Source organism: Enhygromyxa salina (genome assembly GCF_000737335.2).
In the GTDB taxonomy this organism is placed as follows: domain Bacteria; phylum Myxococcota_A; class Polyangia; order Nannocystales; family Nannocystaceae; genus Plesiocystis; species Plesiocystis salina_C.
Window position 1 is genome coordinate 1 of the sequence record NZ_JMCC02000002.1, and the last position, 57,671, is coordinate 57,671.

Here is a 57,671-nt window from a genome sequence, read left to right on the forward strand (position 1 = left end):
AGCTGGCCCAGTGGTTCGCCGCGCCCGAGCTGCCAGGTCGCCGCCGCGCCCAAGCCTGCCGAAGCCAGCGGCAGCGCCAGCGCGCCAATCGCCACCGCCAGGCCATACACGCCGCGACCCTCGGGCCCCGCGGCGCGGGCGATCACCACGTTGTTGGCCAGCGCCATCACGCTCATGAGCCCCACGGCCGCGACCGAGATCAGGACATTGCGACCGTAGCTGCCGGCGCCGCTGGAGCTCACGCGGCCCTCGCGATCGCGCGGGTCAATACACCCTCGAGCGCGCGGGCGTGGTCGTTGCGATCGAAGCGCTCGCGCCCGAGCTGGGTCGCGGCAGCGCCCGCGCGGCGCAGCCAGCTTGGGTCGCTCAGCTTCGTGGTCAGCAGCGCCGCGGCCTGCTCGACGTCGCGTGGCATGACCAAGCCGCAGTCGCGCTCGCGCACGAGATCCGCCAGCCAGCCCTCGTGGTTGAGAAACACCGGCTTGCCAGCCGCGAGTCCGTCGAAGAATTTGTTCGCTGAATTGTCGTGCAGCGCCGGCAGCTGCAAGAAGGTGCTGAGCGCCCCGCTTGCGCCGGACAACAGCGCCGGGATGCTGGACTTGGGCTGCGAACCCAGCATGAAAAAATTTTGGTTCAGCACGCCAAGACGGGCCGCCTGGCGCTGGATCTGCTCGCGCTCCCAGCCATCACCCACCACCGCGATGCAGATCGAAGACCCCCGCCGCGCGAGCGCGTGCGCCAGCCTTGCCAGCCACCCCGCGCCGTTGGCCTTGCCCAAGGTCCCCGCGTAGACCAGCAGCGGTCGATCACCCAGCCACGCTTGCTCGGCCCGCCAGCGCGCGCCCGGCTGCGGCCCAACGTCGAACAGCTCGAAGTCGCAGGCGTTGGGGATCATCGTGACTTGGCCCGGCTTGGCCCCCGCGGCGATCACCCCGGCGCGCATGCCTGGCGACAGCGCGACCACCTGCGCGGCCTCGCGGTAGGCGAGACGCTCGAGTGACTTGGCCGCGGTGATCATCGCCGGGTTGCGCAGGGCGCCCATGGCGATCGGCACCGCTGGCCACAGATCCCGAACCTCGAACACGAACGGGACGCCGAGGGCCCGGGCCGCGAACATGGCTGGCAGCGCGATCGTGAGCGGCGTGCTGGTTGCGAACACCACGTCGGCACCGGTCGCGCGGGCGCGTGGCCCAGCTGAAGCGGCGAAGCGCAGGAACGCGGCGATGCGCTGGCGGTAGCTGAGGCCGTTGTCGTAGCGCACCCCGACCCGGTGGATCTCCATGCCGGCCTTGCGCTCGACTTGCCAGCCGCGCCGGTTGACCCGCAGGTCGCTGGTGATCACCGTGACCTCGTGCCCGGCCATTGCCAGGCGCCGCCCAAGCTCCCACGATCGGGTGCCGCCGCCGTCGCTGGGCTCGAGGAAGTACTGATGCAGGTAGGCGATCTTCACGGCGACCTCCGGCTGGGCTGCGGCCGCGGCAGCGCGAGGGCCAGGGCGACGCACACCAGCAGCGCGCGGGCGTCGTAGCGGCCGCCGCTGAACTGCGCGCCAACGAAGATCAGCAGCGCGAGGGCAACCCACAGCTCGCGCCCGCCAGCGCCGAGGCGCCCGAGCAGCTGAGCGCCGCGGCCCAGGTACAGCCCGAGCAACGCGACCCCGATCGCGCCGGTCTCGAACCACGCGTCGAGGGCGAGGTTGTGGGCATATGGCCAAGGCGTGGCCGCGGCGAAGCTCGCAAGCCCGTGGCCGATGATCGGCTGGCGCGCGCCACCCTCGAGCGCGATCACATAGATCTGGTCGCGGCCGCTCACGTAGCGATCTGCGACCAGCAGATCCAGCACCCGCGAGGCGAACGACGCGATCACCCGCTCGCCGAGCGGCGTCAACACCAGCAGCGCTGCGAACAAGCCCAGCCCGCCAAGCGCGACCGCGAGCCGCCGACTCAGGCGCGCGCGACCAAGCACGAGCAACAGACCGGCAGCGATGAAGGTCGAGATCATCGCCCCGCGCGAGCCCGACAGCGCGACCAAGCCCGCGGCGACGCACGCGACCCATGACCACACGGGCAGCGCGAACGGACGCGGGCGGGTGGTCGTTGCGCTGCCAAACCCAAGTGCGCGCTCGAGCGCGAGCAGGGCCAGCACCCCCATGTTGCGACCGAATACGTTCGGGCCCCCGCCGAGCACCGCCGCGCGCCCACCCATGCCACCCACGCCGCCAAGCAAGGCCACCGCGGCGAGCCCGAGCAACAGCACCAGCAAGCCATGGCGCAGCGCGGTAGCGATCCGCTCGACCCGGCTGGTTCGGGCGAGCCGATGAAGCGCGATCGCTACCGCGATCAGCAAGCCAAGCTCAATCGCCTGATCTTCGGCGAGCGCCAGCTCGGGCGCCCAGGTGATCGACACCAGCGAGAACCCCAGCCAGGCCAGCTCGGCGCCCAACGCCGTGCGCCCTCCCACCCGGCGGACGCGGCTCGGCATGAACGCCAGCGCCACCAGCACCAGCACCGCCCACACCCGCGGCTGCCAGATCGCCATGGGCTCGACCCCGGCGACCCGCGCCAGGCTCCAGCTGCCCGAGACCAGAAACACCGCGAGCGCGAGCCCAGCCAGACCCTCGCGCCCCGCAGCGTTCGACCCCGGCGAGACCGCAGGGACCGGACGCGAGCTGTACTTGGGCGCCAACATGACCTGCGAGGCGCTCACGGGTTGTAGCGGCGCAAGACCGCGTTGGTGCACGCGCCGACCTGCGTGGTCATGGCCCCCGCCACGATGAGCTCATCGTTGCCGGCGACGTCGACGGCGAACCACACATCTTCGGCGTCGGCCCCACCGCTCGCGGACTCGGTCCACAGCTCGTTGCCTTGCGCGTCGTACTTGCGGATCCACGCGTCAAAGCTGTTGAGCTGATCGCCGGGCGTCCAGTGCTGCCCAACCGCCACGAGGTTGCCCTGGCTGTCGATCGCCACCTCTTGGCCGCGGTCCGCCCACAGCAAGAATTCATCGTCGAAGGTCTGCGTCCACAGCTCGGTGCCGCCTTCGTCGAGCCTTCGCACCCAGATGTCGTGGTTGGTCGCGCCGGTCTCAAACCCGGTCAGCGCCAGGCTGCCATCCGCTGCGCGGGCGATCCCGCCAGCGCGATCCATGCCCGAGAACATGCCGTTGTGCTCGTGACTCCACTGGGTGTTGCCGGCCAGGTCCAGGCGGGCTGCCCATGCGTTTTGGTTTTGCCCCGCGACATCCAAGAAGCCCGCGACCCAGATGTTCTGGCCCGACGCGATCACATCGAGGGCGAAGTCGGCGTTGCCCACGTCGATCAACTTGGACCAGACCGCTGCGCCGTTGCCCGAGATCGCCTGGACCGAGAGGTCGTAGCCGCTATCGGGCGAGTGAATCGCCCCAACCAAGATCCCGCGGCCCAAGCTGTCGACCGCCAGGCCGTAGCCATAGTCGTTGCCCGTGCTGCCGAAGCGACGCGACCACAGCGCGTTGCCAACGGGATCATACTTGCGGACCCACTGCTCGCGCTCGCGGCCGGGCTCGTACACGTGCCCAGCAACCCACACGTTGCCCTGGGCGTCGAAGTCCACGGCCCACGCCTCATCGCAGTTGGGCCCGGTTGTCTGGGGGATCGAGCTCCAGTCCAAGCTTCCGTCGGCCTCGAACACCTGCACGATGATCTGGCAATCCGCGAGGGGATCCGGCGCCTTGCCGACCACGCCGACCGCCGCGATCTTGCCGGCCGCGCTCACGTCGACGCCATAGAAGTAGTCGCAAGAGTCCGGCCCGGCGTCGTGGGTGTGCTCCCAGATGATGCTGCCGGTCGCCTGGCAGTTGGCGTTGCAGCCGTCTAGATCGACTTGGTTGCCGTCGTCGCAGGCTTCGACTTCCTCCCAGATCACGGCGTCACCGCAGCTGGCGGCCACACAGCCGGGCAGGCACGCGTCGGTGTCGATCTCGTTGCCGTCGTCGCACTCTTCTACGCCAACGTGGACGAACAGATCACCGCAGCTGGCCTGTAGGCAGCTCGACAAGCACGCGTCGTCGTTGCTGGCGTTGCCGTCGTCGCAGTCCTCGCCGGCCTGCAAGATGCCGTCGCCGCAGCCAGGTTGGCCGCAGGCGTTGGTGCACTGGTCGTCGTCGATCTCGTTGCCGTCGTCACACGATTCGCCCGGACCCACGAAGCCATCGCCGCAGGCTTGGGCCGTGCAGTCGAGCTTGCAGGCGCCGGTATTGCTGTTTTGCGCCCCGTCGTCGCACTGCTCGCCGCCCTCGATCATGCCGTTGCCACACTCGGGGTCCGCGGGCGGATCGCAGGTGCCCTCAACGCAGACCAAGCCGTCGTCGCAGTTGTCACTGGGCCCGCAGGGGCAGCCGCTGGCGCCCTCGGGGCAGTCGCCGTCGCCGTCGCCGTCGCCGTCACCGTCGCCGTCGCCGTCGCCGTCGCCGTCGCCGTCGCCGTCTCCACCGGTCTCTGTCCCGATCGGGGTCACGGTGACGTCATCGCTGCAGCCAAGCACGGTGAGCCCGGCTGCGAGCACATACGACAGACCCTGGTCGGCGCGAAGACTCATCATGGCGACGCCAATGCATGCACCCTTGGGCATGTATCCTTCGCGCATCAATTCGACGCGAATCCAGTGAAGGATCGCAGCCCAGCGATCATGCAGGAGCCGTGGTCAGTGCTCGCCGTGCAACGTCCGAGCGCATCTACCTGTCGCCGCCCGATGTGGGCCCCGCAGAACGCGAGGCGCTGCTCTCGGCCTTCGACTCTGGTTGGATCGCGCCGCTTGGACCCCAGGTCGACGCCTTCGAGCGCGCGATCGCCTTGCGTGTGGGTCGCAGCGACGCGGCCGCCACCAACAGCGGGACCGCGGCGCTGCATCTGGCCCTGCGCCTGCTCGGCGTTGGCCCGGGCGACGAGGTCTGGCTGTCCACGCTCACCTTCATCGCCACGGCGACTCCGGTGACCTGGCTTGGGGCCGAGCCGGTCTTCATGGATAGCGAAGCGCGGACCTGGAATCTGGACCCCGAGCTGCTCGCCCACGCGCTGGACTGCGCCGCCACGCTTGGGCGGCTGCCCAAGGCGGTGATCGTGGTGGATATTTATGGTCAATGTGCCGACTACGATCCGATTGTGGCGGCTTGCCAGCGCCACGGGGTTGCCCTGGTCGAGGACGCCGCAGAGAGCCTGGGCGCCAGCTACAACGGCCGCCCGGCAGGCAGCTTTGGCAAGCTCGCGCTGGTGTCGTTCAACGGCAACAAGATCGCCACATGCGGCGGTGGTGGGATGTTGGTTGGCGACGATCCACAATTGATCGCGCGTGCGCGATGGCTGGCCTCGCAGGCGCGCGAGGACGCTGCCCACTATCAACATGAGCTGTGCGGCTACAACTATCGGCTCAGCAACGTGCTCGCGGGTATTGGCGTGGCCCAGGCTGCGCGGCTCGAGGAGCTCGTGGATCGTCGGCGAGCCAACTTTGCTCACTACGCGGCCGCGCTGGGGGACCTTCCGGGGATCACCTTCATGCCCGAGCCGCCGGGCCATCGCGCAACCCGCTGGCTCACGGTAGTGCTCGTTGATCACGATCGCTTTGGGGTGGGCCCCGAGCAGCTTCGTCTCGCGCTCGAGCGCGCAGGCATCGAGTCGCGGCCGCTGTGGAAGCCGCTTCACCTGCAGCCGCTGTTCGCCCGCAATCGCTGCATTGGCGGCCCGTTCACCGAGCAACTGTTCGAGCGCGGTCTGTGCCTGCCGAGCGGCTCCACGCTTCGCCGCGAAGATCAAGAGCGCGTGATTGCGGTCATACGCGCGTGCCACCGGGCCGCCAACCCCATGGTGTTCGTGCCAAGTGAGGCGTGCGCGTGATCCAGCGCCTGCGAGCGAGCGCCAGCACCAAGTTGGCGCTGCGTCGGCTCGCGCGGATCTTGCTCGATCTAGGCGTGCTGGCCGTGGCGCTGTGGCTGGCGTTTGCGCTGCGCTTTGACTGGAACATCCCGATTCCGTGGATGCGGCGGATGCTGCTGGTGATGCCGTGGGTGCTGCTCTGTCAGTATCTCGCGTTGGTGATCTTCAATGTACCGCGCTGCTCTTGGCAGCACTTTGGCTTCGCCGAGCTTGGCCGCTTGGGCGCCGCGATCGCGCTATCTGGCGTGCTGTTGTTGGTTGCCCGGTTCACCGCGCCAAGCATCGCCGCGGTCGTACCTTCCGCGACCCACGTGCTGGTTCCAATAGGCGCCGCCGCGGCCGACGTGGTCCTTGCCTTCGTTGGCCTGGCCGCGCTCCGGGCGATCCGCCGCGGAACCAGCGAGCGCGGCCGCAAGCGCCCGAGCACGGGCGCGCCAACCCGCTTGATCCTCGTGGGCGCGGGTGATGCCGGGATCGCCGTCGCGCGGGCCCTGGGGAGCCGCGCGGATCTGGATGCGGTCGCGTTCGTTGACGACGATCCCAGCAAGCAGGGCACGCGCATCCACGGCGTGCCGGTCCGCGGTCAGGTCAGTGAGCTCGCCAGCGTGTGTTCCCACTATCAGATCGACGAGGTGTTGATCTGCGTGGCCAGGGCCAACGGCGGGCTGGTCCGCCGGGTCACCCGCGACGTCGAGCAGCTTGGGTTGCCGGTCAAGATGATCCCCAACGTGGCAGAGTTCGTTGATGGCAGCGTCGCCGTGCAGCGGATTCGCAAGGTCGCCCTCGAGGATCTGCTCCGCCGCGACCCTGTCCAGCTCGACGACGCCGCGATCGCCCGTGACCTCGCCGATCGCACCGTGCTGGTCAGCGGCGCGGGCGGCAGCATTGGATCGGAGCTGTGCCGCCAGGTCTGCCGCTATGGGCCGCGTCGCATGATCCTGGTTGAGCGATCCGAGAACGCCCTGTTCGAGATCCACCGTGAGCTTCGGTCCAAGTTCCCGGGTATCGAGCTGACACCCGCGCTCGTCGACATCACAGAGCGCGAGCAATTGCGCCGGGTGTTCGCAACCTGGCGACCGGCGGTGGTCATTCACGCCGCCGCGCACAAGCACGTGCCCATGCTCGAGTACAACCCTGGCGCTGGGATCCTCAATAATGTGGTGGGCACCCGTACGATCGCGGAGCTGGCCGGTGACTACGAGGCGGCGTCGTTTGTGATGATCTCAACCGACAAGGCCGTGCGCCCACGCTCGATCATGGGCGCGAGCAAGCGCTGCGCCGAGCTGTTGATCCAGCGCTTGGCCCGCTTGCAGCGGCGCACCAAGTACACGATTGTGCGGTTTGGTAACGTGCTTGGATCGAACGGTAGCGTGGTTCCGATCTTCAAGGCGCAGATCGCCAACATGGCGCCGGTGACCGTCACCCACCCGGACATGGAGCGCTACTTCATGACGATCCCCGAGGCGTCGCAGCTGGTGCTGCAGGCTGCCAGCATGGGCAGCGGCGGCGAGATCTTCATCCTCGACATGGGGGAGCCGGTGCGGATTCTGGATCTTGCGAATGACCTGATCCGCCTGTGTGGTCTGGTTCCGGGTGAGGATATTCCGATCGAGTTCACCGGGCTGCGGCCGGGCGAGAAGCTGCGCGAGGAGCTATGTGGTGTCGCTGGGCTCGAGCCAACGTCGCACGCCTCGATCTTGTGCGAGCGCGAGGCGACGTGGCTTCGCGCTGAGCGGCTCGAGGGCGATCTGGCGGAGTTGATCGCGGTGGCCGAGCGTGGGGAGGCGGCGGCGATCCGCGTGGCGCTGCGGGCGATGTTGCCGGACTTTGACGACGGTGAGGCGGGCGACTGCCCGGGCCGGGCTACGCAAACGAGCCAGACGGCCGTGGGGGCAGGCATGCTGCCGGCGCTCAGCGTGGCTCACGTCTGAAGCTTAGGGCCACTCCTTGCGGAGTACGGACATACACACGACATCGTGGTATTGGCCGTTCTTGAATTGCGCTTCGCGCAGCACGCCTTCTTGGACAAAGCCGATGCGTGTGTATAACCGGTGGGCCCGTTGATTGGAGGCGAGCACCGAGAGGAACACCCGATTGAGGTTGAGCTGCGCGAACCCGAAATCTACCATCCACCGGGTTACTGCGCCGCCGATCCCCTTGCCCCACGCTGACTTCTCGCCCAGCATGATCGCAAACTCGGCGCTGCGGATGCGGTGGTCGATCTGATACAGGCCCACGTGGCCAAGGCAGGTGTCGTCTTGGATCGTGGCGATTGCGTGGACCAGTTCGTCGCTGCGGCTCTGCCGACGCGCGAGCCAGTCTTCGCCGTCGGCTTGGGAATACCCGGTGCTGAAGCCCCCGAGGGCGGCGGCGACCTCGGGGTCGTTCTTGAAGCGTAGGATCGCGGGGATGTCCCGGGGTTCTGGGCGGCGCATGTGTACGCCGTGCTCTGCGAGGGGGTAGCTCACGGCGATAGACTAGCAGGTCTTGGGAGACTACCCCGATGACCCCGGGTTGAGCACCTTCATCCCCACGTCGCGGTCGAGGCGATGGTCGTAGGCCCGGTAGACCACCGCCATGCCGCCTTCGGCGACGATCGAGCGGGCATCGACGATCGTGCGTAGCTCGATGCGATGGCTGGGGGGGCAGGCGGCCCACCCTGGCGGACGAGCGTGCGCTCGACCGCGGCCGTTCGCGCGATCGTGACCTCGGTCGAGAGCTTGGAGTGCTTCGCCACGGCCGTGGCGCCCTCAGTTGAGGATCTCGAGCGGGCGGTTGTCGTCGCTCCACTCGATCTCGAACACGATCTTGGCCTTGTCACCCTTGCGCTGGGCCTTGACCTCGACCTGCAGTTGATCGGGCGGGCTGAGCACCAGCGACTGGCCGTCTTGCTTGAACTCGAGTCGACCGGATCGGAACCCGCCGATGATCGACTCGAAGTAGGACAGAGCCTCGGTTCGCGGCATCGCGGCCTCGTAGCCGATCGACACCTTCTTGGGCTTCTTGCGCTTCTCGGACTTGGAGTCTTTGTCGTCGTCGTCGTCGTCGTCGTCGTCGTCGTCGTCGCGGCCCTCGTCGCCCTCGCTGTCGGTGGGGTTCTCGGCGGCCTCGCTGGCGTCGGTCTCGCTGGCTTCGCTGGTTTCGCTGCTCTGTTGCTCTTCGGTCATGGCTTCACCCGTGGCCGAAAGCATAGCTGAGCGAGCGCCGGGCAGCGGCGCTCGCTCTGAAACATTTGGTCAGCGGACGCGGGCGGCCGGATCGACGCGGGTGAGCTGCTCGAGCGCACCAGCGACGACCTTGTCGTGCAGGGCCTGAACTTCTGCATCGGTGACGGAGCGCTGGCCTGCACGATAGTTGAGCCGCAGCAGCAGGGCGTGGCGGCCAGCTTCGACGCCCGCGCCGCGGTAGTCCTCGATCAGCTCGATCGGGCGCCGGGGCTCGTCGGCGTTGGCCAATCGGGGTGGATCGTCGGTGCTCGAACCGGAGTCGGCGGCGGCGCTCGTGAGGGCGGCCAAGACCGCTGCGCTAGAAATGCGCTGGTCGAGATCCAGCGACAGGTCGCGGGTCGTTCCGGGGAACCGGGCGACGTCTGCAAACTGCACGGTTGGCAGGGGCGGCAGGGCCTCGAGCCACAGCTCGCCATAGCCAAGCTCGTGCTCGCTGAGGTCGCGCGCGGCCAGCAAGTCGGGGTGCAGCTCCCCAGCAACGCCGACCTGTCGATCCCCGATCCACAGCCCCACTTGCACGCCCGGGTGCAGCCACGTCCGGGGCTGCGCCGGGGCGCGGAGCTGCGCGTGCAGGCCCACGCGGGCGAGCGCAGCCGACAGATCACGAGTTACCGCGCGGGCGAGCTCGCCGGCTGGCGCCGAGCCACTCGCACGCTGGGCCCGAATCGCCGCGGCGCGATAGGGCTCGGTTGGCAAGCAGCGATCGATCTCGGCGGTTGGACCGGTGGGCTCGGCCGCCTGGTCGCTGGTGAGCGGCCACAGATACACGCGGCCAACCTCGAACAATCCGAGCGCGCGAGTGTGGCGGCCAAGGTTGTACGCGACGGCGTCCAACAAGCCGGGCAACAGGTGCGGGCGCATGCAGCCCTGCTGGAGCCGCATCGGGTTGACCGGGCGGACCAGCTGGGTCGGCTGAAAGTCGTCTGGCGAGCGAGGGGGCTCTGCCTCAGAGGCGAACAGCATGGCCTGATCTTCGGCGGTGAACGCCAGCGACACATGCTCGTGGAGATCGTTGGCGCGCAGCCCGTCTGTCAGAGCATCGGCGAGCCGCCGGACGGGATCCTCGGGCAGCACCATGAGCTCCTCGGGCGAGCTCGAGTGCCGCGCCGGGAGCTCGTCGAGGCCGTGGTGGCGCATGACCTCTTCGATGAGATCCACGTTGCGGCCCAGGTCCGGCCGGAAGCTGGGTGGCTCGCAGCGCCACGCCTGGGCGTTGCTCTGATCGAGCGTGACGCCCAGCCCTTGTAGGATCCGTGCGATCTCGTCGGCCGCGATGTCCATGCCGAGCAGGCGGCCGACGTGGTCGGGATCGAGGGTGATCGGCGCCGGCACAGGCAGCTTGGCCTGCGCGTCACAGTAGGCGACGCAGCGGGCTCCGCTGATCTGGTGGAGCAGCGAGACCGCCCGCGCCGCGGCCAGCTCGAGCTGCCCGGCGAAGTCGACCTGTCGCTCGAAGCGGTGGCTGGAGTCGGTCCGCAGCGCGTAGCGGCGGGCGCTGCGACGGATCGCCCGCGGCTCGAAGAACGCGACCTCCAGCAAGAGCCGCGTGGTCCCTTCGCCGACCATCGAGCCTTCGCCGCCCATGACCCCGGCGAGCGCCTGGGGGGCCTTTGCGTCGGCGATGACCAGGTCGTCGTCGCTCAGCTCGAGCTTGATGCCGTCGAGGGTGGTGATCGGCTCGCCCGCGGTCGCGGTGCGCACGACCACGCGCTCGCCGTCTAGCCGCTGGCGATCGAAGGCGTGCATGGGCTGGCCCGTCTCGAACAGCACCAAGTTGGTGACGTCGACGACGTTGTTGCGCGCGCGCAGGCCCACGCGATGCAGCCGCACGCGCAGCCACAGCGGCGACGCGCCCACGCTGCAGTCCTCTAGCGCATAGCCCAGGTAGCGCGGGCAGCGATCCCCGGCCTCGAGGGTGACGAGCTCGGGCATGGCCTTCGCCGTGTCGGGCACGGGCACGGGCACAGCTGGCAGGGTGAGCTCGCAGCCAAGCGCGAGCGCGAGGTCGCGGGCGACCCCGAGGTGCCCGAGCGCGTCGGGCCGGTTGGGGGTGACCGAGATCTCGATGACCGCGTCACGAATCCCGGGCACCAGATCCTGCAGCAGCGCGCCGGGCTCCCACTCGCGGGGCAAGACCAAGATGCCCTCGCCGTCGCTGCCGATCCGCAGCTCGGTCTCCGAGCAGATCATCCCGTTCGAGACCACGCCACGCAGCTCTCGCTCGCTCAGCTCGAGGCCGTCGGGCAGCACCGCGCCGACCGGGGCGAACGCGACCTTGCCTCCAACCGGCGGCAGGTTGGACGCGCCACACACGACCTGGATCGTGCGCGCGCCGTCGAACAGCTGGACGATGTTGAGCTTGCTGGCGTCGGGGTGCGGTGTGACCTCGTCAACGCGACCGACGATGATCTTGGGTAGCTCGAAGTATTCGATCCCCTCGACCTCGAGCCCGAGGTTGGTCAGGCGCGCGGCGATGTTGACGGCGCTAAATGGGTCGTCGGCGCGAAACGGGGGGGACACGTCGAGCGGACGCCCGAGCAGCTCGCTGAGCCAGGTGCATGAGAGCAGCATCTGTAATTCCGATGATTGTGATGAACGCTGAACGAGATCAGCGGATCAAGGTGAGGTGAATTGCTCGAGGACCCGCAGGTCGCCCTCGAAGTTGTGACGCAGGTGCGAGATCCCATGGCGCAGCATGGCCATGCGATCGATGCCAAACCCAAACGCCCACCCGGTGTACACAGTTGGGTCGATCCCGCACTGCTCGAGCACGGCGGGGTGGACCATGCCGGAGCCGCCCAGCTCGATCCACCCGGACTGCTTGCACAGCCCGCAGCCATGGCTGACTTGGCCGTCAAAGCAAAACGCGCACTGCATGTCGAACTCGGCGCCGGGCTCGACGAAGGGGAAGTACGAGGGCCGAAACCGGACCGCGAGGCCCTCGCCGAAGAACGCCCCAACAAAGCGATAGAGCGTGGCTTTGAGGTCCGCCATTGTCACGTTGCGATCCACATACAGGCCCTCGATCTGGTGGAACATGGGGCTGTGGGTGGGATCGTCGTCGCGCCGGAAGGTGGTGCCTGGCGCGATGATGCGGACCGGCGCGCCGTAGCGGAGCATGGTCCGGGCTTGGACCGGCGAGGTGTGCGGGCGCAGGACCAGCGACGGCGCACCCTCGCGTGGGTCGTGCTCCGGGCGGGCAATGAAGAAGGTGTCCTGCATGTCCCGCGCAGGGTGGTCAGGCTGGATGTTGAGCTTGTCAAAGCTGTAGAGCTCGGCCTCGACGTGGGGCCCGTCGACGACGTCGAAGCCCAGCCGCCGAAACACCTGCTCGAGCTCGCGGCGGGTCTGGGTGATCGGGTGCAGGGTGCCGGGCCGGGGGGGATCGGGCACGAAGGTCAGATCCACGTGGCGGCTCAGGTCGAGCTCGCGGGCCGCTTGGGCGAGCGCGAGCTTGCGACCGGCGAGGCCCTCGTCGATCGCCTGCTTGACCCGGTTGAACGCCTGGCCCAGCTCCTTGCGCTGCGCGGGCGGGACCTTGCCCATCAGCGAGCGGAGCTTGGTGACGGCGCCGTTCTTGCCGAGGAACTGAACCTGAAGATCGTAGAGCTGAGTCTCGCTGCTGACCTGCGGGAGCGCGGACTCGAAGGCGAGCAGCGCGGCGTCGAGCTGCTCTTGCGGCGATGCGGTTGCGTCTGCGGCCATGAGTTGCCGCAATCTATACGGGATTGGCTCGGAGTTCTATTACCCGCCACGACGGCGGCTGGGATGGTCTGCGGCATGGCGGCGCCCAGCGTCGAGCCCGAGCAGCTGAGCGCGTTCCTGGACCGGCACCCGTGGCCGCCGCACATGCTGGCAGGCCAGCGCGCGCCGCTCGAGTTCCTGTGGCGCTTCGAGGTTGACGCGCCGCTCGCCCGCATGTGGCCGATGCTGATCGACACCTCGCGCTTCAACCGGGCGCTGGGCCTGACCGGGATGGACTACGAGGAGCGCGGCGGCCAGCTGCATGTGACGGTGGTCAACGGCGGGTTTCGCCAGACCTGGGTCGAGGTGCCCTGGCAGTGGATCCACGGGCGCCACATGGAGGCCGTGCGCGACTACAGCGAGGGCTTTGGGCGCTGGTTCGGGCGATCTACGAGGTCGTCGAGGTCCACGACTCGAGCTCTGTGCTGCTTGTCTACTTTGGCTGGATCCCGCGCGGGTGGCTGGGCGAGAAGATCCACGTGAGGACCTCGACATTCGCGTGCGGGTGTCGCTGAATCGCGGGTCGTGTATTGCGGTGCGGTTCAACACCGAGATCGATTGCTTTGGCAACGCGGTGAACCTCGCGGCCAAGCTGCAAGGCAGCGCGGGGGCGGGGCAGGTGACCTTCTTGGCCGCGGTTCGGGATGCGCCCGGTGTGAGTCAGGCGCTCGCGGAGCTGGGGGTGGAGGTCGAGTCGCTGACGGTGTCGACCTGCCGGCGCTCGGGGGGGAGATCGAGGTGCTGCGGTGGACGGCGGAGGACGGCGTGGACCCGGCCCACTCGCAGGCGATGCCTGTTTCGCGGGGGTGACCGCTCTGGGGTCGCGGACTCAGCGCTGGCGGAGGGGGCCACGCCGTGTTGTTCTTCGAGCTGGCAGTGTCATCGTGCTACACGGGCTGTCAGCCGGGATTCTCCATGGAAAAAGACCGCCGCCGCTACTTGTTCAACCGATGCAAACCCGACGTCGCGCTGCGCCCGAGTGACGATCGCTACATCGACCTCGACGCGCGCCGGGTCCGGGGCGTCGATTGGGTGGCGCGGCTGGCCTCGCGGATCGAGCTGTCGGACGCGCCGACCTGCCAGCTGTTCACGGGGTTGCCTGGGTCGGGGAAGTCGACGGAGCTGCTGCGCCTCGCCGAGCGCCTCGAGCTCCGCGATGGGGCCAACCTGTTGGCTGTGGTCGTGTCTGCGGAAGAGGTGCTCGACCTGCTCGGGCCGATCGATGTGCCCGACATCGTGCTCGCCGTGGTGTCCGCCTGCGAGCGCACCCTGCTCGAGGCCGAGGGCAAGGACCCCGAGACCGCGATGGAGATCGGCTACTTTGCGCGACTGTGGGCGTGGCTGACGCGAACCGACGTCACCTTCACCCGGGCGGAATTCTCGGTTGAGAAGGTTGGCAGGCTGACCGCCGAACTCAAGACTCGCCCCAACCTGCGGCAGCGTTTCCGCGAGACGATCGGCGTCCACCTCAACCGGTTTCTCGCCGAGGTTCGTGACGAGCTCGAGGTCATGCAAGGTCGCGCGGTGGCGCTTGGGCATGCCGGGCTGGTCGTGATCGTCGACTCGCTCGAGAAGCTCCGCGGAACCAGACCCACGAGGGATCAAGTGCTCGCCAGCGCAGAGCGGGTGTTCTCGGACGGCGCGCCGCATCTGCAGCTGCCGGTCCACACGCTGTACACGATTCCAACTGCGCTGGTGTCTCGCAAGCGCTTCGCCCAGGTCGACTTCATTCCAATGATCAAGCTGCACCAGCATCCGCACGACGGCGGCGGGCGCTTCCAAGACGGATACGACGCCGCCATGCAGTTGCTGCTGCAGCGGGTGCCCGAGCGTGATCTGGCCGAGCTGTTTGGGGCCAACACCGAAGCGCGGGTCGAGCAGCTGATCGAGTGGTCGGGCGGATACCCGCGCGAGCTGGTTCGCCTGCTCCACGATTCATTGTTGAGCGAGACGATCCCGCTGAGTGACAGCGACTTTCGTCGCCTGCTCAACGAGGTCGGGGATCAGTACCGCAAGCTGATCCCCGCCGACGCCTTTCCGTGGCTCGCCCGGGTGGCCACCGAGCGCTACCTGACCGTGGATACGGAGGCACAGCGGCAGACGGCCGATGCCATGCTCGCCCACAACGTGGTGCTGCGTTATCTCAACGACCAGGACTGGTTTGATCTACACCCGTCAGTTCGGCAGATCCCCGGAGTGGCCGCGGAGATCCAGCGCTTGATTCGCCCATGAGGATCGGGGTCGTGTCGCTCGAGATCGGTGGGTTGCGCGAGCGGCTGCAGCCGACGATCGATCACATCGCCCAGCAGCCGGGGGCTCGCAAGCTCCGGCTTGCGTTGGACCTCTCGGACGGCTTCGTGTTTCAGGTGGTGGTCTGCAACTCGTCGCGGGCGAGCACGGCGCTGCAGCTGTGGCTGGCCGAAGTGGCGAGTCTAGATCGTGGATCGGAGGTTCCGGTCGAGCGGCTGTCGCCGTATCCCCTGGACCCGATCGCGGCTGGGCCCGCGTCGCTCGAGGCTGGAGAGCTCGTGGAGCTGGTGTTGCCGCGACTCGTGGCACCGGCTGAGGTGGGAGGGCGACTGACCTTCATCGACGCCGCGCGGGCCCGAGAGGCCGACGCAGAGGCTTGGCTCACGCTGTTCATGCGGCTCAACGAGCGTCGCAATTTGATCGCCCGCGAGCTCGGCGGGCCGCTCACGCTGCTGCTTCCGCCCACGCTCGAGACTGATTTTGCTCGGTTTGCGCCGGACCTACGGTCGATCCGCAGCGTCGCCGTCGAAGTCGACGATCTGGACGATGCGGTCTCCGGGACGGTGTTGCTGAATGCCTACGACGACGGCTTCGGGCGCGTGGAGGACATCCAGGCGCTCGCGGGCGAGGTCGAGCGGGCGCGCACGCAAGCCGAGGGCGGGGTGCCTGCTGTGCTTCGTATGTTGCGCGTGCTCTTGCTCCGACTCGTCGGTGCAAAGCGGCGCACTGGCGAACTCGACGAAGCGGAGCGGCTCCTCGATGAAGCTGGCGAGATCGATGACTCGCTCGGAGACCCGAGCGGCCGGACGGCGACACAGCTGGTGCGAAGCGATCTCCTGATCGCGCGGGGCGAACTGGACGAAGCCGCCGGCCTGATCGAGTCCGCTATTGTGGCGTTGCGTGAGGCCGGGGACGCCTGGGCGCTCGCCAATGCTTGGGGGCGACTGGCGGACATCCTGGAAGCGAGGGGCGAGCTAGACGAGGCGCTCCGCATCCGGCGAGACGAACAACTGCCTGTCTACGAACGGCTCGGGGATGCGCGCTCGCGGGCGCTGACGATGGGTAAGGTAGCGGACATCCTGCGAACGAGGGGCGAGCTAGACAAGGCGCTCCGCATCCTGCGAGACGAACTACTGCCTGTCTTCGAACGGCTCGGGGACGTGCGCTCGCGGGCGGTGACGATGGGTAGGGTAGCGGCCATCCTGTATGCGAGGGGCGAGCTAGACGAGGCGCTCCGCATCCTGCGACACGAACTGCTGCCTGTCTACGAGCGGCTCGGGGACGTCCGCGCACTCCTCGTTACCCGAGCCAACCTCGCCCTCACCTTGTCGAAACGCCAGCAACAAGCGGACTGCCCCGAGATCCACGAGCTACTCGCGCTCGCGCTGCGGGACGCCCGGCGCCTCCAGCTGCGCGAAACCCAGCAAATCGTGCAGCTGATCCGTCAACTCGGCGGGGATCCAGACGCGCCACCATTCACCTGACTTCGCTATGCTCCCACCAAATGGCCCCCCCGCCGAGACGACCCCAAGGACGAGACCCCGCTCGCAACCATCAACGCCGACGACCTCTGCGACGGCATGACCATGGACGATTCCTTCCAGGTCATGCTGGATCTCGAGACCGGCGAGGTGAACCCTACCCATAGACCGAGACGGCGATTTCTGGAACGAGCTGGCCGAGAGCATCGACGCCAATCCAGACCGATACCGCGTGGTCGAGCAGATCGAGAGTCGGGTCCAGTATCAATGGATGAGCGAGTTCGCGGCGTCACTCGACGACGCGCCGGACATCGCCAAGCAGCTAGGCGTGGCGCTCGAAGGGCGGGGGCCGTTCCGACGGTTTCGAGATGTCCTCGAGGGCCACCCAGATCTCCGGGCCCGCTGGAATGTCATGCGCAGCGAGCGACTGCTCGAGCGCGCGAGGGGTTGGCTCGAGGCGGAAGGCCTCCGCAATCCACTGACCCAGCCACGGGCGCTCGCGGCCCCACCTGTGCAGAGCGCCAAGCCAGCCGCGTCCCCCAAGGTCACCCTCGCGCACGTGCTCCTGCTCGGTGCGCCGGATGGCAAGACCGAGCTGGTCGATGGCCAGGTGCTGCGCACCATCACGGCCCCAGACGCCAAACAAGCCGACCAGCTCGTCCGTCGCCTGGTCAGCGACGCCTGCAAATTACACGGCATCGCCTACCGCCGCTCGCTCATCGATGGCCGCGACAATCTGACAGTGGGCGACATCACTGTGGTCCGTCGCGGGCTCGCGGCCGATGTGTACGTGGAGGTGCCGGCTTCGATCTGGCGAGCGTTCACACCCGCTTGACGAAGGTGATCAGGTCGTCGCCCTCGCGGTAGAAGTCCGCAATTCGCCCGCACTCTCGAAACCCTTGGCGCTGATACAAGCGCGTCGCCGCCTCGTACTCGGTCTGGCTGGAGGTCTCGACCCGGATGTTTTTGCCGCCGACGTCCCGAACGTGCAGATCCAGCGCGTCACACAGCGCCCGCCCAACCCCGCGGCCCCGGGCCAGCGGCGCGACGACGATCCAATAAAGGTCAAAGGTCGTCTCGGTCATGGGGGTCGCGCCAAAGCAGACATAGCCCAAGATCGGCTCGTCCTCGCCGGCGCCAGCGGCAACCAGCACTCGATAGCTCGTGTGCTCCCCCCGGGCGAGGACCTCGTCGATCAGCTCGAGCGCGACCTCGAGCTCGGGCTCGCCAAAGTTGTCAACCGACCGCAAAAGCGCAACGAGCGGTTCCCGATCGCGGGCGAACAAGGGACGAAGCAACGGGCCGCGCGCGGCGGACCGCTTGTTGGACGATGGTGTCGACGAGCTGGACATAGGGCACTTGGACGTCCCGTAGCGCGATGCAGTAGCCGGCCTCGGGGTGCAGATCAGGATTGGGGTTGACGTCGATGACGCAAGCGCGGCCGCTCGCGTCGAGCCGTAGATCGACCCGACCATAGCTGGTGCCGCCAAGCACGTAGAACGCAGCCTCTGCGGTGCGCAGCAGATCGCGGCGCGCCGCCGGCGAGATCAGGTCACCCAGCGGCACGGTGCGGGCCTGATACTCGGGCGACGCCTCGTCCCACTTGCAGGCGTACGTCACGATTGGCAGGCAGTCACGCGGATTGCCGGAGAAGTCGATGGTCGTGGGCACCAGCCGGGCGTGGCCGGGGCCGGGACCAGCGGGGAAGATCGCCACATTGATCTCGGGCCCCGGCAAGTACTCTTCCACCAAGTAGGGACCGGGTATCTTGCCAAGCAGGAATTCGACGCGCTCGCGCAGCTGGGTGTCATTGATCACAACCGACTCCTGCGAGATGCCGATTGACCCGTCGGCGGCGGCCGGCTTGACGAACAGGGGATAGCGAAGCCGGGCTCGCTTGACGGCGCCGAGCTTGGCCGGATCAACGACGGCGCAGCCCCGCGCGATCGGGATCCGGTGGGTCCCGAGCACCTGCCGAACCACGTCCTTGTGGAGCGCGTTGGTCAGCGCCCGGGCCGGGTTGCCCGTGCAGGCAAACCCGGCTTTGGCGAGGGCTCGTGGCACTTCTGGCTCACGCCGCGGATCCCCGCCCAGCGACTCGACGAGGTTGAACACCACGTCGATCTCGCGCGCACGCAGCTCGGGGATCAACGCCTCGATCGAGTCCTGCACGCCAAAGCGCAGGGGGGTGTGCCCTGCGCTGCGCAGCGCCTGCGTGACGTGGGTGGCGACTTCGGCGACGTCAGCGTTGGCGCGCGCGTCGAAGTCGTCAGTACTGGGAATGTCGTCGTCGGCCTCGACAAAGTCGAGGTTGTGGACGACAGCGACTCGGTGAGACCCGGGAGCGGGGGGCTGAGCAGTCATGTGCCGCGACGGAGCGTCTGCGTGGCTGCACTTTACTGCGGGGCGCGGCGCTGTCGAGGGGTCCCTTCGTAAACTTCAGCTCGGGTGATCTGGTCAACCGGACCGGGTCGGTACAGTATCCCGGCCGTGGTCAGTGCCGACGCTGGGTTCTATGATGACGAGGCGCACCTCTATGGGCTGGCGTTCAGCTACCGAGACGTGCGCGAAGAGGTCTCACGCCTGGCCGGGTGGGCCCGCGAGTTTGGCCTGGGCGAACCTAATTCAGCGCTCGAGCTCGCGGCCGGTCCGGCCGACCACGCTCGGGAGTTTGCCGGTCGGGGCGCGAGGGCGACCGCGCTGGATCTGTCGGCCGCAATGTGCCGCTACGCCCAGCAGACCGCCGCTGAAGCGGGGGTTTCGGTCGAGGTGGTGTGCGCCAACATGATCGATTTTCAGCTGCCCGAGCCGGTCGAGCTGGCGTTTACGCTGATCAATTCGCTCGCCCATGTGCACACCTTGGACGACCTGGTCGCGCATTTCGCGTCGGTGCAAGGGGCGATCGTTCCGGGCGGAATTTACGTGGTCGAGCTCGAGCATCCCCGCGACTTTCTGGGTCGCGGCGGCCGAACCACCGGCGTCAGCCAGCCGTGGCAGGTCGAGCGGGACGGGGTGACGCTCACCACTCGCTGGGGTCTGGCCGACGATCCCTACGACCCGGTGGCGCAGCTTTTTCATGCGAGCGTCCAGCTCACGCTGGTTCAGCGGGGGGAGACCCGCGTTGTCAATACGACAATTGTCATGCGCGATTGGACACTCGACGAGGTCCGGGCCGCGAGCCGCTTGGCCGGGGGCGAGCTGGTTCCGGTCGCGTGTTTCGGTGACTTCGAAAGCGGGCCGGTCACGGCCGAAGCTGCGTGGCGAGCGATCTTCGTGTTCCGGCGGACACTTCGCTGCCCTGCGTGATCCAGTCCACGAGGGTGGCCGCAAGCGGGCGAGCAGCCCCCGCCCGAGCTGAAAGCAGCAATCTCATGTTTAGCATCCGACGATTGAACGACCTGGGGACGCCCGCCGACCAGGCCCGGCTCGCGCAAGTCCAGACCTTGTTTCGGGAGGCGTTCCCGGACGTGGCCGAGTTCGCCGACACGCTGCCCGAGCAGCTCAACCGCCGGCATCGCAAGCGCTACCAGATGGTGCTGACCACCTTCGAGACCGCCCGCGGCCGGGTTCGGGGGTTTGCGCTCGCCCACTACCACGCCGACTTGGCGTTCGGGTACCTCGACTACCTCGTTGGGTCGACCAGCACCCGGGCCGGGGGCGGGCGCGGCGGGGCACTGTATGAAGCGCTGCGTGAGACGATGAAGGGGCTCGGCGCGACCGGCATCTTCATGGACGTGCCGCCCGACGAGCCCTCGATGGTCTCGGACCACGGTCGGCTACGCTCGAACCGGGCCCGGCTGCGGTTCTACGAGCGCTACGGGGCGCGCCCGATCATCGGCACCGCCTACGATGATCCGCCGCCGCTCGGGCAGACCTACGATCCCCCGTTCTTGGTCTACGACCCGCTCGACAGCGACGCGCCGCTCGACATGGCACACACCCGCAAGGTCGTCGCCGCGATCTTGTCGCGCAAGTACGGATGGAAGAAGTCGGATCCCTACACGCGGCGGATTGTCGCGTCGTTCAAAGATGATCCGGTCCAGCTGCGGGCGCCTCGCTACCCCGCCAAGCCAGCGGCGGGCAAGCGAACAGCTCCGGCCAGTCCAAGCGCGCCGGTCCTGCACCTGGTCGTCAGCGAGCACCACGAGATTCACCACGTGCGCGAGCGTGGCTACGTCGAGCGGCCAGCCCGGGTCTCCGCGATCCTCGATGGCATGCGGCCACTGACCACGACCACCCACGCGGCCAAGCACCGCGCGCTGGAGGCGGTCTGCACCGTGCACGACCGCGACTTTGTCCGCTACCTCGATCGGATGTGTCGCAAGCTGGCGCCGACCGAGACCCTCTATCCTTATGTGTTCCCGATCCGCCGACCCGAGCGCAAGCCCAAGGATCACTGGGTTCGCGCTGGCTACTATTGCATCGACACCTTCACGCCGCTGTCACAGTCAGCGCTGGCGGCGGCCCGCGGCGCGGTCGACTGCGCGCTGACGGGGGCCGAGCTGCTCGCCGCTGGCCACGGCCCGGTCTATGCGCTGTGCCGCCCACCCGGCCACCACGCCGAGCGCCGGGTGTTTGGTGGGTTCTGCTACTTCAACAACGCCGCGCTGGCGGCCGACGCCCTGGCAAGCCGCGGCCGCGTGGCGCTCTTGGATATCGACTATCACCACGGCAACGGATCGCAGGACATCTTCTATGATCGCAGCGACGTGATGTTCGTGTCGCTGCACGGGCACCCGCGGACCAGCTATCCGTACTTTTGCGGGTTCGAGGACGAGCACGGCGTGGGGGCCGGCGAGGGCTTCAACCTCAACATTCCGCTGCGCGAGGACACGGATGACGCAAAGTACCTGCGGGCGCTCGAGCGCGGTCTCAAGGCCATTCGAAAGTTCGACCCGGCCTACTTGGTGGTCTCGCTCGGGTTCGACATCATGCAGGGCGACCCAACCGGTGGGTTTCGCGTGACGCCCGAAGGCATGCGGGGGATCGGGGCCGCGCTCGCGGGACTGGGGCGTCCGACCTTGTTCGTGCAAGAGGGCGGATACGCGCTGCGAAACCTGCGACGGGGCGGGCACGCGTTCTTTGATGGCTTTTGCGGGGCGCTGCCCAAGCTGGGGTAGGCCGGGGTCGCCCTGGCGGGCGGGTCTGGTAGCATGGCGAATGTTCAGACTCCGCCGCGCGCTGCTCACCCCCATTTTCCTCGCGAGCTTTGCCGTCAGCGGCTGCAAACCCGACGCCGAGGCCCAGAACAAAGCCGAGCGCGAGGCGAACGCGAAGCGGGTCACGAGCGACTCGACCGAAGACGCGAGCGAGCCGATCGTCGACGAGGACTATCGCTTCCGCCTCGGTCTCCCGGGCCCAGGCTGGAAGTTGCTGCGTGAGGGCGACGCGTCGAAGCTCCAACCCGACGCGATCGCGGCCGCGGTGATGACCGGCGGAGGTGGTGCGTACGGCGTGGTGATCATCGAGCGGCTGCCGGGCACCACCCTCGACCAAGCGAAGGCGCTGGTGTGGGATGACACCCTGCCAGACTTGGTCATCGAGGCTGAGGTCGATCTCGAGTTTCAAGGTCTTCCCGCCAAGCGGCGCACGTTCGCGGCCACGGTTGAAGGGCGCCCGTTTCACTTCGTGTCCACAATCTTCACGCGCCAGGGCTACCTGCATCAGCTACTGTCCTGGTCGGCAAACGCCGAGATGGCCGCGGAGCTGCTGCCCTTCCACGCCGCGTTCGAGCTGCTCGACGGCGAGATCACAGGCAGGAACTCGACCCGGCCCCCGATCATGACGGCCAACGGCGTGGGCTGGCGGATCCGCGACGGGCGCTACGAGAGCGCGCTGAGTGAGCTGCGGGCGCGCCCGGCCGAGGGCTGGCGGTTTGTGATCGGCGCTGAGCTCGAGCAGCTTGGCTCGGACGCAGAGATCGTCATGGTCAGCGAGACGACCAACGCCTACATCGCGCTGACCGTGGAGCGGGTCTCGAAGGACCGGGTCCCGGCCCTCGTCGAGCTCAACCGTCGCTTGTTCAATGATGACCGCGAGGCGCCGGCCATCGCAACCTCGACCCGCAAGATCGCCGGTCGCGAGGTCGAGTTTCGCAGCTACCACGAGGGCCCGCTCGAGTTCGTTCACGGGGTGTACCCGGGAGATGCGTCGGTGACCCAGGTGCACGCTTGGTATCCACTCGGCCTCGCAGACAGCATGGTCGACTCGCTCGAGCAAGCGCTCGCCGGGCTCGAGCAGATCCCCGCGAGCGAGCGCGAGCAGCTGCGTCAGGAGCTGCTTGGCAGCCGGTCTGGCCAGCGCCGGTTCACGGTGGGTCGGGCCTTCCGCGCGGGCGAACTGCTCGACTACGAGCACCGCGTGGCCTGGACCATGCCCGAGGGATTCTGGCAGGTCGATACCTTTGAACGCGCCCTCGGACACACGGACGGGACCGTGTTGAAGGTGAGTGAGCTCGACCTCGGCGTCTACGCTGCGCTCGAGGTGTTCGAGTCCGACGCGACCCCAGCCAACATCCTCACCGAGCTCGTTGGTGACGACAAGGTGCTCTCGCGTGACACCGTCGTCGTCGACGGGCTCACGGTCCAGCGCGCGCGCTCGATCGACTCGACGCAGAGTCCGCCAATGAGCTACGAATTTGCGATCGCGGACCGCGGTGACTTCATGATTGCGATGTCGGCGTGGACGGCAGACGAGACACCGGCGCATCGAGAGGCGATGACCGCTGCGCTGGCCGGGCTCGACTACGAGCGAGACATCGAACAAACCACCGTCGCTGGCGGGGTGTACACCGACGTGATCCGCGGGTTCTCGTTCAAGACCCTGGCGGGCATGGGGCAGCCCAAACTCCAGGACCTTGGGCTGGGTCATGTCGCGGCCTGGACCAAGGGCAGCCAGGAGCTGGTCTCGATGGTCATCGTGGGCGCCAACATCGATGACGAGGCGTGGACCACCAGCTTCTTCGAGCAGCTCCTGCGTGATCGCGTGGGCACGACCCATCCGCTTGGCCAGCCCGAACGTGGCGAGGGCAAGCTCGGCGGTCACACCACGCGTCACCTGAGCTGGGACCAGGGCGGCACAACGCTGGCCGCTGACCTCGTCGTCCGGGACGGCGTCGTTTACTGCATCTTGTACGTGAACCTAGAGAGCGCGCAGATCCAGACCGTGCAACGCAGCTGGACGCTGCTCGAGTGATCACAGCCCGCGCAGTCGCTCGGGCTTGAGCAGACGCTCGTCACCGCGGGCAATGACCTCGTCGAGGATCCCCAGCATCGCCGGGCGATCCGCCGGCAGGGTCCCGCGCAGCGGCAAGTAGTTGCTCGCGTGATTGCTCGAGAACCGGCACGCGCTAAACCGCGACGCGTCGACGATCGTGCGCAATTCTTCGATCATGCGAAATTTACTGGGTAGCTCGAAGTCCCCGCGCGCGGCCATGTCGTGCAACGGCGTGCCCGGAACGATCGTGGTGGTCAGGGCGCCGACGTAGGGCGGGTCCATCTCGGTCAGGGTCTTCGCGGTGTTAATGGCGTGCTGCTCACTGAGCGCGACCCCGCCGATCCCCAGCAGCACGATGACCGAATGGGTGATCCCAGCGGCGCGCAGCTTGGCCGCGGTCTCGATCAATTCTGGCCGCGTGCCGCCCTTGTCGATCAGCTCGAGGACCTGCTCGTCGCCGGTCTCCATGCCGTGATAGACGATGCCAAGCCCGGCCTCGCGCAGCTCCTCGAGCTCTGCGACGGACTTGCGCCCGACGCTGCGGGTGTCGCCGTAGGTGCCCACGCGCTCGACCCACGGCCAGTGCTCGCGGATCCCAGCGAGGATCTGCAGGAGCTTGCGGGTGCTGAGGATCAGCGCGTCGCCGTCACACAAGAACACCCGCTTGGGCAGCAGCGCGCGGCGACCATGGCTCGCGGCCTTGGTCCCAAGCTCGATCAGATCCGCCTCGATCTGCGCCCACGCTTTGGGCCGAAACTGCTTGTCGCGGTACATGTCGCAGTACACGCAGCGGTTGTGGCTACAGCCAAGCGTGACTTGCAACAACAGGCTCTGCGCCTCGCTCGGCGGGCGGTAGATGCGGCCGACGTAGTCCACAGCCGGTCTATACTCGATCTACGCCGACTTGCAGACCCCGACATCGGGCACGGGCGGCGGCTCCCCGGCTTCAAACCACGGCTCGCAGGTCATGAAGTTGGGGCACTCGGGCAGCGACAGCTTGCAAAACGGCGAGCAGCAGCCCGCTTGCTCGCAGCCCGCCACGGCGGCGCCCTCGATGCACGCGAAGCCCTCCGCGCACTGGACCGCGTACTCACAAGGATCACCGAGCACGCCCGCGCCCAGGTTGGTGCTTGGGGTGCACGTGAAATTGCCGCCGTTCGGGGCGCACGCGTAGCCCGGCCCGCAGTTGTTTGCCAGCGGATCGCAGGTTGGGACGCACAGCGAAGGACAGCCGCTGCATGGCTGACAGATCGCCGGGACGGCGCCGTCGCAGCTTGGCGCGCCGGGTGAGCCGCTGCACAGCGCCAAGCACACGCCGGCGTTTTGCTGGTCTAGCCAGGTGCACATCGCCCCGAGCTCGCAGTCGTCGTGGCCCGATCCGGGATCACCCGAGGTCGTGCACGCTTCGCCGGGCGGCTTGGGGTTGGCCGCCAACGGTACGCAGCTTGGATGCGCGACGGCGTCGACGATCTCCCAGCTGCACTTTTGGTTGGCCGGGCAGTCTTGCAGCCACACGTCGCAAACGAACTCGTTGCCGGCGAGATCGAGGGTGGGTCCCGGGTCGGCGCTGTCCGCCTCGGCCCCATCCTCGCTGTCGTTGCTGTCGTTGCCGTTGCTAGCGCTGTCTGCCGCAGTGTCGAGCGCGGTGCTGCCCACCTGCTGGTCGCTAGCGGCGTCGATGCTCGAGCACGCGCTGACGGTCAAGCAGGCGACCCAGCTGATCGCCAGCATTAATTCGGACCGCCTCCACCTGCGGGCCCGCCATCGCACGACGGCCTCCAAATAAGTCACCGCGCCAGCCTACGCCGGAACACCAACGAGCGTAAATAGCTGTGGGGTCGTTCCTGGGTCAACGCGCCTGGCGAGCGGTATCATGCCCACGCGCCGAACACCGATGAGCTCGAGCGGCGAGCTGCGCTGCTCGAACTGACAACGGACTTGGTGGTGATGCCCAAGCTCGGCGGTAGCGAGACCTTCGACCCATGCGCGAGGCCGCGCGAGATGTCGCTGTGCTGTTCTCGTCGTCGTCGTCGCCGACGCGATCAGGAATTGAAAAAGCGCGGGCTCGGGGCGTGCCGTGGATCGCATGGACGCTGCGACCCAATGTCGCAGGGCCGGCGGCGGTCCTGGCGATTCAAGTCCGCAGCGGTCTCGCAAGTCGCGTCTGCGCGGCTGAGACCGGGTTGTGGAGAGCCCGCGAGAATGGGGTGCGTGATAGCCGCGAAACGGGTACATGTGTGTAGATGATCCTCTCGCACCTCGACAGCGACGCCGAGCGCGACCACGCGATCGTCGGCGACATCGGGGTGCTCTATCCAGCGCCGGTCTCGGATATCGAGGCTGTGTTGCGCTTGCACTTTGCCGAGGCGCCCGCGCAGATGCTGCGAGGTCTGCTGATCGGCAGCGACGACGAATACCTCGAGTGGATCGTCGAGCAGCTGCAGCTCATGGGGAAGGTGCCCTTCGCGATGATCGGCGAGCTCCAGGGCGAAGACTGGGATCGGGTGCGGACCCTCGAGATGCGCTCGCCCAATGGGCGTGAGCCCAATGTCACCTACGACCTCGCCAACACCCCTTGCTACAACGTCGTCGGCCGCAACGCGTGCATCTATCCCGCTGGCGTCGCGCAGCTGTTTGCGAAGGACGACATGTTGGTCCACATGGGCGTCGAGAGCTACGTGGGCGTGCCCTTGTTCGATCCCGGCGGGCGGCCGCTCGGGCTGGTGGCGCTGCTCGACACGCTCGCGTTGGACGAGCCGCGCATGCGCGAGACGCTGGGCCTGATCCTCGCGTTTCGACCCCGGATCGAGACGGTGCTGATCAACCGGCGGGCGCGGCGAGACTGGGCGTTGCTCAGCGGCAGGATCGCCGCTCCCGAGCACGGCGATCCGCTGGGGCAGCTCATGGGGTCGTTCGCGCTGGCGATGCAGGTCCGTGGGGCGTTCGTGTCGCGCTTCGTCGACGGGTCCCGGCAGCGACTGCGCACCGCGGCGCTGGTCGTGGATGGTCAGCTGCGCGATGCGATCGAGTACGCGCCGCTGGCCGAGGTCGAGCTCGCTGGCGAGGTGTTGATCCGCGACGCGTTGGCGTTGGCTTGGCCGGGCGCGGAGGCGCTGGGCCAGTTCGGTGCGAGCTCGTACTTGGTCTCGGGCCTGACCGGCGCCGACGGCCAGCTGATCGGTCACCTCGGGCTCATGCACGATCGTCCGCTCAACCGGCGGATCGGCGACCAGCCGGTGGTTCGCGCGTTCAAGCAGCAGGTCACCTTCGATCTGCGTCGCGCGATGCTCGAGGCCGAGCGGCGGGCGACCGAGCGTCGGTTGCTCGAGCTGCAGCGGACCGAGAGTCTGGGCCTGCTCGCGGGGGGCGTCGCCCACGACTTCAACAATTTGTTGGTGGGCATGCTTGGCAACGTCGAGCTCGCGTTGCTCGACCATCTTGGGTCGGGGGCGGGGTCGGGGTCGGGGGCCGCCATGCGCGAGTACCTCGTCGACATTCGCGACGCGGCTCGCAGCGCGATGCAGCTGTGCCGGCAGATGCTGACCTACGCCGGGCGCGCTGAGGTCGAGGTGACGCGCTTCGACCTCGTTGCCGAGCTCGATGAACTCAGACGGCTGCTCGCGGCATCGATCTCGCGGACCATCGAGATCGTCGTACGCCGCGAGTCCAAGCACAGCTGGATCGACGGAGATCCGATCCAGATCCGCCAGCTGCTGATGAACCTCATCACCAACGCCGCCGACGCGATCGGCCAGGCCCGCGGCCGGATCGAGGTGGTGCTCCGCACGGTCAGCGTCACCAACGCTCAGCCGATCGTTGGCGTGACCGGTGCCCTGGCGCCCGGCAGCTACATATGCCTGGGCGTGCGCGACGACGGCTGCGGCATGGCCAAGTCCACGCTCGAGCGCATGTTCGATCCCTTCTTCTCGACCAAGCCAAGCGGGCACGGGCTCGGTCTCGCGCCGATGCTGGGGGTCGTTCGGGCCCATCGCGGGACCGTTGTGGTCAGCTCCGAGTTCGGCGTTGGGACCGACTTTCGCGTGTACTTGCCCGAGGCGCAGACTACCGAAACTTGAGCGAGAAGGTCCGCTCGGTGCAGGTCTCGAGCTTCTTCGATCCAACCTCGAGCGGCTTGAAGCGCCAGGTCTTCAGGGTGCGACGCAGGATGTCGTCGACCTGAGGATCGTTGGGGAATGGGACCTTGGTCTTGACCTTGACGACCTTCCCGGTGCTGTCGATGCAAAACGAGACCGTGCTCTTGCCGTCGCGCTTGTCGAACCGGGCTGCTTTTGTCTGTTGCAGCAGCGCCTTGTCAGGGTCGGGCGAGTACACCGCGCGGGCCATGACCGCCGCGAGCGGCTTGACGGTGGTGGTGGTGGTGGTGGTCGGGGGTTTGGTCGAGATCGGCGGGTGCCCAATGCCAACCGTACCAATGGGGATCCCACCCACGACGCCGCCGACTTGGCCACCTAGCACGCCGTTGGGGATGCCCTGTGGCACACCAGCGGACTTGTGCTCGGGGATCTTCGTGGGCACCTTCTCCGGCTGGACCTCCTCGAGCGGCTCGGGCTCCTCGGGGACCTCGTCGTGGGTGTCGGGCTTGTCTTCTTCGACCTTGCTGCCGAGCGGGGGCGGGGGCGGAGGTGGAGGCGGCGGCGGCTGCTCGGCGGTCAGGGCCAGCAGGATGTACTCGGTCGAGGGCGGGTCGACCCGCGCGATCGACATCTTGCCGGCGACCCACCCGGCCGCGATCATCATCGTGGTCCCGGTGATCGCCACCGCTGCGGCAAAGGTCAACATTGCGGCGCGCTGGGGGTTGGGTCGGTTGTGGTCCAGGTAGTGTTCGAAGTTCATCGCTTGGCCTCCGCGAAGGCGGTTGCAGCGGGCTCCCGGTGGTTTCAGAAAAACCTCGATTTCTCGCGGGAGCCTGCGCGGCAACCGCGTGGTCGGGACGCGACGGGGGTGAGGTAAAAACGAGCGGGTGGACGAGGATCTCGAGCAGCCGTTTCCGCGCCTCGAGATGGATGCGGTCGAGCTGCGGCGGCAGCAGCAGCGCCTGCTGACCGCCGTGTTCGGGACCCAGGGCGAGGCCCCGCTGCTCAAGCACTACGAGCTGCTTCACGAGCTTGGCCGCGGATCGATGGGGGTCGTGCATGCGGCTCACGATCGCCGGCTGGACCGCAAGGTTGCGATCAAGACGCTCGTCGCCGATCAGGATCCCGAGCTGCGCCAGCGGCTGGTCCACGAGGCCGTGGTCATGGCCAAGCTGGCCCACCCAAACGTGGTGCCGGTCTACGAGATCGGCGAGTTCGAGGACACGACCTTCATCGTCATGGCCTGCGTCGAGGGGGTCGGGCTGCGAGCTTGGTTGGACCAGGCGCCGCGCAGCGTGGACGAGATCCTCGAGGTGTTCATGGCCGCAGGGGAGGGGCTCGCGGCCGCCCACGCCAAGGGCATCGTGCATCGCGACTTCAAGCCCGACAACGTGATGGTCGGCGATGACGGACAGGTTCGGGTCATGGACTTTGGCGTCGCGTCGCTGGGGGCGGCCGGGCTGCGGGCGGGTGCGCACGCGCCCGGGTCCGAGCGAAGCCAGACGGGTATGACGCAGACCGGCGCGCTGGTGGGCACGCCCGCGTACATGGCACCCGAGCAGCTGCGTGGCGGCTGGGCCAACGCGGCCAGCGATCAATTCGCGTTTTGTGTCGCGCTGCACGAGGTTCTGTATGGCGTGCGGCCCTTCGTTGCGCCCACGCTGCTCGAGCTGCGCGACGTGGTCGAGCGCGGCGAGCTGCCGGCTCCGCCCCGCGACACCAAGGTCCCGGCGTGGGTCCGCGCGATCGTGGCGCGCGGGCTGTGCTGCGAGGCCGCGCACCGGTTCGAGTCGATGCGCGCGCTGCTCGACGCGCTCACGGTTGGCGAGCGGGCCCGGTCGCTGCCCGCGTACGTGTTCGTGGCCCACCATGGCGCGGACACGCTGGAGGTCCTGCGCGTGTGTGAGGACCTGCTCGCGCTGGGCGTGCGTACCTGGCTCGACGTCTGGGAGGACGACGCCGCGTCCAAGGCGGCGCAGATGCTCGAGCAGGCCCCGGCTGTGCTGGTGGTCCACGGTCCCGGCGGCTGGCCAGCCAACGCCGCGCTCGCGCCGGTGCTGCGGGCCCGGATCTTGGCGGCGCCGAGCTCGGTGTGGTGCCTCGAGCCGTCGAATGCATCCAATGATCCAGCGCCCGCCGACTGGCCGGCGTTGGTCACGGTTGGGCGCGTCGATCCTGATCAGGATGGCTGGTCCGAGCTGTCGCGGCTCGCTGATCTGATCGGGGCCCAGACCGATCGCAGCAGCTGGCTGGCCGATGAGGCCCAGCGCGCTGGGGTCACGGCCGAGCAGCTCAGCCCCTACCGCGGGCTCGAGGCGTTTCGCGAGCGCGACGCCCGATGGATGTTCGGGCGCGAGCAAGAGACCGCCGAGCTGGTCGAGCGGGTCCGGTCGAGCACCAGCGGATTCTTGAGCGTGGTCGGTGCGTCGGGCTCGGGCAAGTCGTCGCTGGTGATGGCGGGCCTGTGTCCGGCCCTGCGCTGCGGCGTGCTGGGGGCGGACCTCGTCTGGCAGATCGCCGTGCTGCGGCCGGGCGCGCGACCGTGCGAGTCGCTCGCCCGCGCGCTGATCGGGCTTCGAGCCGGTCCGGGTTCGGGCGCGGGCGAGACGGCGCCCAGCGTGGACCAGCTGCGCCAGGCGATGCTCGACGACACCTCGACCGCCGCGTCGATCATTGCCGGGTTGGTTGCAGCGCGGGCCGAGCCGGCTGGGCCAAGGCTCCGGGTGTTGCTCATCGTCGATCAGCTCGAGGAGCTGTTCACAGAGGCGGGGCTCAGATCTGGACCTCCTTCGCCGGAGGTCGCAGCGTTCCTCGAAAATTTACTCAAGGCCACGTGGCGCAAGACGGGGCTGCTGGTGGTGTCGACGCTGCGGGCCGACTTCGTCCATCGCTGTCTGGAGGTCAGGTCGCTCGCGCGGGTGCTGCATGGCGGCACGCACTTGGTGCTCCCGCCCATGGCCAAGCACCAGATCCGGGTGGCGATCGAGCAGCCGGCCCGGCGGGTGGGCTACGAGGTCGACCCCACCCTCGTCGCCGAGCTGGTCAACGCCGCAGCCGAGAACCCTGGCCGGCTGCCGCTGCTGCAGCACGTGCTGCGCGAGCTGTGGCTGCGCCGCGATCGGGACACCCGACAGCTGCGGTACGACGCCTACGAGGACACGGGCGGGCTCGAAGGGGCGATCGCCGTCGCGGCCGATGCTGCCTTGGACCAACTTCGCCGCGAGCTGGGCGAGCCGGCCGACGACGCGGTCCGGCGGGTGATGACGCGGCTGGTTCACCCCGGCGAGGTCGCGCGCGGCGACACTCGCCGCCGCGCGACCCGTGACGAGCTTGGCGGGGATCCGCGGACCGCACGGGTCCTGACCGCGTTCGTCAGCGAGGCCCGGGTGCTCGTCGCGTCGGAGGTCGGCGGCGTCGAGGTGATCGAGATCGCCCACGAGGCGCTGCTGCGCGAGTGGGCCAAGCTGGTCGAGTGGATCGACGTCGATCGTGACGCGCTGCACCTGCGCCACGAGCTGGCGCAGGGCGCAGACAAGTACGCGGCCCACATGGATCCCGAGTACCTGTGGGGCAAGGGCCGGGTCGAAGAAGCGATCCGCGTGCTCGGGCAGAGCACCGTCGAGCTCGTCGAGGACGAGCGCCAGTTCCTCGATCGCAGCGCCCAGCGGGTGCGCAAGCGCGAGCGGCTGGTCCGGTGGGCGGTCGTGGGGGCGTTCTTCGGGTTGATCGCGTTCTCGGGCTTCATGCTGGGTCTGGCCCTCGAGAACCAGCGTCAGGCCACCGACAATCAGGCCCTGGCCGCGTCCGAGAGGTCCGCGCGCGAGCGGGCCGACGACGGGATCAACGCGCAAAAGGGGCTGCGCGCGTCGATGCTCGCCCAGGGCCGGCTGGATCTCGAGCCGCTGGCGTTGGCGATCGAGGCGCTCGGCGCCTATGGCCCGCCCTTTGATCGCCCGCCCGCCGCCGACGTGTATCAGGGCACCCTCGACGCGCTCGCGATGCGCGGCGTCGTGGGCCCGATCGCCGCGCTGGAGGCCCACACCCGCAGCGTGGTCGCGGTCGCGTACGCGCCCGATGGTCTGCAGCTCGCGACCGGCAGCCGTGACGGCAGCGCGCGGCTGTGGGACGCGAGCTCGGGTCAGCTGCTGGCGGTGTTGGAGGGGCACACCCGCAGCGTGACCTCGGTCGCGTTCTCGCCCGATGGATCGCGACTCGCAACGGCGAGCTGGGATCGCAGCGCGCGGGTCTGGGACGTCAGCGCGGGGACCCAGCTAGCCCAGCTCGAAGGACATAGCGACGACGTGGTCGAGGTCGTGTTCTCGCCCGATGGCGCGCGGGTGGCCACGGCCAGCTCCGACGACAGCGCGCGGGTCTGGGCCGCCGACACGGGGAAGGTCATCGCGGTGCTCGACGGGCATCAGGGCAACGTGAGCGCGATCGCGTTCTCGCCCGACGGCGCGCGGGTGGCCACGGCCAGCCACGACGCGACCGCGCGGGTGTGGGACGCGAGCTCGGGCGCGCTGCTGCTGACCCTGGCCGGCCACAACAGCCGGATGCTCGACGTGACCTTCTCGCCCGACGGCGCGCGGGTTGTCACGTGTGGCTACGAGGGCATCGCGCGGGTCTGGGACGCCGCCACCGGGGATCCGCTCGCGCAGCTCGAGGGCCACGCGAGCAGCGTGGTCGCGGCCGTGTTCTCGCCGGACGGCTCGCGCGTGGCGACGGCCAGCTTCGACGACACCGCGCGGCTGTGGGATCCAAGCACCGGCGAGCTCCTCACGCAATTCACGGGGCACACCGACGACGTGGTCGCGCTGGCGTTCTTGGGCGACGGCACCCGGCTGATCACCGGCAGCGCCGACGCGACCGCGCGGGTCTGGGACCTCGACTCCGGTAGCGAGCTGGCGAGCTTGGCCGGGCACACCGACGATGTCTTGGCCGTCGCCGCCGCGGCCCACGGATCCCGCTTTGCGACCGCCAGCGCCGACGCGACCGCGCGGATCTGGGCGCTGAGCACCACGGCGCCGCGCAGCCGGCTCGAAGGCCACACGGGCAAGGTCGCCGCGCTGCGCTACGCCAGCGACGGCACCCGCTTGGCCAGCGCCGGCGACGACGGCAGCGTGCGGGTGTGGGATCCAGGCGCGCGCAAGCAAGTGTTCGCGCTCGAGGGCCACGAGAACTCCGTGGCCGCGCTGGCGTTCTCGCCCGATGGCGCGCGCCTGGCCAGCGCCGGCTACGACTCGAGCGTGCGGCTGTGGGATCTGCGATCGGGCCGCTCGCTCGCCGTGTTTCAGGGCCACACCAGCTACGTGGTCGCGCTGGCGTTCTCGCCCGACGGCCTGCAGCTGGCCAGCGCCAGCTACGACACGACGGTCCGCTCGTGGGGCACGCAGTCGCTCGAGCAGCTCGCCGTGTTTCAGGGCCACACCAGCTACGTGGCCGCGCTGGCGTTCTCGCCCGATGGCTCGCGCTTGGCGACGGCCAGCTACGACGCGAGCGTGCGGGTGTGGGACGTGAACTTTGGGGATCAGCTCGCGCTGCTCGAAGGCCACCGCGGCTACGTGGGCGCGGTCGCGTTTGCGCCCGACGGCGCCACGATCGCGTCGGCCGGGTGGGATCGCAGCGCGCGGCTGTGGGACGCGAGCTCCGGCGCGCAGCTGCACGCGCTCGAGGGCCATGGGGATCGCGTGGTCGCGCTGGCGTTCACCCCGGACGGGGCGCAGCTCGTCACCGCGAGCGCCGACCACAGCGCGCGGCTGTGGGACGTCGATCTCGGCCGGGTCTTGCAGGCGTTCACGGGGCACACCGACGACGTCGTCGCGCTCGACATCTCCCCCGATGGCACCCGGCTCGCGACCGCGAGCGTCGACGACAGCGTGCGGGTGTGGCAGCTGAGCACGGGGCAGCAGCTGGCCAAGCTCACCGGGCACACCGGGGACGTCGAGCAGGTCGCGTTCTCGCCGGATGGTTCGTACCTGGCCAGCGCGGGCTCGGACGGCAGCGTGATGCTCTGGCCCATGCCCGCGGCGGCGCTGGGTTTGGCTTGCGATCGGATCCGGCCCTACATGAAGCGGCCTCGCGTCGCGAAGATCTGCGATCGACTGTAGGCTCCAACCTCCACGAGAGCCTGTTGTATCCTTGTCCCAGAACCAGTACTAGTGCCAGTATGTCAGAGTGGGATAACAAGAACGAACTCGTCGGGGCCAGCCTCTCCAAGGTGCCTGTGTTGGGTGAGGCACTCGCTACAGTCTACCGCGGGTTCCAACGCGACCTTAGCGACTACCATCAGCAAACGCGCATGAGCGACTTCGAACTGCTCATGCGGGAGTTTGCTCAGCACTCGTCTGACCGTGCAGGCACGGAAGACGACGCGGCTTGGTATGAAGAGCGCCTGAAGGACCCCGAGGTTTCCGAGACTCTATTGATGAAGTTTCGCGCGATGGAGCGAGCGCCTGGGCGCTATGCTCGGTTGTCAATGGCGAAGACCTTTGGCATCTACTTCGGCAACGATCGTCCGGCTGACGAGTTGTATCGCGCTGTTGGCCGATTCTTGGAGACGGCGACCGACGACATGGTTGCCAGCGCCAAGACGTTATCAGAACTTGTCCGTCAATTCGCCGCTCAATCCGAGGTCGGCTATGTTGAGGTGCGAGTCATGGGAATTGGGGGGCAGCTAAACTTCCACGTCCAAGTCCAAGTTGCTAGCGGTGAGATTGTGCCGCACATGGAACCGACTCAGGTCCCTCGGACCTTACTGTTCCGCATGATCGCTGCGCTGAAGAATGCCGGCATCGGGGAGGACGTGATGGGCGGAGGCGCTGGCGCCATGTCGGGCGGGGGAGTCATTGCGTTCTCGGCGGAAGGGCTCGGCCATGTACGTCTATTGGCCGGCTTTTTGGTCATCGACCGCAGCCTGGAACAGAAGATCCTCTCAGTCTTGCCTGAGAACGACGATGGCCTCACTCTGCTCGAACTGCACACCAAGTTGGACTCCATTGCGGCTGGCGGCTTGAGGTATGCCGAACTGCGCGAGGCCCTTGCTCGCCTCGAACTCGAGGAAAAAATCCAACTGACTGACGCACGAATTGTCCATCAAACAAAAGGCACCCACATCGAGACCCAGGATGGCTAAGACAGAGCGTCGACACTGCGTTCCCCGATTCTACCTCGATGCGTGGTCAGATGCCTAAACCGGGCTAATTCTCCATGTGTTCTCGTTCGGTCAAAGAAAACTGGTCAATCCCACCACTACGGCATTGGAAGAGTGTTGTCGCCGGGGCTTCCTCAAAAATGATCATGCTCGAGAACCAACTACTTGTCCTCGCACAGTTCATCCTCACACTGGTCCGGCGCCACCCCGACGAAATCGACGCTAGCGCCAAGACGTACGAGGCTTCACCACGGGCGACTTCGTACCACGTGGCCCAAAATGGAATGCCTGCCGTCCCCGGGTCGGGGGACGTGCGAACGCTGCCCCGACTCACGCCGCCTTAGCTCGAAGGCGTTCGGATGTCCGGCCGGGTCGTCGGGGCGATCGACTTCCGCTGCCCCCGAAGGAGACGGCGCGCCTCCGCCCGGGGTAGATGGGCATCCAGGATCGCGGTCACGGTCTCTTCGATCAACGCCGACCCGACAATGCGAGCGTCGTAGTCCGCCCGGGCGGCGGGATCGAGCAGCACCGCATGGGCCTCAACGAGCACTCGCGCTCGACCAGGTTCGACGCGGAGGAACTCTCGCTGGTAGGCGTCGTGGATCTCGTCGCGCTCCGCCTTCGGGCCGATCCCGAGGATCGCGTAGTAGTCGAGGTCACTCATGCTGCCGCCGCGCTCGTCTCGCGGCAGCGACGCGCTCGCAACCCGGGCGCGCAGACATGCCTTCGATCAGCACCGGACGGCTGGGTGACGGGTGGCAACGGCGTTGTACGGGCAGCATTGCTCATCGTGCCGACCAGCCGGGTGGCAGAAAACCCAGCGGTCGAGCCGCGCGCGTCGGCGGTGCGACGCTTTCCTTGCCAGCCAACAACTGGCGGAAGGAAAGCATCATGTTCATCAAGCTACAGGTACTACTCACGTTCTTCGCAACGCTCACTACCACCAGCGGGGGCCCGCCTGATCTGTGCGACCTCGTTTACACGGACACGGGCAAGCCGATCCTCTGCGAGCCTCACCGCGACGGTGCGCCGAGCTTCGACGACACAGTTTGCTGTGAGGGTCGCAGCTGCTCACCGGCTCGGGAGGGTTCGTGCGCCACGGGTGAGCCGTTCTACTGCGAGTTCGGGGAACTGCGGGCCAGCGGTGAGGTGAGCTGCTACTTCGAGGTGCCCGAATTCTGCGAGGTATTTCCCTGCAAGCAGGGGTTCCAGCCCCAACCGCAGGCGAACTATATGTGCTGCCACGGAGGGATTTGTTGGAACACTTATCACGGCTCAAACGACTGCGAACTCCAGGACATCTACTGGTGTAACGACGGCGTCACGAACCAGGACGGCACCGTCACCTGCTTCGACTAGCGGTTGAAGCGGTGGGAGGAGACCTGCCTCGTCCCACCGCTGGGCCCTACCCTCCAACCAGCTCTTCAATGGCGATGTCAAACCGCCAAACTTCCTCTTGTGATCCGTGTTGGCTGGCCATGTGTCGACCAGCCTGCAGCACTTCAGCCGCTCGACGAAATTCCCCGGTAGCGCTGTAGCGGTTGGCCAACGTGAACGCGTCTTCTGTGTACCTACCCCAAGCTTCGTTGTCCGCATCCAGCTTCAGCAGACCTCGCTCGACCGTCTCCGCATTTGCGAGCCGTCCCAGTTCGACAAAGGCAAAGAACTTCAGCATCAGGAGCGCGCGCGTCCGCCAGCTCCCATGCCCAAATTCTTCCTGGTGCACCCGTAGCGCCAGCTCCAAGTACTCCAACGCCTCGCCCGCCCGGTGCACCGCCAGCAACCCGCGCGCATAGCTCTCGTGCGCCGCGCTGAGTCGCTCGCGCGTCCCCCCGTGGTTTTGCAGCTCCGCCTCCCTCAGCTCCACGGCGTGGAGCAGCAACGCCACCCCGCGCTCGCGCACGTTCTCGGGCCCGGCCAGCAACCCAAGCCCGTGCACCTGCAGCAGCTCCGCCACACGGTCCGGTCGATACTCGACGAACACCCCTCGGGCCCCGAGCGCATACGCGTCCACGCTCCCGAACTCCCCGCGCGCACCCGCGACCGCGGCCAGCTTCATCTGCACCTCCGCCCCAAACACCCCCAGCCCCATTGCCCATGCCTCTTCGTAGGCCCGCTCGAAGTCCTGCACCGCGCCGTCGAGTTCTCCGTCGAGCCGACGGATCTCCCCGCGCCAGAACATCGCCCGCGCGACGCCGTAGTCTGATCGCAGCTCCAGCGAGAGGTTCATGTAGCTTTGCTGACGATCGCGGGCGACCTCGAGATCCCCCATCCCGACCAACGCCTGCACTTCAACGTCGATGTTGCGCAGTTCGAGCAGCCCGCCATAGCCCCACTCGGCGTCGTGCGGATGATCGATACAATGATCTGGATCAGGTAGCTCCGCGATCACGGTCGCGTAGCTCAACCCCTCGCGCAGGTGCGGCGTCCGAAACGCCTGAACGGTCGCCTGAAACCGGTCGCGCAGGCTCGCGCTGCACGGCGACGGCTTCGTGCTGGCCCCGCTGGCCTTGGCCGCGCTGCACTCCGCCGCGCGAACGTCCACCCACCGACCGGCCCAGCGATCGAGCCCGTCGCCGGCCTGACGGTTTCCAAACGCGCCGCGCAGCTCCGACTGGATCTCATCGTCCCAGATCGACGCGAGCTCGCCACTGATGTCTTCGCACGCGTCAGCGTGGGCCGGCTGCGCCGACACCAAGAGCCCAACCGCCACCGACGCAGCGATCGCCACCCCACAGACGGCCGCTGTCCACGGCCAGCCCGGCTTCGCCGGCTGATGCACAGCCTCTAACGCACCCAACAGCGCCGCCATGTTTGGCCAGCGCTTGCCAGCGTCGGGCGCCAGCCCCCGCGCGAGGATCTTGTCGATCGAGCGCGGCACCCTGTCCGCACGGCTTGGCTTCGACACCCGCCCGCGCTCGCGGTCCGCCATGCTGGCGAACGGCGAGTGCCCGTGAAACATCTCGTAGACGATCATGCAGTACGCATACAGGTCGTCGCGCACATCCAGAAACCCGCGTTCGACCACCGCGGGCGCCATGTACTCCTTGGTGCCCACGCGATCGCCCATGTCCAGGGAGTCGTTGACCAAACAGGCGAGCCCGAGGTCGGCGACAAACGGCCGTCCGTCGGCATCGAACAGGATGTTGTTGGGTTTGAGGTCACGATGCAGGATCCCCGCGTCATGGATCGCCGCCAGCCCGCGACCGATCTGCAGCGCCACCTCCAAGGTGTCCTTCCACGGCCCCAAAAATTCACGCTCTTCCAGCGTGCCGCCCGGCATGTAGGGCATCACGAGCGCGATGAAGTGAAGTTGGAACAGCCCCACGTCGATCACAGAGATGACGTTGGGGTGCTCGACCAGGGCGAGCAACCGGGCCTCACGCAGTGGCGTGTACCTGCGGCCCGCCGCTGCGGCCTCGCATAGATCTGCTCGCGCGCTATCAGTAATCCCCAAAGTCTCCAGCATCTCGGGAGTCATCGTGTGGAGCGCCGACAAGTCAAGCGACACCTTACATGCGACCCGCCGCTGGAGCTGGCGGTCCCATGCCTGCATCACCGTCGCGTGGCCGCCGGAGCCGATTCCGGCGATCACGAAAAATCGATCCTCCGAGAGCCGGGGAAGATCGTCGAATGAGTGCGTCGGTGCATCAACCATGCTTCGGCGATGGTAGCAGCCCCGCAAATGTATCGTCTCGAGAGAACTCACCAACCGTGCCGACTCCCAAGCAGCCAAAAGTCAAAAAAGATCATCACATATGTGTGGTGGACCTGACATCGCGGATCGAAGTGGCGCGACCCAGGTCAATCATCGGCCGACAGCCGATCGTGGGGCAGCGTTTGCGCGAACTCCGGGAACAGAGCGAGCTGACGCGGGCAGAGCTGTCGGAATGGACAGGAGTGGCGACAAGCGCGATCGTTCGACTCGAGCGGGGCCAGGACGTGCGTCTATCCACGTACTTGCCGATCCTCGACTATTTCATCACTCACGCACCCCAGGGATGGATGCTCGCGGAACGCTTCGCGCTGTTGTCCCCGTCGCGCCGTCGCAGGCTGATCGCGGCGCTCGACCGCCTCGGACCAGAGGGTGATCATCATGACGAAGCGTGAGCCTGCGTTGGCGTCGGCGCTCCAGTCCCGGCGAACTGGGCGATTGACCGTGCTCGGGGGGCGACGCTTGCGCGCGTGAAGGGGCGGAGATCGGGCAGCTGCTATCGCCTCGCGGTACCTGAGGAGTTCGAACTCGAGGAGTCCGAACGAGGTGGTAATTGACGATGACGCTTGAGCATCGCTTGGACGGCCTGTCGGCGCAGGTCTTCTCGGTGTCGTTGGGACTCGAGCTGCGCGACGAGCTTCTTGCGGAGACGGGAGACCGAAGCGCGCACGGCCGCGGGCCCGAGATTCAATTCGTCAGCGATCTCTCGATAGGTGTACCCATACGCTCGCGCCTCGATGATGCGGCGCGCGCTTGCGTCACAGACCTCGAGCAATGCGTCGACACGCTGCAGCTCGTCACGGGCACGAACCCGCTCGCTCGGGCCCGCGGCGCTCAGGCAATGCCGCGCCGACTCGCAGCCAACGACCCTGTTGTTGCGGACGCGCGTCAACTCGCGACGCACGGCGTTGTTGGTGCAGGAGAGCACCCAGAAGAACATGCGCTCAGGCTCGGGTATGTTGCCCGCGCGCAGCTTGGCGAGCATCTCGATCATCGCCGACTGAATGACCCCGTCGAGTTGGCTTCGCTTGCGGAAGAACCTGCGCGCCCATTGGCGGGCGACCATGACAAACTGGGACGTCGCCGAAGGGTCCCCGTCGAGCAGCTTCTGATGGTCCAGCATCGTGCGGACGATATCAGCGACTCTCTGGGACCCCTGGCCTTTGGTACAAGCGCGAAACTGACCCGATCGGGAAAACGCGCGCGTGCAGCGTCCAGTGACGGGGCTGCGGCGACGCTCGAGATCGCTGATTTCCTCATACGATCAATTTCCGCCCGGAGCAGCGCCGACGAGAGCCACACGTTGCGCCCTACGGACTGGGTTGATCCGGGGGCTAGCGGGCGGTTGGCGGAAACGTGGTTGAAGTTGGAGGGGACGCAAAACCGCGGTCGCAGTCTCCGATACTCTGCGCACGGACCTCGACCACCGTGCTGCATCACGAACACGTCCAGCGAATCCAAGCCCGACGTGAGCCGTGCGCTGCTCGCCTCGTAGACATGTCCAAGGGCCAACCCCACCGGCTGCTGCTGCTCGTGTTGGTGCTCGTCTGCGCGTCCGGCTGGGGCCCTCCGTCTGCGCCGCCCGAGGCCGCGCCCGCGCAAGTCGACCCTGTCGTAGAGACCGCGCCAGTGAGCAACGCCAAGCCGACGCTCGACTCGAAAGAGCGGACGCCCCACTACCTCAAGGTCGGCCGGTGGATGGGGCGCGTGGTCGAGCGCAAGCCGGGGCGGGTTCGCTACCGGTTCGAGGCGCCAGGCGCTTCGGCCACCTTCGTCGATCTCAGGCCCCGCCAACCGGGTGACTCGAACCGATATGGAACCGACGAGGTCGCGGTCTCACCCGAGCCCGGTGTCGCCGCGGATCCCGAGCTGTTGGATGCGATCACGGGCTGGCTGCGACGAAGCGAGGGAGGCCCGAGCACGCCGTCTCACGCCGCGGGCGAGGATCCAGGGGAGCCAGGCCACGGGGACCTCGACTCACCAGCCGTGCGCGCGCCGTTGATCCGCGCGATCGGTCAGGGGCTGTTCGGGCTGTGGGCAGTTGCGGGGTTGATCGCGCTGCTCGGAGCCTGGCGCTCGCGCAGCCACGCGAATCCCGAGCCGCCCGAGCCCGAGCGAGGGTCCTGGAGGAAGTTGGGTGTCGCGCTGTTAGTCGCGGCGGGGGCGATCGGCCTGCGGTTGATCTTCGCCGCGCCGACACCTCTCGATGACGACGCGCTGCGCGACCTCGGCTCGGGGATGAGCTGCGCCAGCGGACTGTGCCCGGGTGGAGCGACGGCCTCGTTTGGCGGCGTCCACCACGGCACTGGATTCCCTCGCTTGCTCGGGCTGTGCATCAACATGGGCCTCGACGTTGGCGGGATTCAGGTGTTGCTCACGGTCTTGTTTGGCCTGGCGGTCGCTGTGACTTTCGACGCGGGTCGACGTCTTGGAATCTTAGTTGGCGCGCTCGCGGCCGCTGGCGAACTGAGCCTGTTGCTCGCGGAGCTGAGCGCCTCGGGTGAGGTGCTGTGGAACCCCGCGAGCGTCGCCCTGCCGGCCGCGCTAACCGTGGCGGCGGTACTGCGAGGCGCGGCGACAGGTCGACCGGGCCCGTTCTTGCTCGCGGGCGTGTGCGCGGGCCTGGCCTACGAGGCTCACGTCGCGAGCCTGGCGCTGTGGCCCGGCCTGATGATCGTCACGGCGGTGACCGCTGGCGGCCCACGAGCGGGGCGGTCGACTGCGGCCGAGCTCGGCCTGCGCGCGCTGTGGCTGCCGGTCCTCGCAGGTGCGCTCGCGGTCCCCATGATCGTGTCGCCAGCGTCGTCGATCGTGAACGGGCGGGTGATCCTCGCCGAGCTTGGCTGGGTGGGGCTCGGCGTGGGTGCGCTGAACTGCATCATCCTCGCCGTTGGGCTCCGGCGCTGGAGCACGGCGAGCGACGCGTCCGGCTGGCGCCCGAGTCCCGCGGCCCTGGCCCTGGCCCTGCCGCTTGCGACCCTGATCGTGATCCTGTTCACCTCGGGCTTCGTCGAGGCCCACCCGGTTCGCTACTACGCGCCAGCGTTCCCGGCGATCGCCGTTGGGGGTGCGTGGTTGCTGGTGCACTTCGTGACGCACCGCTTCGAGGCCCCGCGCGCCGCTGCAGGCGTGGTGGCGTTGGTGGGCGGCGTGCTCGTGCTGAGCTCGCTGTCTGCATACATGGGGCGGATGGCCGTGGATCGGGATCGCTGGAACTACGCAGACGTCCGGGCGATCGCGGCGGTGTTGCGCGAGCGTGGCGTCGGCGGTGGCGAGCTGCACCTCGCGATCCGCGGCGGCCTGTGTGGGCGCGAGCGCTACGGGGATCGGGGCCAGCACCTCGACGAGCTGCTCGTCGGTGGCCTGCGCTTGTACGGCAAGATCGACCTCGACCCGCGCGCCCGGGGCCGGCCACCATCAACTTGGTTTGTCGCAAAGCTACGCAATGACGAGCTGCCCGAGCTGACTGGGCCCGCGACGATCCTCGCCTCGGGAACCGGGCACACGATCGTGATGGCGCCCTACGACCCGGTGCTAGACCTCGCGGCCATGCGCCACTGTGTGCAAGTCGCTGGCGCTGAAGCGGAGTGTGTGACGGCCGAGCCGCTGCCGCTCGATCTGCGTGGCGGTCTGGTCCTGCCGCACCACGATCCGGGGCGCAAGCCAGGCCCAGATCAGCAACTCGTTGCCTACTACTACGAGATCCCACTGCACCCAGTCTCGACCCCGCGCCAGACAACGCTGTGGATCAGCGCGCAGGTCGAGCCGGGTCCGTGGCGGATCATCGAGCTCGAGGGTGGGGCCTCGACCGCGACGGAGCTGCCGGCGCGGCGCGTCGAGCTGCGCGTCGAGCCGGGCGTCGCGGCCTCGGTCACGGTTGGGCACCTGCTCGATGGCGACGATCCGTGGTGGGGTCGGTGGCCGCCCGTGCTCGAGCTCCCCGAGGATCTCGAGCTGCGGGCGCTGGTGTTGCAGTAGGATGTGCGGATGCGTGTCGCCGACACATGGTCGAAGCACGCGCTGCTGCGGGTCGGGATCCTCGCCTGCCTGACCTTCGCGTATGTGTGGCTGAGCGGGCCCGCCCCACCGCTCCAGGCCGACTCGATTCACGACTACTCGTTTGTGCGGCTGTGCGCCGAGGGCCAGGGCTGCCTCGCGCACGGGACCTCGATCCAGGGCCTGCAACAAGGGCGGCTGCTGCTGGTGATGCTCGCTGGGTTGCTACGCCTGGGCCTCTCGCCGCAGGGCCACCACCTCGTGTTCATTGCGCTTACGGTCGCGGGCGTGGTCATGCTGGCCGAGCTCGCGCGCGCGCTCGCGGGCGCCCGCGCCGGCCTCGCTGTCGCTGGGCTCGCGGCCTGGGCCCTGCCGCTCGCCGCCGATCACCCGTTGCTGTGGAACCCAACCCTTGCCACCGCCCCGCTCGCGCTGCTCACCGTCAGCTGCGTGCAGCTCGCCCGGACGGAGCACCCCGGGTGGGCCGCTGGGATCGCGCTTGGGATCGTGGGTGCCTACCACGGACACATTGTTCACCTCGTCGCGTGGCCCGTCGCGTGTGTGCTCGCTGGAGCGGTCACGCAAGACCCGCGAGCTCGCTGGGTCGTCGTCGCGGGGCCTTCGCTCGGGCTGCTCGCGTTCGATGCCAAGGTGTTCATCGCCAATCTGAAGACGCTGTCTGGATCTCCGCTTGGCATTGGGGTTGGCGCGGCGCTGATCCTCACCATCGTCACGGGCGTAGCGGTTGGCGCTGCGCTGCGTCCCCGCTGGTTGCGGCTGCCCGAGCGCTGGCGTGGCGTGGTCGCGCTGGCCTGGTTTGGCGGAGCGATCTTCGCTGCGATCGGGCTGGGTTCCTTGCTCGGCGATCAGCCCCTCGAGGCCCGCTACGTCGGCGCCGCGATTCCGGCCCTGGTTGTTCTCGCCGTCACGTTGCCCGAGCGCGTGGATCCTCGCGCCGGCCTCGCTGCGAGCGTGCTCGCCGGGCTATTGGCCGCCTGGCAGCTCGGCGCGCGCCTGAGCGAAGACCGTGGCTGGACCTACGCAGACGTCGTGACGATCGACGCGGCCCTGCGCGACCAAGCCGGCGTCTCGCTGACGCAGCTCGGTCCGTGGATCCGCGCGCCCAATGGGCAGGAGCTGGTCAACGCCGCCCGCAGCTTTGGGCCCGCCGCCGTCGGCCCAACCGCGCACGCGAGCACGATCCAGATCCTCGCGTTGGCAGGTCCGAGGTGCGCCGAGCTCCGCGCGTTCGAGCGCTGGCGCTGCGTCGAGCTCGACTGGAAGCTGAGCGCGGCCTGGTCCCGCGACGACGCGCCGTGGATCGACCCCGAGCGGTTCGAGACCTGCGCGATCGTTGACCCTGAGGCCGAGCCAACCGCGTGTGTCACGGTCGAGGTCGGCGATCCCAAGTACACGCATTCCATGGGGGGGCCGCGCTTTGTCCAATTCGAGGAAGTGAGCGCCGATCAATCACCGAAACAATGGACTCAACACCTGCACATTCGGGCCACCGAAGGCGACAGTCGTCTGCTGCTGCTCACCCGCGGGTGGCGGCTGCGGGACAGCCAAGATCTCGAGGCCGCGCCCGGGCCAGTGCTCGGTCCACGCGAGTCGATCTGGCTTCGGGTGGGGTCCCAGCGCGAAGGGATCTTGACCCTCGAAGCCGACACCCATGGCGCCCACGTTGCGCCCGCGAATCCGGCGGTTGTTGGCGAATTCAGGCCAGATGAAGCTGGCATCCTCGAGCTGGTGGCGCGCTGAGCTCAATCGCGCGATCGCACGGCGAGCGAGCCCGCGAGCTTGCGAAACCGCAGGCGCCACGCATAGATCGCGTCACGGGTCATGTCGGTCGCGTCCATGACCTCTTCAACGCTGCGCTCCTCAATGTAGAGCATAGAGAACAACAGCATGCCGCGAGCGTCCAGGCGGCTGTCGAGGCGCTCGAGCACCCGCGCTAGCGAATCGCTCGCCTCGAAGCGCCGCGCCAGCGGGACGTCGTTGGTGACCTGGCGCTCGAGCTCGTCGCCGGGCACGGACGTGTCTGTCCACGGACTCCGTCGCAGCGATCGCAAGGTCGCGCCGACGTGGCGACGCGCGACCAGGCGCACGAAGCTCTCGAACGAGCGACCGCGGCTGGGATCCCAGCTACGCAGGATCTTGCCGCGATCCGCCAACAGCGAGATGCACACGTCCTGGACGAAGTCGCGGACCTCCTGTCGGGGATCTCGGCCCTCGGTTCGCGCGTTGCGAATCAGCGCGTAGCCAACCTCTGTCTGCAGCACTGGCAGCATCCGCAGCACGAGCGATTGCATCGCCGCGCGATCGCCGTCCAGCGCCCGTGTAACCTGTTGAGGTTCGAGAGCTTCCATGTGTCCTCACCGCGCGCCAACGCCGGCCCTCTCGGGTCGCTCGTTGGTCCGCGTGACACAGGATAGTCCGTCCCCACGCCGCTTCGAGTGTCTCGAATTGCGTCGTCTCGTCTGAGTGAGTCGCGCGCAATAAAGGTCGAATTTGCCGTGGCGGGTGCTTGCGACGAGCAGCGCACGGTTGCGCGATATGTCGCTGGCTTCGCGATCTGCGTCAACGCATGGCGGGTGATCAGCTCACCGCTTGGTCGGGTTGCCAAACACGCACACCCACGAGCCTGCATGCACCAAGACCCGCGCGATTCACCGGTTTGCGGCCGCTTCCAGATCGGACAGGCGGGCTTCGATCCTGGCGCTGTGGCTCACGCCCTTGGGGTCGCTTTCTACTTGCTCGACGACGCGGACCAACTCGAGCGCCTTGCGGTAGCGCTGGATCGCCGCTGCCGTCATGCCCTGCTGCTCGGCGAACTCGGCCCACGAATCCCAGGCGTTCCAAGACTCGGGGACTCGCTCCACGATCGTTGCGAACACTTGCTCGGCCAGCGCCGTCGAGCCAGCGCGCGCGAGCACGTAGCCGGCGTCATTGAGCAGCGGCTCGGCCTCACAGCCGTCCTGGGCGGCGCAGCGATCATAAGCGGCGGCTGGACCGAGCTCGCGGATCCACCCCAGCACCAGCGCGAGGTCGGCGGGCGGCGGCGTGGCGGCGAGCAGCGTCCAACCAGGGGGCGTTGGCAGGGCAGGGCCGTCCTTGCTCGTTGCGGTGACCCGCGACAAAAATTCACGGACCGCGTCGGCCACCTCGACGAAGCCTTCGCGGACGCTTGGATCCGCGTGCTTGGTGTGAGCGGCCCGCAAGATCCCACCGTGCGCGATGAAGTCGTTGTGGCGCAGGCCGGGTCGGCTGATCAGCGTGCGCGCTGCATGGGTCAGGCCCTCGACGTACCCGGTGTTGCCGCCAGCGTGGATGATCAACGCTGGGATCCGTAGCTTGTCGCGCTGGCCCAAGTAGCGCGCTGGCTCGGGGCGCTCGTACCAAGGCTCGTCTGGGTTCGCGTACTCCAAGGTCGAGTCGAGGCTGATCACCGCAACCAGATCACGCCCGGCCATGGCGTAGGCGAGGGCCGCCTGCGCGCCGTAGCTGTGGCCGATGACGACGGCCCGCGTGGCATCGACACCGGGCCAGGCAGCCGCCGCTTCGAACATGCGATCCAGATCGGCGATCGACGTGCTGGGGTCCCACTCGATCCCGCTGCCCAGCCCGCTCGCGTCCAAGAACGCGCCGGAGACAACGACGAAGCCATGCGAGGCCAGGTACTCCCAGAGCACGAAGTTGTCGGCGAAGCTGGCCCCGAGCCCGGGGTGCGCCAAGATGATCGGGAAGCTGCCGTTGGCCCAGATCGCGTCGCGTCGGGCCATGGTTGCGAGCGCGGCCAGCTCGGACGTGGGCGCGCCGTCGAACACCTCTTCGTCACGCACGCGCTGAACGTGCTGCTCGAGCCGCTGTCGCCACGGGCCCGCGTCGGCAACATCGACGCGCAGATAGTCGTCGACCAACATGGCGTCGCCGCTGGGCGGGCCGCCGGCTTGGCTTGGGTACCAGACCGAGATCAGGATCGGGCGCTTGGTCTGCTCGCCGGTGTTCGGGTCGAGCAGCGATCGGGTTGGATCCTCGAACCACTGCTGGCGATACCCGATCGTGTGCGGCCCCGGCACCAGCTCGGGGAGCCAGACCTGCGTGGGCGTGGTTGCGGCGCTGGGTTGCATCGGCGGGGGCGCGGGAATGGTCTCGCGTGGCGAAGCCGTTGGCGAGGGCTGCACTTGCGGTGCGTCCTCCGAGCAGGCTGGACCCACGAGCGCGAGCGAGCACGCGAGCGCGCACGCGATCCACCGCAGGGGTCGTGGGGGGTCAGGCAGCCGCCATCCGGGTCCGTTCACACTCGGCATAGTAGAAGATCGACACGGTATAGCGATGGGTTGGCGCGTCGGGGTGCGGGATCCCGGCCCGATGCAAGATGTTCGAGTGAAACGCCACCAAGCGTCCGGGCCGCGGTGCCACGACCATCATCGCGTCGCCATCTTCGTCGTAGAAGACCGTCTCGCCGCCCCAGCCGGCCCGCCAGTTGGCGTTGGCGTAGTACAAGAAGGTGAGCGCCTGGGAATGGGTGGTGTCGGTGTGCACGGTGCCACACGCGTCCGAGGAGATCGCCGCCGCATAGACATGGCTGAGCGCGACGCTGGGATCGCTCAGGGCAAAGGTCTCGCGCATGCTGGTAAACACGGCTTCGGTGAACGGAAACAAGAAGGGCGCGGCCCGGAACATCTCGCTGTCGACCGCCGCGCTGAGCTCCCGATCAAACGAGGGCCGGCGGGTATAGTCGAGCTGCATCACGACATTCGCAAAGTTGGCGATCTGCTCGTTGCTGAGCAGATCATCGTAAACGTGGATCAGGCGGTCGCCGATCGAGTGGGCGCGGGTGGGCCTAGGGTTCATGTTCGGTTCCTCGAGGAGGTTGGGGAATTGCGTGTCCGTGGCAGGTTGGAAGTTCAACGTTGACCCGGCCACCGAGCGCGTGATCACGCAGGTCGGCGGCGTTGACTGGGGCCTCGTAGATGCGCAGCCCCGACAGCTCGTCAACATCGGCGCCGGTCGGGTGCAGGTGGACGGTGAGCGGCTCGTCGACGCCGTCGGGCCAGCGCCAGCGCGCCTCGATCGGCGCGCCCGAACCATGCTCGGCCGGCAGCGCGACCCGGATCACTAGATCCTCGGTCGAGGCGAAGCGCGCGAGCGGCTGGCCAGCCTCGACCCACGCCCCCGGGACCGCCCACTCGCGGATCAGGCGACCCGCGAATGGGGCCTCGAGTTGTCCGGCCTCGATCCGCGCGCGCTGGGCCTCGAGCCGGGCGGATGCGGCCCGGCGCAGCGCGTCGGCGCGGTGCACTTCGCGGGCCGCGATCGTGTGTGCTTCGCGTGCCGTGTCGCGCTCGGTGTCGGGTAGATACGCGCCAAGCTGCTCGGCGCCGCGCAGCTCTCGGGCGCGGGCGTGCTGCTCGGCCGCGTAGCGCTCGCGGGTCGCCTTGGCCTCGTCGAGCTCGGCGCGCTGGACCTCGAGCACCGCGACGTCGTCGCCCGCTTCGATCTCGTACAGCAGCGCTCCCGTGGCGATCAGCTGAGGTCCGCCACCGCGGACGATCCCAGCGCGCGGGGCCGCCAGCTCGATGCTCTGGCGCGGGATGATCACGCCGAGCTCCGTGCATGGATCGATCTCGTCGAACGCGGGGACGCGCTCGATCGTGGGGCTGGTAGCTGCGCTCACGTCTTCAGCGGGTGCTGGGCGAGGCGCCCGCTCGAAAATGTTCGGCGCATCGCAGGCCAGCGCGCTCACGCAGACCAAGAACGAGACACATCGACAGACAGTGAAGCGCTTCATGCTGCGTTGTCCTCGGCGAGCTGGGCGGCGACCAGGCGTGCATAGCTGCCGCCCTTTGCGACCAGCTCCGCGTGGGTGCCCCGTTCGACGCAGCGGCCCTGCTCCATCACCACGATCAGGTCCGCCCGGCGGATCGTGGACAGCCGATGGGCAACGACCACCTGCGTGCACTCGAGCTGACGCAGCGCCTCGTAGACCGTGGCCTCGGTCGCGGTGTCCAGCGCGCTGGTGGCCTCGTCCATGACCAGGATCCGCGGCAGCGTGACAACGGCCCGCGCGATCGCCAGCCGCTGGGCCTCGCCGCCCGACAGCGAGCTCCCCCCTTCTGCGATCGCGGTCTCGAACCCAGCTGGTTCACGCGCGATCCGATCGTGCAGACACGCGAGCTTGGCCGCCCACTCGACCCGGTCGCCGGCCTCTTCGGCGCCAAACAAGATATTGCTGCGAAACGTGCCCTGGATCAGCTGCACGCGCTGCGGGACCACACCAAACTGGCGGCGAAGCTGCTGCGGATGAAAGCTGGCAAGGTCCTGACCATCGAGCAAGATCTTGCCCTTGCTGGGCCGCAGCAGGCCCAGCAGCAGGTTGATGATCGTGCTCTTGCCCGAGCCGGTGCTGCCAACCAGCGCGATCGTCTGGCCCGGCAGAATCTCCAGATCAAAGGCGTCGACGATCGGCTCTTCGGCGCGAAATCCAAAGCTCACCTGCTCGAAGCGGATCCCGCCCTCGATCCGCTTCGAGGGCACGTTGGCCGCTTCCGAGAATTCCGAGGGCAGCTCGGATGTCTCTTCGAGCACGTCGTTGACTCGCGCGGCGACGCTGCGTGCGTCGGCCAGCGACTGCACGGCGCCGACCAGCTGACCAACCGGCGCCATGAAGCTTGGCATCAACACGCTGGCCGCGAACAAGGCCCCGAGGCTCATCCCGCCCTGAGCCACGCTGGCGCCCGCGAACCCAACAATGCACGCGGGGGTCAGCATCCCAATGCTCGGCCGGATCGCCTCGAGCAAGGCCTCGAAATTGCCGCGCTCGCGGTCGGCCTGCAGCTGGGTGACGAACGCGTTGGACCAGCGCTGCAGCATCGCCTGCTCGCGACCCATGGCCTTGGTGCTGTACGCGGTCGCAAGCGCCTCGACCTGGCGGGTCTGGCAGACCGCGTCGGCCTCGAGGTAGGTCTCGGTCAGGCGCTCGCGGCGACTCCAGCTCCACGCCGTGACCAGGGCTTGGATGCACGCCAGCCCGAGCGCGGCCAGGGCCAAGGTCGGGTGCAGCATGAACAGCGCGAGCAAGAACGCAGCCGCGGTCGAGGCGTCGAGCACCGTCGCCAGCGCGACCGATGACAGCGCGTCACGAATCTCGCGATGCGCGTTGATCCGCTGCAGCAGGTCACCCTGGGACCGGGTCAAGAACACGCGATAAGGCAGGTGCAGCAGGTGATGCAGAAAGCTGGCCCGCATCGAAGACTCCAGCGACACATCAATGACCTTGAGCGTGCGCCCGCGGATCAGCACCGCCCAAAACCGGGCGAACGAGGCGATCGCCAGAGCGATCGCCGTGATCGTCAGCCCGCTCATGTCCCGCCACGGGATCAAGTCTTCAACCGCGATCGCCATTGCGATCGGCACACAAAACGCGAGCGCCTGAATGAACAGCGAGCTGACCACCGCGGTCGCGAGTCGCCGCTTTTGCGACAATACCCAGCGCATGTGGCGAACCAAGGGGCGCTCATGCTCGATCCGGGGCGCAAAGCTCTCGCCCGGTGTGAGCGTGAGCGCGACGCCAGTGAACGCGCGGCTGACTTCTTTCGCCTCGCACCAGCGAACCCCCCGCGCGGGGTCGTAGATCTCGTAGCGCCCACGCGCGACCCGACCCAAGACCACAAAATGGTTCATCTCCCAGTGCAGGATTGTCCCGGGCTCGAACTCGGATAGGTCCTCGACCTCCAGGCGATAGCCGCACGCGATGAACCCCAGATCCGAGGCCGCGCGCGCGAGGTGGGCCATGCTCACGCCGTCGTAGATGTCGCCGACCAGCCGGCGAACCTTGGCGAGCGGCAGGTGCAGGCCGTGGTAGCCGATCGCCATGCACAGCGAGGCCACGCCACACTCCGCCGCCGCGAGCTGGCGGACCAGGCGAAGTCGACCGCCGCGCCGCGGGGGAAACAGCCGGCCAGCGACCCGCTCGGCGAACGCTTCGGAGCTCGCTGTGGTCATGGTCGCGTCCTCCAGCCCATCGCCTCGGTGACCCGTTGAAGCAGCGAGCGCTTGCGGACCAGGGCCCGAACCTCGCCGACCATGCCGTCAAACAAGATGGCCTGATCCGACTCGGTGGCCTGCGCGAGCTCGGCCTCGACGACCAGCACCGAGTCCGAGGACTGGGCCAGGGCCAGCTCGTGACGTTGCAGCGGGTCTTCGAGCGAGATGGCCTCGCTCGAGACGGTGCGGACCACGAAGATGTGGCGATGCTCCCCCGCGCGCTCGACGATCAGCTCGAGCTGCGTGCCGGGTTGGATCACCCCAAGCGTCGAGTCTGGAAACGTCGCAATTAGGCGAGGGCGCGACGTGGCTGGCTTCGCGTTGCTGGCGATCGTGGCGACGATGTCCGACGCGTCCACCAGGCCGCCTTCGCGGGCGCGGACCGAGATCACCTTGCCATCGATCGGGCTGCGCAGGGTCAGCGCTGCAGCGCGGTCGCGGAGATCCGAGACCGCTACCCGTGCGCTGCCAACTTCGGCGCGCAGGGCCGCGTTGATCGGGCTGCGCAGCATCGCCGCGAGCGCCTCGTCGTAGCGATGCCGCGCGCGGCGCAGCTCACCGTCGATCTCGGGGTTGTGGAGCTGAACCAACGCTTGGCCAGCGACGACCGAGTCGCCCGGCGAAATCTCGACAACGCGAATGCCGCCCGCGGCCTCGCTGCGGATATGGATGCTGCCAGGCACACGCACGACCGCGCGGCCCGAGACACGCTCGGGGCTGGGGATCACGAGCGAGAGCGCCGCGGCGAACAGCAGTAGACCCAGGCTCATGACGGGACCCGAGAACCACGCGCGCTCTCGGCGATTGGGTGTGCCCCGAGCCCAACCTTCCTTGCTGAGCTCGGCCAGCGCTTCGGGCCTCATTTCCACGCTGCCCCATTGCGCAGTCAGGGGTGAAATCTGACGAAAAATTATTCGTCAGATTTCGTCGGCCGATTCACAAGGGGGTGAGTGCTCGACACCAACGTTGGGCACGAAAGAGAAAACATCATGAAGACCATCAAAGAACTCCGCATCTCCGATCTCCAGCAAGTCCGTGGCGCCGCCGAGCTTGGCGGCGGTCGCGAGGAGTACACTCGCAACTGTGAGGACGGCTCCTGCAAGAGCAGCGAGATCGGCAAGCAGGCCAGCCAGGCCGCTCTCAGCAAGTAGTGGATGGGGGCCGGCGATCTCGTCGGCCCCGTCCTTTTTCTCACGATTATAGAGGACGACTCGAGTGAACGATCTGCTGGAAGTTCGAGACTTGCGAAGCGCGCGCTCCCCCGAAGAAGGGGCGCAGTCAGCAGGCGAGCAGCTCTTGTCGCTCAGCGCCACGCGCCACATTCTCGAGGATCCCCACACGCGGATCGTGCGGCGTGCAATTGACGCGAATTGGCTGTACGAAGCGCGCAATTCCAAGACTTCGGCCGGGTGGAACCCGTTTCGGGGCGAGATCTATATTGCCGACAACTCTGTGGTTGGGCAGTGGCTCGACGACCCGGCGATCGATCTGCGGGTGCTCAACGAGAATGACCTATTCTTGCCGGAATTCGCGTTCTTGTTGCACGACTACCTGCATGTATTTGGGGCGCGCACGATCGCGGAGCTGCGGCCCGAGCTAGAATTTGGCCACGGCGAGCTGGACCCGGCCCGGCTCGAGGAGCACGCGTTCGTGCTGGTCGTGACCGAGGCCGTCGCGACGGTTGGCCTCGATTATTGGGATCTTTGCTGCCGCAACCTTGGCCGCGAGCTGGACATTGGCTCGGCGTTTGCGCGCCTGACGGTGTCGTACCAGACCTCGCTCGAGCCTGAGTACCGGCGCTATTGCGAAGACTTCACCGCGCAGACCCCAGACTTCTTTGGGTTGATCGCGCGGTTTTATTGTACCGGGGCGTTTCCGGGTTTTGACGGTGAGGCGCTGCGGCGCAGCCCGGTCACGCTGGGCTGGCTTCGTCATGAGCTCTTGTATGGCGGCTCGCAGCGGCGCTATTCCAGGCAATGGTTGAATCACCTCGCGGGTATCCAACCTGATCAGCTTGGCGCGCTCGATGCCCCGATCGAGATCCCAGATTGGGGTGAGGCCGTCATAAAGGAACTCGGCGCCCGGCTGTGGGCAAAGGTCAAGCAAGGGGACGCATGCACACCCGCCGCGCACTGGGACCCCGAGCGGGCCTGGCGGGCGCCGCAGCGCGGTCCGATCGACTTTCGCTTCACGAACTTGGCCGGGTTCGAGGACCTCGACGTCGAGATCGAGCGCCGCGGCGTGCTCGAGACCTCGCGTGCGCAGTGGCGCGAGCAGCTGCTGCGAAGTCGTCGCTATCCGATCGGCGATCGGGACGCGATCGCGGCCGTCAGCGCGCTGGCCCACAGCCAGGACCACGCCGTGGTCGCCTGGGCCGCCAAGCAGCTCCCCGCCTACGTGGGCGCCAAGCGGTCCGAGCACGAGCCGCTCGACATGTTCTTCCTCAAGTGATCGCAGTCATGAACATCGACGACCCAAGCACGCTGCAGTGGCGCCCGGCCAGTCCGTGGGCGACCCCCGTTCCCCTGGCCGCCGCCGACTTCGAGCCGCTCCACGCGGCGCACCAACCCTGGTGCCTGCGTACGGATCTAGGGGCGGTGCAGCCGTTTGGTGTGGCCGGATTCGACGATGGGGACCTGACCGTGGGGTTCGCCGACTTTCAGCTGCCCGCTCGCTATCCGGTCGCGCGGCGGCTTGGCTCGGGGCGCGCGGTGTTTCACGAAGGCAAGTACATCAAGGGCGTGGGCCGGACCCAGCTCGCCGCCAATTGGGCCGACGCCAGCGATGTCTTGCACAGCTCCGGGCACATGTACCCAAGCGGGGCGATCCGCGAGTACCTTGTTACTTGCTACCTTCAGGCGCGCGGGCTTGGGCACGTGGTGGTGCCTTGTGAGGGGCTTGCCCTTCGCCCGTTGCCGACCGAGTTTGGGGGCGCGCTGCGGGCCCACGCCAAGCAGCTTGGGGTTGCGCTGGCGCCGGCCGATGCCTGCATGCAAGCGCTCACCTTCAAGCCCGGCAACTTTGCGCGGTGGTCGAATTTCTCATGGCTGGCGACCCACGCGTACGGCGAGCTCGACGAGGTCATTCGCATGGGGCTGGCGCTGCAGCACTTTAGCGATCCCAGCGCGCCGATCGACACCGACGCCTGCACGCCCTCGGCGATCGCCGCTGGCTTGGACGCTGCCGTTGCCCGAACCCGCAACAACTTTGGGGAGTTCTTCACGGCCGGGATCTACTGGGGTTCGTTCACCAACAACGCGACGCTCGACGGTCGCTTCTTGGATCTCGAGCTCCCCACATTTCTGGCCGAGCCAATGGTGGTTGCGCTGGCGCCCCACAAGCAGGGTGCAGGTTTGTCGAGCGCGGCCGGGCCGATCTACCAATGGTTTGGCGCCGAGGTCATCGACGCTGCCGCATCACTGGCGGCCTGCGTTGCGATCATGAGCTCGCGGCTGTCGGAGATGGCCGCCCGCTGCGTCCACCCAAGCGCCGCGGCGTTTTGTCGCGCGACCGTGGAGGCCCTGGCGCAGACCTTTGGTCCCGCGCACTGGATCCACGACCGCGAGCAGTGGCGCCGCGATCTGTTGGACCGGTTTCAGGGCGTGGTCGGCTGCCCGTACAACCCCGAGCCATTGGTTGAAGCGCTGCTTGGCGAGCGCTCCGTGAACATGGCCCTTCGCCGCCACGAGCTGGGCCTCGCGGATCCCGAGCCGGCGATCTCGGTCGCTACGTTCTTCGCCGACGAGGCCTCGCTGCCCACGGACGCCGACGGGGCGCGGGCGCTGATGAACGGCCTCGCGCGGGAGCTGGATCAGTGCACCAGCGTCAGCGAGCTGCTCCGCGGCCTGCGGGGCGCGAGCGATCGGATCCAAGCGAGCGTACGGCCCCGCGCGCGTCGGGGAGCGGCCGCTTGAGCACGATCGGCTACGGCGATCCACGCAGGGTTCACGAGCTGCTCGCGCTGCGTGCTCGGGCCTTTGCGTCGCGGATCGAGGGCGAGCGCACGGATGCAGTAGCTGGGCGCTGGGTCGAGATCGGTGGGGCGTTCGCGTTTGATTGGAGTGGCTACCGCTGCGTGCACGACTTTGGTGACGAGGCGCTGCAACGCTGGAGCGAGCTGCTCGATTGGTTTGCCGACGGGCTCGCGCCCACCTTCGAGACCTGGTGTGGCGAGGGGCTCTTGGTCACCGCCCGCGCGCTGACCCTGCTTGGCTACCAGCCCGTTCACGCCCAGGCTTTGTTCGCCGCCTCGCTCGACAGCCTCGCGCCCACTCACGCAAACACCCCGCTCGAGATTAGCCGCGACCCCAATGACTTCGGCCGGCTGGGCGCGCAGATGTGGAACGAGGGCGACCCCGACCGCGCACGCGCGCTCGCCCGGCAACACGCGGGACCCAACTGGTGCTGCGCGACCGTGCTCGAGGCCGGCCAGCCCGTCGCGGGCGCCAGCTTGTACTTGGATGGCCCGCATGCGTTCCACGCCAACGCCCTGACCTTGCCCGCGCACCAGGGCCGCGGCATGCATGGGCGGCTGTTGGCCGCGCAGATCGAGCTTGCGCGGGCGCGCGGCAAGACGTGGATCGTCGCCGACACGCAGGTTGGATCCGGGAGCGGCCGCAACCTCGAGCGCGCCGGCCTGCGCTGTGTGGCGACCTGTCTGCACTGGCAACCATTGCAGCAAGACTGAGCCCGCTTGAAACCAGCTACTCGTCGAGCTCGCGGCGCAGCTGCTTGGCCCAGCCGTCGAGGCCGCGCAGCGTGGTCTCGAGCTGCTCGCGGGAGTCTGCGAGCGCGCGCATGTGTTCGTTCAGGCGCGCGCGGCCGCGGTGCATGCGGGTCTTGACCGTGTTGGCCGGCAACTCCATCACGAGCGCGATGTCGTTGATCCGCATGTCCTCCCAGTAGTGGAGCTCGAGCATCAGCTGGGTGTCGATCGGCAGCTGGCGGAGCGCGGCGAGCAGCAGCTTGTTCTGGCCGTGGGCGTCGAGCACCGAGGAGACCGTGCGGTGGAGCCCCGCGATCGTGGCGTGCTGGGGATCGAAGCGGGCGCGATCGCGGATCGTGTTGCGCAGGTGCTCCAGCAGCTTCTTGCGGGCGATCGCAAACAAGAAGGTACGAAAGCTGGCGTCGTCGCGAAACCGCTGCAGACCGCCGTCGAGCAGCCCAAGGAAGGTGGCCTGGACCAAGTCTTCACCTTCGGCGCCGACCTTGCTCATGAAGAAGCGGGCGACGCTCTCGTGGTGGCGCAGCAACAAGCTTGTCCCGGCCGCCTGGTCGCCCGCGCGCCAACGCGACAGCAGCTCCTCGTCTGGCGGCGCCTCGGGTTGGCTCATGCGCTCTCGACAGTAGCACTGACTTCAGTGCCGAGCGCTGGACTCCAACCGCCCGCGCCTGGTCACGGCGCGTAGAGCAGCAGCTCGGTGAAGTTGTCGGCGTCGCCGTTGGTGGCCGATGTCGCCACGCTTGGCCCCGCGCCTAGCTCGAACTGCACGCTGATCTGCGGGCCCGCGGCCGCGTTCTTGTTGGAGTTGGCCTCCGTGTACTCGACGTGGATCGCGTAGGGCCCCGGGCTGGCCGGGGTGCCGTCGAGCCGGTCGAGGTCCCAGGTGACCTGGTGGGTGCCGTGGAGCTTGCGCGTGGATCCGGTGATCGCGTCGACGTCGTTGTCATCGCTGGCGGCTCGCCACGCGACGAGGTGCTCGCGGCGGGTGTCGCCCCAGACCTCGAGGGTCCGCACGAAGCCGTTGGCGTCCTCGAGCCAGATCGCGCCGACGTGCTTGGGGCCGTACTTGCCGTCGTATCCGCGGGTGCGGACCCGAAAGCTCAGGGCCTCGGGGGGCACCTCGGGGTCGATGCCTCGCAACATCGCGTCGAGGATCAGATCATCGTCGCTCGAGTGGGGGTGCAGCGACACGGCGAGCACGTTGGTGCCCGCCAGCAGCAGCGCGGGATCGGGAAACGCCCAGTAGTACTGGTGCGGGTCGATGCCCATCGCCTTTGACTGCGCCGTGAGCCCCGAGTCGGAGCCGGTCGCGGGCATGTTGGTGCGGAACACCTCGCCGCCGTTGAGCCACACGATCGCGCCGTCGTCGCGACGCAGCCGCAAGAGCAGGCCCGCGACCGCGCTTGGATCCGTGAGGTCGAAGCTGGACCGCAGCTGGCTGGGCCCCGGCGGGAGCGAGGTCGCCACGTCCTCGAAGCCGTCGCCGAGCGGCGCGGGGCCGGTGGCCCAGGCCGAGTCGTCGTAGTCCGCGGCCGTCCAGTTCAGCGCCGCCTGGTCGCCGCTGGTGTAGCGCCACGTTGCGCCCGGTTGGATGAACACGGCCAGCGCGTCCTGTGACTCGCCGCCGTCTGACTCGCCGCCGTCTGACTCGCCGCCGTCGTCGAGGCTGCCATCGTCGAGGCCGCCGTCTTCGTCGAGGCCCGGGGGGAGACCTTCGTCGGCGGGGGCCTCGTCGCCGTCCGAGCCCCAGTCGCCCGCGGCCTCGTCGGGCGGGTTGGGTGGATCGGGCTGGGCGACGTGCAGGCCACCCTCGTCCATGCACGCTGTCGCGTTTGAGAGCGCGAGCGCGAGCGCGAGCCGCTTGAAGTTTCGATCAGTTGCAGCCACAACCACCTCCTGCGCCACCCAGGGCGCCCGCCGAGCCCTCGCGGTACTCGATCGCGTGTGCGCTTCCGGACAGCAGATCATCGTTGATCTCGATCAGCATGTCGGGCTGCGCGAGGCGGCTGCGCTCCCATGGCTGCACGTTCGCGCACCCGCTCGCGCAGACCAGGCTGGCGCCGAGCGTTAGGGCCAACGTGGCCCGCGGACGCCTTCGACCGGCGATCATGCCCGCGCCGCA

The 57,671-nt window shown here is 68.0% G+C and carries 44 protein-coding genes and 1 pseudogene (1 of these 45 running past the window's edge); 20 read left to right on the forward strand and 25 right to left on the reverse strand.

The window, feature by feature from the left end; all coding sequences use genetic code 11:
* The 4 genes and pseudogenes from DB30_RS00870 to DB30_RS00885 form a co-directional block, all read right to left on the reverse strand.
* Window positions 1-242 (reverse strand): annotated as a pseudogene (locus DB30_RS00870) (hypothetical protein); the annotation flags it as partial.
* Window positions 239-1,450, reverse strand: a complete 1,212-nt coding sequence (locus DB30_RS00875) for a glycosyltransferase family 4 protein (RefSeq protein ID WP_052546021.1) — start codon at window positions 1,448-1,450, stop codon at window positions 239-241. The pseudogene DB30_RS00870 and the gene DB30_RS00875, both read right to left, overlap by 4 nt.
* Window positions 1,447-2,706, reverse strand: coding sequence for an O-antigen ligase family protein (locus tag DB30_RS00880; RefSeq protein ID WP_052546022.1), 1,260 nt, complete (start codon window positions 2,704-2,706; stop codon window positions 1,447-1,449). The genes DB30_RS00875 and DB30_RS00880 overlap by 4 nt, the downstream gene beginning before the upstream one ends.
* The gene (locus DB30_RS00885; RefSeq protein WP_146657767.1) at window positions 2,703-4,622 is read right to left on the reverse strand and encodes a DUF4215 domain-containing protein; all 1,920 of its coding nucleotides are present in this window, start codon (window positions 4,620-4,622) and stop codon (window positions 2,703-2,705) included. The genes DB30_RS00880 and DB30_RS00885 overlap by 4 nt, the downstream gene beginning before the upstream one ends.
* Window positions 4,623-4,675: 53 nt before the next feature.
* On the opposite strand from DB30_RS00885, the gene DB30_RS00890 reads away from it, so the two are divergent.
* Window positions 4,676-5,866: a DegT/DnrJ/EryC1/StrS family aminotransferase gene (locus tag DB30_RS00890; RefSeq protein WP_052546024.1), complete on the forward strand. Its 1,191-nt coding sequence runs from the start codon at window positions 4,676-4,678 to the stop codon at window positions 5,864-5,866.
* Complete coding sequence (locus tag DB30_RS00895; RefSeq protein WP_052546025.1) at window positions 5,857-7,836, forward strand: polysaccharide biosynthesis protein; 1,980 nt, start codon at window positions 5,857-5,859, stop codon at window positions 7,834-7,836. The genes DB30_RS00890 and DB30_RS00895 overlap by 10 nt, the downstream gene beginning before the upstream one ends.
* 3 nt (window positions 7,837-7,839) lie before the next feature.
* Here DB30_RS00895 and DB30_RS00900 read toward each other — a convergent pair whose 3' ends face one another.
* The 4 genes from DB30_RS00900 to pheS form a co-directional block, all read right to left on the reverse strand.
* Entirely contained in the window at window positions 7,840-8,373 is a 534-nt protein-coding gene (locus tag DB30_RS00900) for a GNAT family N-acetyltransferase (RefSeq protein ID WP_146657770.1), read from the reverse strand.
* Window positions 8,374-8,655: 282 nt separating this feature from the next.
* Complete coding sequence (locus DB30_RS00905; RefSeq protein ID WP_052546027.1) at window positions 8,656-9,072, reverse strand: amphi-Trp domain-containing protein; 417 nt, start codon at window positions 9,070-9,072, stop codon at window positions 8,656-8,658.
* A 69-nt stretch (window positions 9,073-9,141) separates the two neighbouring features.
* Window positions 9,142-11,703, reverse strand: coding sequence for a phenylalanine--tRNA ligase subunit beta (gene pheT, locus DB30_RS00910; protein WP_052546028.1), 2,562 nt, complete (start codon window positions 11,701-11,703; stop codon window positions 9,142-9,144).
* A 45-nt stretch (window positions 11,704-11,748) separates the two neighbouring features.
* Window positions 11,749-12,837: a phenylalanine--tRNA ligase subunit alpha gene (gene pheS, locus DB30_RS00915; RefSeq protein WP_052546029.1), complete on the reverse strand. Its 1,089-nt coding sequence runs from the start codon at window positions 12,835-12,837 to the stop codon at window positions 11,749-11,751.
* Between the two features lie 75 nt (window positions 12,838-12,912).
* Between pheS and DB30_RS00920 the strand changes: the two genes are divergently transcribed.
* From DB30_RS00920 to DB30_RS00935, 4 genes are all read left to right on the forward strand, one after another.
* Window positions 12,913-13,359, forward strand: a complete 447-nt coding sequence (locus tag DB30_RS00920; RefSeq protein WP_146657771.1) for a hypothetical protein — start codon at window positions 12,913-12,915, stop codon at window positions 13,357-13,359.
* 432 nt (window positions 13,360-13,791) lie between these two features.
* On the forward strand, window positions 13,792-15,108 hold the full coding sequence (locus tag DB30_RS00925) for a hypothetical protein (RefSeq protein ID WP_165703572.1): 1,317 nt from the start codon (window positions 13,792-13,794) through the stop codon (window positions 15,106-15,108).
* A 296-nt stretch (window positions 15,109-15,404) separates the two neighbouring features.
* Window positions 15,405-16,610 carry a tetratricopeptide repeat protein gene (locus tag DB30_RS41150; protein WP_146657772.1) on the forward strand — a complete coding sequence of 402 codons (1,206 nt, stop codon included), beginning with the start codon at window positions 15,405-15,407 and terminating at the stop codon, window positions 16,608-16,610.
* A 190-nt stretch (window positions 16,611-16,800) separates the two neighbouring features.
* Window positions 16,801-17,442, forward strand: coding sequence for a UPF0158 family protein (locus tag DB30_RS00935; RefSeq protein WP_276204317.1), 642 nt, complete (start codon window positions 16,801-16,803; stop codon window positions 17,440-17,442).
* Here DB30_RS00935 and DB30_RS00940 read toward each other — a convergent pair.
* Together DB30_RS00940 and DB30_RS00945 are read right to left on the reverse strand one after the other, a co-directional pair.
* Window positions 17,429-17,857: a GNAT family N-acetyltransferase gene (locus DB30_RS00940; RefSeq protein WP_165703573.1), complete on the reverse strand. Its 429-nt coding sequence runs from the start codon at window positions 17,855-17,857 to the stop codon at window positions 17,429-17,431. The two genes, DB30_RS00935 and DB30_RS00940, sit on opposite strands and share 14 nt — an antisense overlap.
* A complete protein-coding gene (locus tag DB30_RS00945; RefSeq protein ID WP_052546035.1) occupies window positions 17,844-18,971 on the reverse strand; it encodes a D-alanine--D-alanine ligase family protein in 1,128 nt (375 codons plus the stop codon). Before DB30_RS00945 ends, DB30_RS00940 begins: the two co-directional genes overlap by 14 nt.
* 126 nt (window positions 18,972-19,097) lie before the next feature.
* Between DB30_RS00945 and DB30_RS00950 the strand changes: the two genes are divergently transcribed.
* The 3 genes from DB30_RS00950 (at window position 19,098) to DB30_RS00960 (ending at window position 23,801) form a co-directional block, all read left to right on the forward strand.
* Window positions 19,098-19,913, forward strand: coding sequence for a class I SAM-dependent methyltransferase (locus tag DB30_RS00950; protein ID WP_052546036.1), 816 nt, complete (start codon window positions 19,098-19,100; stop codon window positions 19,911-19,913).
* An 83-nt stretch (window positions 19,914-19,996) separates the two neighbouring features.
* Window positions 19,997-21,727, forward strand: a complete 1,731-nt coding sequence (locus DB30_RS00955) for a histone deacetylase family protein (RefSeq protein ID WP_205632877.1) — start codon at window positions 19,997-19,999, stop codon at window positions 21,725-21,727.
* 40 nt (window positions 21,728-21,767) lie between these two features.
* Entirely contained in the window at window positions 21,768-23,801 is a 2,034-nt protein-coding gene (locus tag DB30_RS00960) for a hypothetical protein (RefSeq protein ID WP_052546038.1), read from the forward strand.
* On the opposite strand, the gene DB30_RS00965 is transcribed toward DB30_RS00960, so the two are convergent.
* Both DB30_RS00965 and DB30_RS00970 read right to left on the reverse strand, forming a co-directional pair.
* Window positions 23,802-24,698, reverse strand: coding sequence for a radical SAM protein (locus tag DB30_RS00965; protein WP_052546039.1), 897 nt, complete (start codon window positions 24,696-24,698; stop codon window positions 23,802-23,804). It abuts the gene before it with no gap.
* Window positions 24,699-24,716: 18 nt separating this feature from the next.
* Complete coding sequence (locus tag DB30_RS00970) at window positions 24,717-25,553, reverse strand: hypothetical protein (protein ID WP_052546040.1); 837 nt, start codon at window positions 25,551-25,553, stop codon at window positions 24,717-24,719.
* 512 nt (window positions 25,554-26,065) lie between these two features.
* Here DB30_RS00970 and DB30_RS00975 point away from each other — a divergent pair.
* On the forward strand, window positions 26,066-27,898 hold the full coding sequence (locus tag DB30_RS00975) for a sensor histidine kinase (protein WP_052546041.1): 1,833 nt from the start codon (window positions 26,066-26,068) through the stop codon (window positions 27,896-27,898).
* Here the strand turns inward: DB30_RS00975 and DB30_RS00980 are convergent.
* Window positions 27,885-28,676: a hypothetical protein gene (locus DB30_RS00980; protein ID WP_052546042.1), complete on the reverse strand. Its 792-nt coding sequence runs from the start codon at window positions 28,674-28,676 to the stop codon at window positions 27,885-27,887. The two genes, DB30_RS00975 and DB30_RS00980, sit on opposite strands and share 14 nt — an antisense overlap.
* A gap of 127 nt (window positions 28,677-28,803) precedes the next feature.
* On the opposite strand from DB30_RS00980, the gene DB30_RS00985 reads away from it, so the two are divergent.
* The gene (locus DB30_RS00985) at window positions 28,804-34,023 is read left to right on the forward strand and encodes an nSTAND1 domain-containing NTPase (protein WP_052546043.1); all 5,220 of its coding nucleotides are present in this window, start codon (window positions 28,804-28,806) and stop codon (window positions 34,021-34,023) included.
* Between the two features lie 59 nt (window positions 34,024-34,082).
* A complete protein-coding gene (locus DB30_RS00990; RefSeq protein WP_052546044.1) occupies window positions 34,083-35,048 on the forward strand; it encodes a hypothetical protein in 966 nt (321 codons plus the stop codon).
* 358 nt (window positions 35,049-35,406) lie between these two features.
* On the opposite strand, the gene DB30_RS00995 is transcribed toward DB30_RS00990, so the two are convergent.
* Complete coding sequence (locus tag DB30_RS00995) at window positions 35,407-35,730, reverse strand: DnaJ domain-containing protein (protein ID WP_052546046.1); 324 nt, start codon at window positions 35,728-35,730, stop codon at window positions 35,407-35,409.
* Between the two features lie 227 nt (window positions 35,731-35,957).
* Between DB30_RS00995 and DB30_RS01000 the strand changes: the two genes are divergently transcribed.
* On the forward strand, window positions 35,958-36,425 hold the full coding sequence (locus tag DB30_RS01000) for a hypothetical protein (protein WP_146657777.1): 468 nt from the start codon (window positions 35,958-35,960) through the stop codon (window positions 36,423-36,425).
* Window positions 36,426-36,471: 46 nt separating this feature from the next.
* On the opposite strand, the gene DB30_RS01005 is transcribed toward DB30_RS01000, so the two are convergent.
* The gene (locus DB30_RS01005) at window positions 36,472-38,535 is read right to left on the reverse strand and encodes a serine/threonine-protein kinase (protein ID WP_165703574.1); all 2,064 of its coding nucleotides are present in this window, start codon (window positions 38,533-38,535) and stop codon (window positions 36,472-36,474) included.
* Window positions 38,536-38,780: 245 nt separating this feature from the next.
* Here DB30_RS01005 and DB30_RS01010 point away from each other — a divergent pair, with 245 nt between their 5' ends.
* Entirely contained in the window at window positions 38,781-39,176 is a 396-nt protein-coding gene (locus tag DB30_RS01010; protein WP_165703575.1) for a helix-turn-helix domain-containing protein, read from the forward strand.
* Between the two features lie 101 nt (window positions 39,177-39,277).
* On the opposite strand, the gene DB30_RS01015 is transcribed toward DB30_RS01010, so the two are convergent.
* Window positions 39,278-39,904, reverse strand: a complete 627-nt coding sequence (locus tag DB30_RS01015) for a sigma-70 family RNA polymerase sigma factor (protein WP_052546050.1) — start codon at window positions 39,902-39,904, stop codon at window positions 39,278-39,280.
* 374 nt (window positions 39,905-40,278) lie between these two features.
* Here DB30_RS01015 and DB30_RS01020 point away from each other — a divergent pair, with 374 nt between their 5' ends.
* Complete coding sequence (locus DB30_RS01020) at window positions 40,279-42,759, forward strand: hypothetical protein (RefSeq protein WP_052546051.1); 2,481 nt, start codon at window positions 40,279-40,281, stop codon at window positions 42,757-42,759.
* 9 nt (window positions 42,760-42,768) lie between these two features.
* A complete protein-coding gene (locus DB30_RS01025; protein ID WP_052546052.1) occupies window positions 42,769-44,538 on the forward strand; it encodes a hypothetical protein in 1,770 nt (589 codons plus the stop codon).
* A 2-nt stretch (window positions 44,539-44,540) separates the two neighbouring features.
* On the opposite strand, the gene DB30_RS01030 is transcribed toward DB30_RS01025, so the two are convergent.
* The 6 genes from DB30_RS01030 to DB30_RS01055 form a co-directional block, all read right to left on the reverse strand.
* Complete coding sequence (locus DB30_RS01030; protein WP_052546053.1) at window positions 44,541-45,089, reverse strand: sigma-70 RNA polymerase sigma factor region 4 domain-containing protein; 549 nt, start codon at window positions 45,087-45,089, stop codon at window positions 44,541-44,543.
* Window positions 45,090-45,446: 357 nt separating this feature from the next.
* Window positions 45,447-46,907, reverse strand: coding sequence for an alpha/beta hydrolase (locus tag DB30_RS01035; protein ID WP_165703576.1), 1,461 nt, complete (start codon window positions 46,905-46,907; stop codon window positions 45,447-45,449).
* Window positions 46,908-47,049: 142 nt separating this feature from the next.
* Entirely contained in the window at window positions 47,050-47,634 is a 585-nt protein-coding gene (locus DB30_RS01040) for a 2OG-Fe(II) oxygenase (protein ID WP_052546055.1), read from the reverse strand.
* A complete protein-coding gene (locus DB30_RS01045; protein WP_165703577.1) occupies window positions 47,624-48,571 on the reverse strand; it encodes an efflux RND transporter periplasmic adaptor subunit in 948 nt (315 codons plus the stop codon). The genes DB30_RS01040 and DB30_RS01045 overlap by 11 nt, the downstream gene beginning before the upstream one ends.
* Window positions 48,568-50,784: a peptidase domain-containing ABC transporter gene (locus DB30_RS01050; protein ID WP_052546057.1), complete on the reverse strand. Its 2,217-nt coding sequence runs from the start codon at window positions 50,782-50,784 to the stop codon at window positions 48,568-48,570. The genes DB30_RS01045 and DB30_RS01050 overlap by 4 nt, the downstream gene beginning before the upstream one ends.
* Complete coding sequence (locus DB30_RS01055; protein WP_165703578.1) at window positions 50,781-51,596, reverse strand: efflux RND transporter periplasmic adaptor subunit; 816 nt, start codon at window positions 51,594-51,596, stop codon at window positions 50,781-50,783. Before DB30_RS01055 ends, DB30_RS01050 begins: the two co-directional genes overlap by 4 nt.
* 219 nt (window positions 51,597-51,815) lie before the next feature.
* Between DB30_RS01055 and DB30_RS01060 the strand changes: the two genes are divergently transcribed.
* From DB30_RS01060 to DB30_RS01075, 4 genes are all read left to right on the forward strand, one after another.
* Window positions 51,816-51,977, forward strand: coding sequence for a hypothetical protein (locus DB30_RS01060; RefSeq protein ID WP_153258166.1), 162 nt, complete (start codon window positions 51,816-51,818; stop codon window positions 51,975-51,977).
* A gap of 64 nt (window positions 51,978-52,041) precedes the next feature.
* Complete coding sequence (locus DB30_RS01065) at window positions 52,042-53,277, forward strand: hypothetical protein (protein ID WP_052546059.1); 1,236 nt, start codon at window positions 52,042-52,044, stop codon at window positions 53,275-53,277.
* A gap of 8 nt (window positions 53,278-53,285) precedes the next feature.
* Window positions 53,286-54,740 carry a hypothetical protein gene (locus DB30_RS01070; protein WP_052546060.1) on the forward strand — a complete coding sequence of 485 codons (1,455 nt, stop codon included), beginning with the start codon at window positions 53,286-53,288 and terminating at the stop codon, window positions 54,738-54,740.
* Entirely contained in the window at window positions 54,737-55,513 is a 777-nt protein-coding gene (locus DB30_RS01075) for a GNAT family N-acetyltransferase (RefSeq protein ID WP_052546061.1), read from the forward strand. The genes DB30_RS01070 and DB30_RS01075 overlap by 4 nt, the downstream gene beginning before the upstream one ends.
* A 16-nt stretch (window positions 55,514-55,529) precedes the next feature.
* On the opposite strand, the gene DB30_RS01080 is transcribed toward DB30_RS01075, so the two are convergent.
* The 3 genes from DB30_RS01080 to DB30_RS41155 all read right to left on the reverse strand — a co-directional run.
* Entirely contained in the window at window positions 55,530-56,159 is a 630-nt protein-coding gene (locus DB30_RS01080; protein WP_052546062.1) for an RNA polymerase sigma factor, read from the reverse strand.
* 62 nt (window positions 56,160-56,221) lie between these two features.
* Window positions 56,222-57,436, reverse strand: coding sequence for a DUF2271 domain-containing protein (locus DB30_RS01085; RefSeq protein WP_146657782.1), 1,215 nt, complete (start codon window positions 57,434-57,436; stop codon window positions 56,222-56,224).
* Window positions 57,423-57,671: the 3' end of a DUF4266 domain-containing protein gene (locus DB30_RS41155; protein ID WP_205632878.1), read on the reverse strand. It continues 702 nt past the right edge of the window; the window shows 249 of its 951 coding nt (coding positions 703-951); its start codon lies off the right edge, out of view — the gene reads right to left on this strand; the stop codon is at window positions 57,423-57,425. The genes DB30_RS01085 and DB30_RS41155 overlap by 14 nt, the downstream gene beginning before the upstream one ends.

Excerpts from the sequence above, each read along its gene's own strand:
- DB30_RS00885 (WP_146657767.1), bottom strand. The coding sequence starts at position 4,622 with ATGCGCGAAGGATACATGCCCAAGGGTGCATGCATTGGCGTCGCCATG.
- DB30_RS00905 (WP_052546027.1), bottom strand. The coding sequence starts at position 9,072 with ATGACCGAAGAGCAACAGAGCAGCGAAACCAGCGAAGCCAGCGAGACC.
- pheT (WP_052546028.1), bottom strand. The coding sequence starts at position 11,703 with ATGCTGCTCTCATGCACCTGGCTCAGCGAGCTGCTCGGGCGTCCGCTC.
- pheS (WP_052546029.1), bottom strand. The coding sequence starts at position 12,837 with ATGGCCGCAGACGCAACCGCATCGCCGCAAGAGCAGCTCGACGCCGCG.
- DB30_RS00920 (WP_146657771.1), top strand. The coding sequence starts at position 12,913 with ATGGCGGCGCCCAGCGTCGAGCCCGAGCAGCTGAGCGCGTTCCTGGAC.
- DB30_RS00925 (WP_165703572.1), top strand. The coding sequence starts at position 13,792 with ATGGAAAAAGACCGCCGCCGCTACTTGTTCAACCGATGCAAACCCGAC.
- DB30_RS00945 (WP_052546035.1), bottom strand. The coding sequence starts at position 18,971 with ATGACTGCTCAGCCCCCCGCTCCCGGGTCTCACCGAGTCGCTGTCGTC.
- DB30_RS00960 (WP_052546038.1), top strand. The coding sequence starts at position 21,768 with ATGTTCAGACTCCGCCGCGCGCTGCTCACCCCCATTTTCCTCGCGAGC.
- DB30_RS00970 (WP_052546040.1), bottom strand. The coding sequence starts at position 25,553 with ATGCTGGCGATCAGCTGGGTCGCCTGCTTGACCGTCAGCGCGTGCTCG.
- DB30_RS00975 (WP_052546041.1), top strand. The coding sequence starts at position 26,066 with ATGATCCTCTCGCACCTCGACAGCGACGCCGAGCGCGACCACGCGATC.
- DB30_RS00980 (WP_052546042.1), bottom strand. The coding sequence starts at position 28,676 with ATGAACTTCGAACACTACCTGGACCACAACCGACCCAACCCCCAGCGC.
- DB30_RS00990 (WP_052546044.1), top strand. The coding sequence starts at position 34,083 with ATGTCAGAGTGGGATAACAAGAACGAACTCGTCGGGGCCAGCCTCTCC.
- DB30_RS00995 (WP_052546046.1), bottom strand. The coding sequence starts at position 35,730 with ATGAGTGACCTCGACTACTACGCGATCCTCGGGATCGGCCCGAAGGCG.
- DB30_RS01000 (WP_146657777.1), top strand. The coding sequence starts at position 35,958 with ATGTTCATCAAGCTACAGGTACTACTCACGTTCTTCGCAACGCTCACT.
- DB30_RS01005 (WP_165703574.1), bottom strand. The coding sequence starts at position 38,535 with ATGCTGGAGACTTTGGGGATTACTGATAGCGCGCGAGCAGATCTATGC.
- DB30_RS01015 (WP_052546050.1), bottom strand. The coding sequence starts at position 39,904 with ATGCTGGACCATCAGAAGCTGCTCGACGGGGACCCTTCGGCGACGTCC.
- DB30_RS01020 (WP_052546051.1), top strand. The coding sequence starts at position 40,279 with ATGTCCAAGGGCCAACCCCACCGGCTGCTGCTGCTCGTGTTGGTGCTC.
- DB30_RS01025 (WP_052546052.1), top strand. The coding sequence starts at position 42,769 with ATGCGTGTCGCCGACACATGGTCGAAGCACGCGCTGCTGCGGGTCGGG.
- DB30_RS01030 (WP_052546053.1), bottom strand. The coding sequence starts at position 45,089 with ATGCAATCGCTCGTGCTGCGGATGCTGCCAGTGCTGCAGACAGAGGTT.
- DB30_RS01035 (WP_165703576.1), bottom strand. The coding sequence starts at position 46,907 with ATGCAACCCAGCGCCGCAACCACGCCCACGCAGGTCTGGCTCCCCGAG.
- DB30_RS01040 (WP_052546055.1), bottom strand. The coding sequence starts at position 47,634 with ATGAACCCTAGGCCCACCCGCGCCCACTCGATCGGCGACCGCCTGATC.
- DB30_RS01045 (WP_165703577.1), bottom strand. The coding sequence starts at position 48,571 with ATGAAGCGCTTCACTGTCTGTCGATGTGTCTCGTTCTTGGTCTGCGTG.
- DB30_RS01050 (WP_052546057.1), bottom strand. The coding sequence starts at position 50,784 with ATGACCACAGCGAGCTCCGAAGCGTTCGCCGAGCGGGTCGCTGGCCGG.
- DB30_RS01055 (WP_165703578.1), bottom strand. The coding sequence starts at position 51,596 with ATGAGCCTGGGTCTACTGCTGTTCGCCGCGGCGCTCTCGCTCGTGATC.
- DB30_RS01060 (WP_153258166.1), top strand. The coding sequence starts at position 51,816 with ATGAAGACCATCAAAGAACTCCGCATCTCCGATCTCCAGCAAGTCCGT.
- DB30_RS01070 (WP_052546060.1), top strand. The coding sequence starts at position 53,286 with ATGAACATCGACGACCCAAGCACGCTGCAGTGGCGCCCGGCCAGTCCG.
- DB30_RS01080 (WP_052546062.1), bottom strand. The coding sequence starts at position 56,159 with ATGAGCCAACCCGAGGCGCCGCCAGACGAGGAGCTGCTGTCGCGTTGG.